Here is a 56,237-nt window from a genome sequence, read left to right as displayed (position 1 = left end):
GAAAACCTGGCCTATGCGACGCTGGTTGACGAAGGTGTCTCTGTGCGTCTGTCCGGCGAAGACTCTGGTCGCGGTACGTTCTTCCATCGTCATGCGGTAATCCACAACCAGGCGAATGGTTCAACTTACACACCGCTGCACCACGTCCATAATGCGCAGGGCCCGTTCAAAGTCTGGGACTCTGTACTGTCCGAGGAAGCGGTTCTGGCATTTGAATACGGTTATGCCACCGCAGAGCCGCGTACCCTGACCATCTGGGAAGCGCAGTTCGGCGACTTTGCCAACGGCGCTCAGGTGGTTATCGACCAGTTCATTAGCTCCGGCGAGCAGAAATGGGGACGTATGTGTGGTCTGGTGATGCTGCTGCCGCACGGTTACGAAGGCCAGGGGCCGGAACACTCCTCCGCACGTCTGGAGCGTTATCTGCAACTGTGTGCTGAACAAAACATGCAGGTCTGCGTACCGTCTACCCCGGCTCAGGTTTACCATATGCTGCGTCGTCAGGCGCTGCGCGGTATGCGCCGTCCGCTGGTGGTTATGTCGCCGAAATCCCTGCTGCGTCATCCACTGGCGGTCTCCAGCCTTGATGAGCTGGCGAACGGCACCTTTATGCCTGCGATCGGGGAGATTGACGCCCTTGATCCGACAGGGGTTAAGCGTGTCGTTCTGTGTTCTGGTAAGGTTTATTACGACCTGCTTGAACAGCGTCGTAAGAACGATCAGAAAGATGTCGCCATTGTCAGGATTGAGCAGTTGTATCCGTTCCCGCACCAGTCGGTGCAGGAAGCGCTGAAACCTTATGCGCATGTACAGGATTTTGTCTGGTGCCAGGAAGAGCCGCTCAACCAGGGCGCATGGTACTGCAGCCAGCATCATCTGCGAGAAGTGATTCCGTTTGGGGCTGCCCTGCAATATGCAGGCCGCCCGGCCTCCGCTTCGCCAGCGGTAGGATATCTGTCCGTTCACCAGAAACAGCAACAAGCTCTGGTCAATGACGCGCTGAACGTCGATTAATTAAAGGATAAATAATGAGTAGCGTAGATATTCTTGTACCCGACCTGCCTGAGTCCGTTGCTGACGCGACCGTTGCGACCTGGCACAAAAAACCGGGCGATACCGTCCAACGCGATGAAGTGTTGGTAGAAATCGAAACTGACAAAGTGGTACTGGAAGTACCGGCATCGGCAGACGGCATTCTGGACGCAGTGCTGGAAGATGAAGGCACTACCGTAACGTCCCGCCAGATTCTGGGCCGCCTGCGCGAAGGTAACAGCGCAGGCAAAGAGAGCAGCGCGAAATCTGACGCCAAAGAGTCGACCCCGGCTCAGCGCCAGCAGGCGTCTCTCGAAGAGCAAAATAATGATGCGCTTAGCCCGGCGATCCGTCGCCTGCTGGCCGAGCATAACCTTGAAGCCAGCGCCATTAAAGGCACCGGTGTGGGTGGCCGTCTGACTCGCGAAGATATTGAGAAACATCTGGCGAAAGCACCGGCGAGTAAAGAAGAAAGTAAACCTGCCGCACCGGCTGCAGCACCTGCTGCGCCGCAACTGGCGGGCCGCTCTGAAAAACGCGTGCCGATGACCCGTCTGCGTAAACGTGTCGCAGAGCGTCTGCTGGAAGCGAAAAACTCTACCGCCATGCTCACGACCTTTAACGAAGTGAACATGAAGCCGATTATGGATCTGCGTAAGCAGTACGGCGATGCCTTTGAAAAACGTCATGGCATCCGTCTGGGCTTTATGTCCTTCTACGTGAAAGCCGTAGTTGAAGCGCTGAAACGCTACCCGGAGGTGAACGCCTCTATCGATGGCGACGATGTGGTGTATCACAACTATTTCGATGTCAGCATGGCGGTCTCGACGCCGCGTGGTCTGGTGACCCCGGTTCTGCGCGATGTGGATACCCTCGGCATGGCCGACATCGAAAAACGCATTAAAGATCTGGCGGTGAAAGGGCGCGATGGCAAGCTGACTGTTGAAGACCTGACCGGTGGTAACTTCACCATCACCAACGGCGGTGTGTTTGGTTCGCTGATGTCTACGCCCATCATCAACCCACCGCAGAGCGCAATTCTGGGCATGCATGCCATTAAAGACCGCCCGATGGCTGTTGATGGCAAAGTTGAAATTCTGCCCATGATGTATCTGGCGCTCTCTTACGATCACCGCCTGATTGACGGCCGCGAATCCGTAGGCTTCCTGGTGGCGATTAAAGAGCTGCTGGAAGATCCGACGCGTCTGCTGCTGGACGTGTAGTGTCCTTTGCCCGGCGGTGTCATGCCGCCGGGTTACAAAAACGAACACCTGCATTGTAGGCCGGATACGCGTAGCGCCGTCCGGCATAACAAGTTTAATGAAGGATGGATAGAACACATGAACTTACATGAATATCAGGCAAAACAGCTTTTTGCCCGTTACGGTTTGCCTGCTCCTGTAGGCTATGCGTGCACCACCCCGCGTGAAGCGGAAGAGGCAGCGTCCAAAATCGGCGCCGGCCCGTGGGTCGTAAAATGCCAGGTACACGCAGGTGGCCGTGGTAAAGCGGGCGGTGTGAAAGTTGTTAACAGCAAAGAAGATATTCGCGCGTTCGCGGAAAACTGGCTTGGCAAACGTCTGGTGACCTATCAAACAGACGCTAATGGTCAGCCGGTTAACCAGATTCTGGTTGAAGCAGCGACTGACATCGGCAAAGAGCTGTATCTGGGCGCTGTTGTTGATCGTAGCTCCCGTCGCGTTGTGTTCATGGCGTCTACCGAAGGTGGCGTAGAAATCGAGAAAGTGGCGGAAGAAACCCCGCACCTCATCCATAAAATCGCCCTTGACCCGCTGGCCGGCCCAATGCCGTACCAGGGGCGTGAACTGGCGTTCAAACTGGGCCTGGAAGGTAAGCAGGTTCAACAGTTCACCAAGATTTTTATGGGCCTGGCGACCATTTTCCTTGAGCGCGACCTGGCGCTGATCGAAATTAACCCGCTGGTTATCACCAAACAGGGCGACCTGATCTGCCTTGACGGCAAACTGGGCGCTGACGGTAACGCACTGTTCCGTCAATCCGAACTGCGTGAAATGCGCGATCAGTCTCAGGAAGACCCGCGCGAAGCGCAGGCGGCACACTGGGAACTGAACTACGTTGCGCTGGAAGGCAACATTGGTTGTATGGTCAACGGCGCAGGCCTGGCCATGGGTACCATGGACATCGTTAAGCTGCATGGCGGCGAACCGGCAAACTTCCTCGACGTGGGCGGTGGTGCGACTAAAGAGCGCGTGACCGAAGCGTTCAAAATCATTCTCTCTGACGAAAACGTGAAAGCCGTTCTGGTTAACATCTTTGGCGGTATCGTTCGCTGTGACCTGATTGCCGACGGCATCATTGGCGCGGTGGAAGAAGTGGGTGTTAACGTACCGGTTGTCGTTCGTCTGGAAGGTAACAACGCGGAGCTGGGTGCGAAGCGTCTGGCTGACAGCGGCCTGAATATTATTGCAGCGAAAAGTCTGACGGATGCAGCTCAGCAGGTTGTTGCCGCAGTGGAGGGGAAATAATGTCTGTTTTAATTAATAAAGATACCAAAGTTATCTGCCAGGGTTTCACCGGTAGCCAGGGTACTTTCCACTCCGAACAAGCGATTGCCTACGGCACGCAGATGGTTGGCGGTGTAACGCCAGGCAAAGGCGGCACCACGCACCTGGGCCTGCCGGTATTCAATACTGTACGTGAAGCGGTGGAAGCCACCGGTGCGACGGCCTCCGTTATTTACGTTCCGGCGCCGTTCTGTAAAGACTCCATTCTGGAAGCGATCGACGCGGGCATTAAACTGATTATCACCATCACCGAAGGTATCCCGACGCTGGATATGCTGACGGTGAAAGTGAAGCTGGACGAAGCCGGCGTGCGCATGATCGGCCCGAACTGCCCGGGGGTTATCACCCCAGGCGAATGTAAAATCGGCATTATGCCGGGCCACATTCACCAGCCGGGTAAAGTGGGCATCGTTTCTCGTTCCGGTACGCTGACCTATGAAGCGGTTAAGCAGACCACTGACTACGGTTTCGGCCAGTCCACCTGCGTGGGCATCGGCGGCGACCCGATCCCTGGCTCTAACTTCATCGACATCCTGAAACTGTTCCAGGAAGATCCGCAGACCGAAGCAATCGTCATGATCGGTGAGATCGGCGGTAGCGCGGAAGAAGAAGCCGCGGCTTACATCAAAGATCACGTGACCAAACCGGTTGTCGGCTATATCGCTGGTGTGACTGCGCCGAAAGGCAAACGTATGGGTCACGCGGGCGCTATTATCGCCGGTGGCAAAGGGACCGCGGATGAGAAATTCGCCGCGCTGGAAGCCGCTGGCGTGAAAACCGTGCGTAGCCTGGCCGATATCGGCGAAGCGCTGAAAGCAATTATCAAATAAGACTCAATGCCCCTCATTAAAAGGGGCTGTAATATGTTCGACATGGTTGGCCGCTCTGAAAGGAGTGGCCTTTTTTATGCCCCGATTTTGCGCACGCGGGTATTTTCTCCGGTGAGCGTATGGCCGTCAGCTGCCTGTGGAACCATTGGAGGGATGGCCTCACCCGTGCGCGTATCAACCAGCAACGAGTGCGGTTCACCCGGTGCAAACAGATTGCCTTCACCCCACTGACGTAGCGCGACGATAATCGGGAAGAGCGACTGTCCTTTGGGCGTGAGCACATACTCCTGATATGCCGTGCCGTCAGAAGCGGGCCGGGTGGCGAAGATACCCGCCTCGACCAGCTTACGCAGACGATCGGTGAGAATATTGCGCGCCATGCCCAGTCCACGCTGAAAATCGCCAAAACGCCTCACGCCGTCGAACGCGTCGCGGACGATAAGCAACGCCCAGCGATCGCCGATAATATCGACCGAACGGGCAACCGGGCAGGGATGTTGCGAGAACAAGGGTGCAGGTGACATAGCCGGGCCTTATGAAAAATATTCAAGTTGCATTTTAAAACTGGTTTATTTACGCTTCAACTAGTTTTCTTTTGAAACCAGGTGAGCGATGAAAGAAAAGATGTGCACTATGCCGATGGCTTGTTCCGACAGCGTAACCCTGAGGCCAGCGACGATGCCGCGCGCTCTGGTGTTGTTGTTTGCCATCGCCAGCGGCCTGAGCGTCGCCAATGTCTACTATGCGCAACCGCTGCTCGATATGCTGGCGCAGGACTTCGCTATAAGCCAGGCCGCTATTGGCGGTGTGGTAACCGCAACTCAGGTAGGGTGCGCGCTGGCATTATTGCTACTGGTGCCGTTAGGGGACATGGTGGAGCGACGGCGCCTGATGCTGTTGCAGCTCCTGGCGCTGATTGCTGCACTCTGTATCGTCGTGCTGGCGCAATCAACCGTCATTTTGCTGGCGGGAATGCTGGCGACAGGGTTACTCGGCACGGCGATGACACAGGGGCTGATCGCCTGCGCGGCCAGTGCCGCTGATAGCCGGGAGCGTGGTCAGGTTGTGGGGGTGGCGCAGGGTGGTGTTTTTATCGGTTTGTTACTGGCGCGGGTTTTTGCCGGTCTGGTGAGCGACCTGGCGGGATGGCGTGCGGTATATGGTGCTTCTGCGTTCATGATGCTGGTACTGCTACCGTTACTCTGGCGGCAGCTGCCGCGTTTTAGCGTTGGTCCCGAATCGGTCAGCGCGAGACAACTGCTGTTCTCCATGTTGACATTGCTCTGTACCGATCGCGTACTGCAAATTCGCGGCGTGCTGGCGCTCTTGATGTTTGCTGCCTTTACCATTTTCTGGAGTGCAATGGTGCTGCCGTTGAGTGCGCCTCCCTATGGTTTTTCACATACTGTAATTGGCTTGTTTGCCCTTGCCGGTGTGGCAGGCGCTCTTGCCGCGGCCAGAGCCGGACGCGACGCCGATCGCGGTCATGGGCAGCGCACGAGTTTTTATGCGCTGGTGCTGCTATCGCTGGCTTGGTGGCCTTTGTCACAGCTTGAACATTCACTGGCGCTGTTATTGGTAGGGATTGTGCTGCTGGATTTGGGTGGGCAGGCGCTGCACGTTACCAACCAGAGCATGATTTTACGTTCATCGGCGGCACATGGGCGGCTTATCGCGCTCTATATGCTGTTTTACGCCACGGGAAGTGGGGCAGGGGCTATTGCGACCACGGCGGTATTCGCTCGCCATGGCTGGCAGGGTGTCTGTTTATTAGGCGCGGCTGTCAGTCTGCTGGCGCTAATGATATGGGCGATAACGCGGCATCTGATGCCAGACGTCAATTAATACAACAGGGGTGATGATATGAACGAACGGGATCTACTGGCCGAGGCCGATGCGCGCGCTTTACGCTATCTGGAGGGGAATAATACGCGACGCGTCTTTCCTGATGCGGACGCTATCGCTGCGCTTAGCGCGTTTGATGAACCGCTGCCTCAGGCCGGTGAATCCGCTGAGGGGACGCTGGCGCTACTGGATGATATCGGTTCGCCTGCGACCACAGCATCAAACGGGCCGGGGTATTTTGGTTTCGTCGTGGGGGCGACATTGCCTGCCGCTTCTGCGGCTGAGCGGCTTATGGTCGCATGGGATCAATGTGCGTCATCATTTCTGAACTCACCGGTGGCTGACAAAGTGGAGCGTGTTGCAGGCCGCTGGATCCTGGAAGCGCTGGATCTGCCGCGGGAATGCGCCGTTGGGTTTGGCACCAGCGCAACGGCTTGTACGCTGGCCGCCCTCGCGGCAGCACGCCGTGAATTGCTGGCGCGCGAAGGCTGGGATATCGATAACGATGGGCTGTCCGGCGCGCCGGAAATCAACGTGGTGGTTTCAGAACTGGTTCACATTACGGTGAAGAAAGCGCTGCGTATTCTGGGGTTCGGCATGTCACGGCTGATTGTTGCGCCAGTGGACGCCTTCGGGCGTGTTGACGTGAAACAACTGCCGCCGCTTAATGCCCGTACCCTCCTTTGTCTGCAGGCAGGGGAGGTGAATACAGGGGAGTTTGATCCTTTCGCGCAGATTATCCCGCAAGCCCATGATGCCGGGGCGTGGGTGCATGTCGACGGCGCCTTTGGTCTTTGGGCGCGCGCGTCATCGCAGGCGGCGCTGACGGAAGGGATTGAACTGGCGGACAGCTGGACCACGGATGCCCATAAATGGCTGAATACGCCTTATGATTGCGCGATGGTGATTTGCCGCAACCCTCAGGTACTGACCGGGGCGATGAACAGTGACGCGGTCTATATGAGCGCCAGCGCCGATGCGCAGAAGAACCTGACGCTGGAGTTCTCGCGTCGTCCGAGAGGTATTCCGGTGTGGGCCGCGCTGCGCGTGCTGGGTCGTGAGGGCGTACGGGAGATGATCGACAGGCACTGCATGCTGGCACGTGTCATTAGCGAGGGGCTGACAAAACATGGGTTTGACGTATTAAACCGCGTGGTGATCAATCAAGTACTGTTCCGTTGCGAGAGCGACGCACAAACGGAGGCGGTACTGGCTGCGGCACAAGCCTCGGGGAAAACCTGGTTTGGCAGCACCCGCTGGCAGGGAAGGCCAGCGCTACGTCTCAGCGTTTCATCCTGGCGCACACAGCGGGAGGATGTGGATGCGTTGCTGGCATTGCTGGCGAAAATAAACGCAGAGAGCCAGTAATCATAACCCTGAGGAATGTTAATAAACCGTTCCTGTGAAATTTTCACTCAAGGCTGTGCAACATTGCGCGGCCTTTTTTATTGAATAGTCACCTTGTGGTGTTAAATATTTTCTCCTGTAAGTGAAATTATTGTGAAATTATTGAGATAAATAAAAGTAGCCATTTTACATGAGAGAGCCGGACGTTTATGCAAACCGCGATGAGCATCAAGGATTAAACGTTAAATAAGCGCCTAATTATTTATCTTCTGCGTCCGTTTGATAACTGTTGCTTGCGTTAAGATATACATATCGTTAACACGATTTTTACTAAATAGCTGCCGTTTCTACAAAATTAACAAAAACTAATGAAATTGATTTAAATCAATATTTAAAAACTTGGAAATGACGCTAAAAATAGTTAAATTGTCGCCGATCAAATTGGCTTAAAACTGCTAAATTCAGTATAAATTGATCACTGTCGAAAAACGTAAAACAAACCCAATAAAAACCTTTTTATTGTAAGGGCTTTGCGGAGTAATATATTCGAGAGATCAATTTGGGTTTTTTATTAACGTGGTTGTAACTTTTTTGAATCGGCGTCAACGTTATTGCTGATGGTGATTTAAAAGTGCAACAACTTTGTATTGGGGCATGCGTGTAAACCTTCGCTGACGAGGTTTACTCTCGGAGTCTTCATGCGATGAGCAAGGAGTCATGATGTTAGATATAGTCGAACTGTCACGTTTGCAGTTTGCCTTGACCGCGATGTACCACTTCCTTTTTGTGCCACTGACGCTCGGTATGGCGTTTTTGCTGGCCATCATGGAAACGGTCTACGTCCTCTCCGGCAAACAGATTTATAAAGATATGACCAAGTTCTGGGGCAAGTTGTTTGGTATCAACTTCGCACTGGGCGTGGCCACCGGTTTGACCATGGAGTTCCAGTTCGGGACTAACTGGTCTTACTACTCTCACTACGTTGGGGACATCTTCGGTGCGCCACTGGCCATTGAAGGGTTGATGGCCTTCTTCCTCGAGTCCACTTTTGTAGGTCTGTTTTTCTTCGGTTGGGATCGTCTGGGCAAAGTACAGCATATGGCAGTGACCTGGCTGGTCGCGCTGGGCTCCAACTTGTCCGCGTTGTGGATCCTTGTAGCAAACGGCTGGATGCAAAACCCGGTTGCTGCAGATTTCAACTTCGAAACCATGCGTATGGAAATGGTCAGCTTCGCCGAACTGGTACTGAACCCGGTTGCTCAGGTGAAATTTGTCCATACCGTGGCCTCGGGCTATACCTGCGGTGCTATCTTCATCCTTGGTATCAGCTCTTACTATCTGCTGCGCGGTCGTGATATCGCATTCGCTAAACGCTCCTTCGCTATCGCAGCAAGCTTCGGTATGGCGGCTGTGCTGTCCGTTATCGTACTGGGTGATGAATCCGGCTACGAAATGGGTGACGTGCAGAAAACCAAACTGGCGGCCATCGAAGCAGAGTGGGAAACCCAACCTGCACCGGCTGCATTTACCCTGTTTGGTATTCCGGACCAGGATGCGCAGAAAAACCATATGTCCATCCAGATCCCTTACGCGCTGGGCATCATTGCTACCCGTTCTGTCGACACGCCGGTTATCGGCCTGAAAGACCTGATGGTGCAGCATGAAGAGCGTATCCGTAACGGTATGAAGGCATATCACCTGCTTGAACAACTGCGTTCCGGTTCGAAAGACCCGTCCGTACGCGATGAGTTCAACAGCGTGAAGAAAGACCTGGGTTACGGTTTGTTGCTCAAACGTTATACGCCGAATGTGGCGGATGCGACGGAAGCGCAGATTAAACAGGCAACGCAGGACTCCATTCCCCGTGTAGCGCCGCTGTACTTCGCTTTCCGTATTATGGTGGCGTGTGGCGTGCTGATGTTATTCATCATCGCCGTGTCGTTCTGGACCGTCTGCCGTAATCGCATTGGCGAGAAAAAATGGCTGCTGCGTGCCGCTCTGTATGGCATCCCGCTGCCATGGATTGCTATCGAATCCGGCTGGTTTGTCGCGGAGTACGGTCGTCAACCGTGGGCTATCGGTGAAATGTTGCCGACCGCTGTGGCGAACTCGACGCTGACCGCAGGCGACCTGCTGTTCTCGATGATCCTGATTTGCGGTCTGTATACCCTGTTCCTGGTGGCTGAAATGTTCTTGATGTTCAAGTTCGCACGCCTGGGCCCAAGCAGCCTGAAAACTGGCCGCTATCATTACGAGCAGTCCACTGTGGCTTCTCAGCCGGCACGCTAAGACAGGAGTCGTCAAATGATCGATTATGAAGTATTACGTTTTATCTGGTGGCTGCTGGTTGGCATTCTGCTGATCGGTTTTGCCGTCACCGACGGCTTCGACATGGGGGTGGGCATGCTCACCCGTTTCCTGGGTCGTAGCGATACCGAACGTCGTGTGATGATTAACTCTATCGCGCCACACTGGGACGGTAACCAGGTATGGCTGATCACGGCGGGCGGCGCACTGTTTGCTGCCTGGCCAATGGTCTATGCCGCGGCATTCTCTGGTTTCTATGTGGCGATGATTCTTGTGCTGGCCTCCTTGTTCTTCCGTCCGGTAGGTTTTGACTATCGTTCTAAGATTGAAGAGAGCCGCTGGCGCAATATGTGGGACTGGGGCATTTTCATTGGTAGCTTTGTGCCGCCGCTGGTCATTGGTGTCGCCTTCGGTAACCTGCTGCAGGGCGTGCCGTTCAGCGTGGATGAATATCTGCGTCTGACCTACACCGGGAACTTCTTCCAGCTACTGAACCCGTTTGGTCTGCTGGCCGGTGTGGTAAGCGTGGCGATGATCATCACCCAGGGCGCAACCTATCTGCAAATGCGTACTGTCGGTGAGCTGCATCTGCGTGCGCGTACCACGTCTCAGGTTGCCGCGCTGGTTACCACGATCTGCTTCGTGCTGGCCGGTGTGTGGGTGGTCTACGGTATTGATGGTTACGTAGTGACTTCCGCTATGGACCACCATGCGGCTTCCAACCCGCTGACGAAAGAAGTGGCGCGTCAGGCTGGCGCCTGGTTGGCGAACTTCAATAATATCCCGGCTCTGTGGGCGATTCCTGCGCTTGGCGTGGTGCTGCCGCTGCTGACCGTGCTGACTTCGCGTGCGGAAAAAGGCGCACTGGCGTTCGTGTCTTCTTCACTGACGCTGGCCTGCATCATTTTGACCGCCGGTATTGCGATGTTCCCGTTCATCATGCCGTCGAGCATTATGATGAACGCCAGTCTGACCATGTGGGATGCTACCTCCAGTCAGATGACCCTGAACCTGATGACTTTTGTGGCGCTGGTCTTCGTACCGATCATCCTGATCTACACCGCCTGGTGTTACTGGAAAATGTTCGGTCGTATTACGAAAGAAGACATTGAAAGCAACACCCACTCTCTGTACTAAGTAAGGAGCTGATAATGTGGTATTTCGCATGGATTTTAGGAACGCTTCTTGCCTGTGCTTTTGGAGTGATTACGGCGCTGGCATTTGAACATGTGGAAGCGTTGAAAGCCGGTAAGCAAGAAGAGCATTGATGAACGAGATTATCGCGAAACTTTATGCGGTAATGGATAAGCGCCCGTTAAGGGCGCTTTCCTTAATTATGGCATTAGTGCTGGCAGGGTGTATCTTTTGGGATCCCTCGCGTTTTGCGGCAAAGACCAGCGACCTTGAGGTCTGGCATGGCTTTCTGCTGATGTGGGCCGTTTGCGCTGGTGTCATTCATGGCGTGGGATTCCGTCCCCGCGCGGTTCACTGGCAAGGTATTTTTTGCCCGCTGATCGCAGACCTGGTAATGCTGGCTGGTTTGATTTTCTTCTTCTTTTGAATAAGAAATCTCCGCTTAGGACATGGGCTTGCAAAAGCCCATATATTTTTACTCTCCGTTTACTTCTACCCATTCCAAACCATCTCCCCCGCGCGTATAGTAGCGAAGTTTAAAAGCTCTAACTTTTGTTGCATTACCGGGATGTAAAGTGAATACAACGCTGTTTCGATGGCCGGTTCGTGTCTACTACGAAGATACCGACGCCGGTGGTGTGGTTTACCACGCCAGCTACGTGGCTTTTTATGAACGAGCACGCACTGAGATGCTGCGCCACCATCACTTTAGCCAGCAAGTTTTGCTGGCCGAGCGCGTCGCATTCGTGGTACGCAAACTGACGCTGGAGTATTTTGCGCCCGCCAGACTCGACGATATGCTCGAAGTCCAAACGGAAATTACATCAATGCGCGGGACCTCTCTGGTCTTCACGCAGCGGATCGTCAACGCAGAGAACAAAGTCCTGAACGAAGCTGAGGTACTGATTGTCTGTGTTGATCCACTCTTAATGAAGCCTCGTGCGCTTCCCAAGTCTATTGTCGCGGAGTTTAAGCAGTGACTGACATGAACATCCTTGATTTGTTCCTGAAGGCAAGCCTTCTGGTCAAACTTATCATGTTGATTTTGATTGGTTTTTCAATCGCATCCTGGGCAATCATCATCCAGCGAACGCGCATTCTCAACGCAGCCGGTCGTGAAGCGGAAGCCTTTGAAGACAAGTTCTGGTCTGGCATTGAACTGTCGCGTCTGTACCAGGAAAGCCAGGGGCGCCGTGATAATCTGACGGGGTCGGAACAAATCTTCTACAGCGGGTTCAAAGAGTTCGCGCGTTTACACCGCGCCAATAGCCATGCGCCGGAAGCCATTGTCGAAGGGGCATCCAGGGCGATGCGTATTTCGATGAACCGTGAGCTGGAGAACCTGGAAACGCATATTCCTTTCCTCGGTACTGTCGGTTCCATCAGTCCTTATATCGGTCTGTTTGGTACGGTGTGGGGGATCATGCATGCCTTTATCGCACTGGGTGCGGTGAAGCAGGCGACCTTACAGATGGTTGCGCCGGGTATCGCCGAAGCGTTGATCGCCACCGCAATCGGCCTGTTCGCAGCGATTCCAGCGGTAATGGCCTACAACCGCCTGAACCAGCGTGTGAACAAACTGGAACTGAATTACGACAACTTTATGGAAGAGTTCACGGCTATTCTGCATCGTCAGGCGTTTACCAGCACTGAGAGCAACAAGGGGTAAACCATGGCCAGAACGCGTGGACGGGGCAGCCGTAACAGTCGTGGCCTCAAATCCGAAATCAATATTGTTCCGCTGCTGGACGTGCTGCTGGTGCTGTTGCTGATCTTCATGGCAACCGCACCGATAATCACCCAGAGCGTGGAGGTTGACCTGCCGGATGCGACAGAGTCGAAAACCGTCAGCACCAATGACGATCCTCCGGTCATTATTGAGGTTTCCGGTGTCGGACAGTACAGCGTGGTGGTAGAGAAAGATCGTATGGATCAGCTACCGCCAGAGCAAGTGATTGCAGAAGCGCAACGTCGCCTGCAATCGAATCCGAAAACCGTTTTCTTGATCGGTGGCGCAAAAGAAGTGCCTTACGATGAAATCATTAAAGCGCTAAACCTGTTACACAGCGCGGGTGTTAAATCGGTTGGCTTGATGACGCAGCCTATCTGATCACCGGCTTAACAGGCGGCAGTTTTTGGGAACCGAGAGTGTCAAAGGCAACCGAACAAAACGACAAACTTAAACGAGCGATAATTATTTCGGCGGTGTTGCATGTGATTCTGGTTGCACTGCTGATCTGGAGCTCGTTTGATGAAAATATTGATGCCTCTGCGGGTGGTGGTGGCGGTTCTTCTATTGATGCGGTAATGGTCGATCCCGGTGCCGTTGTCCAGAATTACAACCGTCAGCAGCAGCAACAGGCCAGCGCAAAGCGTGCGCAAGAGCAGCGTGAAAAGCAGGCTCAGCAGCAGGCAGAAGAACTGCGTGAAAAACAGGCTGCCGAGCAGGAACGCTTAAAACAGCTTGAACAGGAACGTTTGCAGGCGCAAGAAGCTGCCCGTGAGCAGGCCGCAGAACAGAAAAAAGCAGAAGACGCCGCGAAGAAAGCGCAGGAAGCGCAAAAACAGGCGGAAGAAGCTGCAGCAAAAGCCGCTGCTGATGCAAAAGCGAAAGCGGATGCACAGGCAAAAGAAGCGGCGGAAGCGGCGAAGAAAGCGGCGGCAGACGCACAGAAAAAAGCGGAAGCAGATGCTGCGAAAGCGGCTGCGGATGCGAAGAAAAAAGCTGAAGCAGAAGCAGCCAAAGCTGCAGCCGATGCTCAGAAGAAAGCCGAAGTAGAAGCTGCGAAAAAAGCCGAAGCAGAAGCCGCGAAGAAAGCTCAGCAGGATGCTGAGAAGAAAGCGGCTGCGGACGCTGCGAAAAAAGCCGCAGCAGAGAAGGCCGCCGCTGAAAAAGCCGCGGCTGCCGAGAAGGCAGCGGCAGAAAAAGCCGCCGCTGAAAAAGCGGCTGCTGCTGAGAAGGCTGCTGCCGATAAGAAAGCCGCTGCTGAGAAGGCTGCCGCAGATAAGAAAGCCGCTGCTGAAAAGGCTGCTGCCGCCAAGAAAGCGGCGGCTGAAAAAGCCGCTGCCGCATCAGGCGTTGACGATCTGCTGGGCGACCTGAGTTCCGGTAAGAATGCGCCGAAAGGTCATTCCAGTGGTACCACAGGTGGTGATTCACCTGCTAAAGGAAGTAAGGCAGGCCAGGGGGGCGCGTCGCAGGCTGATATCAGTGCGTATATGTCGCAAGTACAGGCGGCGATTAAGGGCCATCTGTATGACTGGGACACTTATGCGGGCAAAACCTGTACGTTGCGTGTGAAAATTGCAGAAGACGGTACTTTGCTCTCAGTGGCGCAGGAAGGTGGCGACCCTGCTTTTTGTCAGGCGATGTTAGCCGCGACAAATCGTATGTCGAAGTTCCCTAAACCGCCAACGGCTGAGGTCTATAAGGTCTTTAGAAACGTACCTCTGGACTTTAAACCTTAGTAACGAATTCTTCTGCACAGGCAGGGAAAACAGACTAAGTTTGTCCTGGTGTTTCGGTAGTTTTGTATAATTGAGTTTGTTAACATTCTGCTAAATTATCGCGGGTTTTCCGCCCGGATAAGGGAGATAAGATGAAGCAGGCATTACGTGTAGCGTTTGGTTTTCTGATGCTGTGGGCAGCGGTGCTGCACGCAGAAGTACGTATCGAGATCACCCAGGGGGTGGACTCGGCACGCCCAATCGGTGTCGTGCCCTTCCAGTGGGCAGGCCCTGGCGGTGCGCCAGAAGATATTGGCAATATCGTGGCGTCGGATCTGCGTAACAGCGGTAAATTTAATCCTCTGGATCGTTCTCGTCTGCCTCAGCAGCCAGCGACAGCGCAGGAAGTTCAGCCAGCAGCCTGGTCTGCTCTGGGTATTGATGCCGTCGTTGTGGGGCAGGTCAGCCCGAACCCGGATGGCACCTATAAAGTGGCTTACCAGTTGGTCGACACCGGCGGTGCGCCGGGTACCGTACTGGCACAGAACTCCTTCAACGTCAGCAAACAGTGGCTACGCTATGGCGCGCACACTGCCAGCGACGATGTGTTCCAGAAACTGACCGGCATTAAAGGTGCATTCCGTACCCGTATCGCGTATGTCGTGCAGAGCAATGGCGGCCAGTTCCCGTATGAACTGCGCGTCTCTGACTACGATGGTTACAATACCGCCGTCGTACACCGCTCTTCGCAGCCGCTGATGTCTCCGGCGTGGTCACCGGATGCCTCAAAACTGGCGTACGTAACCTTCGAAAGCGGTCGTTCTGCGCTGGTCATTCAGGATCTGTCCAGTACCGCTATTCGCCAGGTCGCTTCTTTCCCGCGTCACAACGGTGCGCCGGCATTCTCTCCGGATGGTTCTAAGATTGCCTTCGCGCTGTCTAAAACCGGTAGCCTGAACATCTATGTAATGGATCTGGGGTCGGGTCAAATTCGTCAGGTAACCGATGGTCGCAGTAACAACACTGAACCCACCTGGTTCCCGGATAGCCAGAATCTGGCATTTACCTCTGACCAGGCGGGTCGTCCGCAGGTTTATAAAATTAACGTTAACGGCGGTGCTGCACAGCGTATCACCTGGCAGGGTTCACAAAACCAGGATGCTGATGTAAGTGCTGACGGTAAGTTTATGGTAATGGTGAGCTCCGACGGTGGTCAGCAGCACATTGCCAAGCAGGATCTGGTAGCGGGTGGCGTGCAGGTTTTATCGTCAACGTTCCTGGATGAATCGCCGAGTCTGGCACCTAACGGCACGATGGTAATCTACAGCTCTTCTCAGGGGATGGGATCCGTGCTGAATCTGGTTTCTACAGATGGGCGTTTCAAAGCGCGTATTCCGGCGTCTGATGGACAGGTGAAATCCCCTGCCTGGTCGCCGTATCTGTCTAAATAATAATTGGTAATTAAAGGAATTAACGAAATGCAACTGAACAAAGTGCTGAAAGGCCTGATGCTGGTTCTGCCGATCATGGCAATCGCGGCCTGTTCTTCTAAAAAAGCAACCAACGACCAGAATGGCGAAGGTATGCTGGGTGCGGGCACTGGTATGAACGGCAACGGTAACATGTCTTCTGAAGAGCAAGCTCGTCTGCAGATGCAGCAGCTGCAGCAGAACAACATCGTCTACTTCGATCTGGACAAGTATGACATCCGTTCTGATTTCGCTGCGATGCTGGACGCGCACGCTAACTTCCTGCGTAGCAACCCGTCTTACAAAGTCACCGTAGAAGGTCACGCGGACGAACGTGGTACTCCGGAATACAACATCTCCCTGGGCGAACGTCGTGCTAACGCCGTTAAAATGTACCTGCAGGGTAAAGGTGTTACCGCTGACCAGATCTCCATCGTTTCTTACGGTAAAGAAAAACCTGCAGTACTGGGCCATGACGAAGCGGCTTACGCTAAAAACCGTCGTGCCGTACTGGTTTACTAAGAGAATTGCATGAGCAGTAACCTCAGACATCATCTATTGAGTCTGTCGTTACTGGTTGGCATAGCGGCCCCCTGGGCCGCTAATGCTCAAGCGCCAATCAGTAGTGTCGGCTCAGGCTCGGTCGAAGACCGCGTCACTCAACTCGAGCGTATTTCTAATGCTCACAGCCAGCTTTTAACTCAACTCCAGCAACAACTCGCTGATAACCAAGCGGATATTGACACCCTGCGTGGACAAATTCAGGAGAGTCAGTATCAGCTTAATCAGGTTGTTGAACGTCAGCAGCAAATTCAGCAGCAGATCGGTAGTCTGAGCAACGGCGGCGCAGCTGGGCAAACGCAGCAGGCTTCGGGCGATCAGGCCGGGGCAGCAGCGCAGGCGGCGCCTGACGAAGCGGCAGCCTCAGGCGCGCCGGTACAAAGCGGTGATGCCAATACGGATTACAATGCAGCCATTGCCCTGGTGCAGGATAAAGCTCGCCAGGATGACGCGATTGTCGCATTCCAGAACTTTGTTAAGAAATACCCTGATTCAACCTATGTTCCGAATGCTAATTACTGGCTGGGACAGTTGAATTACAACAAGGGTAAGAAGGATGATGCGGCGTTCTATTTTGCCTCCGTGGTGAAAAATTACCCGAAATCACCGAAAGCGCCAGATGCGATGTTTAAAGTCGGCGTGATCATGCAAGATAAAGGTGACACGGCGAAGGCGAAAGCCGTTTATCAGCAGGTGGTCGCGAAGTATCCGGGTACCGAAGGCGCAAAACAGGCGCAGAAACGTCTCGGTTCTATGTGATGAATAGCACATGACCAGAAATCGCTTTTTTTCTGGTCTTGTCGCGTGAATCATAAGCAGTCAGGTGATCTTCCTCGAAATTCTTGTTGCGCTGCGTTCTTAAATCAGTAATATATGCCGCCGTTGCCACGGGATATCAAACAAACTCAAAGCAACGCAAAAGTGGGTCGTTAGCTCAGTTGGTAGAGCAGTTGACTTTTAATCAATTGGTCGCAGGTTCGAATCCTGCACGACCCACCAATCGTTACGGTGGAAAGCGATAGTTAAACGTAAAGGATAACGTTGCGTCAGCAACGGCCCAAAGGGCAAGGCGAAGCCGAGTCATCCTACACGACCCACCAACTAACATCAGTTAGTAAGATGTATCCAGCGTAGTATCGGGTGATTAGCTCAGCTGGGAGAGCACCTCCCTTACAAGGAGGGGGTCGGCGGTTCGATCCCGTCATCACCCACCACTCGGGTCGTTAGCTCAGTTGGTAGAGCAGTTGACTTTTAATCAATTGGTCGCAGGTTCGAATCCTGCACGACCCACCAATTTTAATGTCTTACTCAGATATTAAACGTGAAGGATAACGTTGCTGTAGCAACGGCCCATAGGGCGAGACGACGTCGAGTCATCCTGCACGACCCACCAATTTTTATTGGTTCCGAGTAAAAATTTCAGGCGTACCCAAACGGGTCGTTAGCTCAGTTGGTAGAGCAGTTGACTTTTAATCAATTGGTCGCAGGTTCGAATCCTGCACGACCCACCAGCCTGAAAAAATAGTACATCCCGTAAAGGGTCGTTAGCTCAGTTGGTAGAGCAGTTGACTTTTAATCAATTGGTCGCAGGTTCGAATCCTGCACGACCCACCAATGTAAAAAGGCGCCCTAAAGGCGCCTTTTTGCTATCTGCGAATGCATAAGATTCGAACCTGCAGCAGGTTCGAGTCAAGCGAAGCGAGACAGCGGAGCCGCTTGCGGCGACGACCCGAAGGGTGAGGCGAAGCCGAGTCATCCTGCACGACCCACCAATGTAAAAAGGCGCCCTAAAGGCGCCTTTTTGCTATCTGCGAATGCATAAGATTCGACAAAATTGTCGGGAACAATTTTGAACAACGCGACAGCGTTGGCCCTAAGGGTGAGTCTCAGGACGAGACGAATATACCTGCAGCAGGTTCGAGTCAAGCGAAGCGAGACAACGGAGCCGCTCGCGGCGACGACCCGAAGGGTGAGGCGAAGCCGAGTCATCCTGCACGACCCACCAATGTAAAAATGGCGCTGGCGGCGCCTTTTTGCTATCTGCAATGCGTCCACTTCCTCTCTTCCCTTGCACTATGTCACTCGTTCGTTCATTTTCTGTGACTTTTGCCCCTCAATCCGCTATCTTGTTTAGTATATAAAACACATTCGCCTTACCTTTGCCGCGCTGTCGAAAAAGAAAGGCATTTTGTTAAGCCAGTAAAACGAGTAAGCATGATGAGCGTAATGTTCGATCCGGAAGCCGCAATCTATCCTTTTCCGCCGAAGCCTCTTCCTCTAAGCCGTGATGAAAAAGAGTTCTATCGGGAAAAAATCAAACGCCTGTTAAAAGAGCGTGACGCCGTAATGGTTGCGCATTACTACACTGACCCGGAAATTCAGCAACTGGCGGAAGAGACGGGCGGATGTATTTCTGACTCGCTTGAGATGGCGCGCTTTGGCGCCAAACATCCGGCCTCAACGTTACTGGTCGCTGGCGTACGCTTTATGGGAGAAACCGCCAAAATCCTCAGCCCCGAAAAAACCATCCTTATGCCGACACTCAATGCCGAATGTTCGCTGGATTTGGGGTGCCCCATCGAGGCGTTCAGCGCTTTTTGCGATGCGCATCCGGACCGAACCGTGGTGGTGTATGCCAACACCTCGGCGGCAGTCAAAGCCCGTGCTGACTGGGTCGTTACCTCCAGTATTGCTGTTGAGTTGATAGAACATCTGGATAGCCTCGGCGAGAAAATTATCTGGGCACCTGACCGCCATCTCGGTAGTTACGTACAGAAACAAACCGGAGCAGACGTGCTGTGCTGGCAGGGAGCCTGCATCGTACATGACGAATTTAAAACCCAGGCGCTGATTCGCATGAAGGCGCTTTATCCGGAGGCCGCCATCCTGGTACATCCGGAATCACCGCACTCCGTGGTTAAACTGGCCGATGCAGTGGGTTCCACCAGCCAGTTGATCAATGCCGCAAAAACGCTTCCGCATAAGCAACTTATTGTCGCCACCGACCGAGGTATCTTTTATAAAATGCAGCAGGCGGTGCCGGAAAAAGAGTTACTCGAGGCGCCGACTGCCGGTGAGGGGGCAACCTGCCGTAGCTGTGCTCATTGCCCATGGATGGCAATGAATGGCCTGAAAGCCATTGCAGAAGGTCTGGAGAACGGTGGGGAAGCGCACGAAATCCATGTCGATGCTGCACTGCGTGAAGGGGCATTGCTGCCATTGAACCGTATGTTGGATTTTGCGGCTACACTACGTCCTTAATGAGGAAAAATGCGTAAGAATACGCTCTGGGGAAAAGATGGATTTTTTTAGTACGCAGAATATCTTGGTACATATCCCGATCGGCGCCGGAGGCTACGATCTTTCATGGATTGAAGCAGTAGGCACAGTGGCGGGCCTGTTATGCATCTGGCTCGCCAGCCTGGAAAAAATCAGCAATTACGCATTTGGCTTAATCAACGTCACGCTGTTTGCCATTATCTTCTTCCAGATTCAGCTCTATGCCAGCCTGTTGCTCCAGCTGTTTTTCTTTGCCGCCAATATCTACGGCTGGTATGCCTGGTCACGGCAAACGACTTCCAACGAGGCCGTTCTGCAAATCCGCTGGTTGCCTTTGCCGAAAGCCTTAGCCTGGCTGGTGCTGTGTGCACTGGCGATTGGTTTTATGACCTTCTTTATCAATCCTGTATTTGCCGTGCTCACCCGTGTGGCGGTCTCAATGATGCAAACGTTGGGGCTGAATGTGGCTATGCCTGAATTGCAGCCGGACGCCTTCCCGTTTTGGGACTCGTGCATGATGGTCCTTTCCATTGTTGCCATGATTTTGATGACACGGAAATATGTTGAAAACTGGCTGCTGTGGGTCATTATCAATGTCATCAGCGTGGTGATTTTCGCCCTGCAAGGTGTCTGGGCCATGTCGCTGGAATATATGATTCTGACCTTCATCGCACTCAACGGTAGCCGGATGTGGATAAATAGCGCCCGTGAACGCGGCTCTCACGCGTTCTCGAACTAATGATGGTGTGAATGGTTATGGTCTGGCTGCGTCTCGCTGAGATGGCAGTCAGGCCCACTACAGGGCTGATACTCCATCTGAATCGTCACATGTTCAATCTGGTAATGATGTACCAGGAAATGTTCAATCTGGCGCAGTAGCCCGTCGTGATCGTGCGGTGGAATCACCTGGACATGTAACGTCATCAGTGTTTTCTCTCCCACCAGCCAGACATGGACATGATGGACATCGCGCACTTCGGTAATCGCCCGACGCAGATGCCGTTTTAACGCATTGATATCCATCGATACGGGCGCACCTTCGAGCAATTCATTGACGCTCTCACGCAATAATGCCCATGCGCTGCGTAATACCAGCACCGAGACCAGGATGGAGAGTATCGGGTCGGCAGGCGTCCAGCCGGTGAACATAATGATCAGTGCAGCAACAATGGCGCCAACGGAGCCCAGCAGATCGCCAAGGACATGCAAAGCCGCCGCCCGGACATTCAGGTTCCGTTCTTCATTACCCCGATGCAGCAACCAGAATGCCAGTATATTCGCCAGCAACCCCATGACGGCAATCACCATCATTGTCATACCCGCCACGGGTTGTGGATGATAAAAGCGCTGGATTGCTTCCCAGACGATAAAAAATGTAATCAGCACCAGCGCAATGGCGTTAATAAAGGCGGCGAGGGTGGTCAGACGAAGCCAGCCAAAGGTGCGTCGTGGCCCGGAAGGGCGGTGGGCGAAATGGACGGCCAGCAAGGCAAAAAAGAGCGCGGCGGCATCCGTTAGCATATGCCCGGCATCGGCCAGTAACGCCAGTGAGCCGGAAATCAGCCCCCCAACCACCTCGACCAGCATGAACAACGCTGTGACGCTAAAAGCCAGAAGCAGGCGTCGCGCATTGGCGTCAGCAGGGAGATGAGAGTGAGAATGTGAATGCGCCATAATGAGCCGTCCCGTGTAATTGGCGTTAGCAGCGTCCTACATCATTGCAGATCTTTTGCTGTTCAGCAGAAAAAAATGAGGAGAGCCAAAGCTCTCCCCGTTTTAACCCAGGCTATTTTTACTGCGTAGTGCCGTCGGTTTTAGTATTCGCATCATTGTTAATACCGTTACCGGTCTGAACTTTCTTGTTGATATCCGGGCATTTACCGTCTTTACACTGAGAGTTTTTATGGATCTCATCCTTTGTCATGTGCTTAGTACCGGTGTGGGAGTTCATGTGTTTCTCAGTGTTAAGTTTCATACCTGATGAAGCGGAACCATTCGTTGTGGTATTGGGTTCAAGATTCGCTTTCGCATCCGGCGCCGTCTGTCCCGCACTGGCGGCAGCGTTGGCCTGGCCATTATTGGATTGAGAAGGGGAATCATCAGCGAATGCCGCACCGCTTGCCAGGGTCAGAGTTGTCGTCAAGAAAAGTGTCGCTAATTTATTCATTTTCATCATGATGCTCCTGTTCTGGTCATTATTTACCGATGCGTATCATCGGCCTGACATGCGCGAACGAACTATCACGCTCAGTAGTGAAACATGTTATGCATTACCGACTATGGCAGCACATAATATTGAAAAATAAAACAAACTAAGTATTTACACTTAAAAAGTGTAGCGCTGTTATCGCTATTCGCTACTTTCTGGCGGTTTTTAAAGGCATTCCAGGATTTTTCTGCCCGCAGTGTAAATTCGCGTTTACACTACCTGACTGACAAGTTAGATTGGAGAGATTGCATTCATTAAAATAAGTATGGCTACGCTGGAACGATCATGAATTATCAGAACGACGATTTACGCATTAAAGAGATCAACGAGTTATTACCCCCTGTCGCACTCCTTGAGAAGTTTCCTGCTACCGAAACTGCGGCCAAAACTGTCTCCCATGCCCGCAAAGCGATTCATAAAATTTTGAAAGGCAATGACGATCGCCTGCTGGTAGTGATTGGCCCGTGCTCTATTCACGATCCGGCTGCGGCTAAAGAGTATGCCGCACGTCTGTTGACGCTGCGTGAAGAACTTCAGGGTGAGCTGGAAATCGTGATGCGCGTTTACTTTGAAAAACCGCGTACCACCGTGGGCTGGAAAGGGCTCATCAATGATCCGCACATGGATAATAGCTTCCAGATCAACGACGGTCTGCGCATTGCGCGCAAGTTATTGCTGGATATCAATGACAGTGGATTACCGGCTGCGGGTGAGTTTCTCGATATGATCACCCCGCAGTACGTTGCTGACCTGATGAGCTGGGGCGCTATTGGCGCGCGGACGACGGAATCGCAGGTTCACCGTGAGCTGGCCTCTGGTCTTTCTTGCCCGGTTGGCTTCAAAAACGGTACTGACGGCACCATCAAGGTGGCTATTGACGCCATCAATGCAGCGGGTGCGCCACACTGCTTCCTGTCTGTGACCAAATGGGGCCACTCTGCGATTGTTAACACCAGCGGGAATGGCGACTGCCATATCATTTTGCGCGGTGGTAAAGAGCCGAACTACAGTGCTAAACATGTCGCCGAAGTGAAAGTTGGTCTGGAGAAAGCAGGCCTGCCCGCGCAGGTGATGATCGATTTCAGCCATGCGAACTCCAGTAAGCAATTTAAAAAGCAGATGGACGTAGGTGCTGATGTCTGCGCGCAAATTGCCGGCGGTGAAAAAGCGATTATCGGCGTGATGATCGAAAGCCATCTGGTGGAAGGCAATCAGAGTCTGGAAGGCAGCGAACCGCTGGTCTATGGCAAGAGTGTAACCGATGCCTGCATCGGCTGGGATGACACCGATACGATCCTCCGTCAGCTGGCGGCAGCGGTAAAAGCGCGTCGCCAGTAAATACGCTTCATCCCTTGGCCTGTCTCTTTGTTGGCTGCACTGGGAAAACCCGGTCACCGAGTTATCGATGCTCTCGGGGATTCCTTCCTTTGCCGCCTCGACACAGTCGTAAATGATGTTGTGTCGTGCCCCTGCAAATAAAAAAGCGTGGATTGCTCCACGCTTTTTTTGATGCCTCGCGAAAACTACTTCGCTTTACCCTGGTTGGCAACGGCAGCCGCTTTCGCCGCGATCTCATCGGCATTACCCAGGTAGTAGTGTTTGACAGGTTTGAAGTTTTCGTCGAACTCATACACCAGCGGCACGCCGGTCGGGATATTCAGTTCAAGAATTTCGTCTTCGCCCATATTATCCAGGTATTTCACCAGCGCGCGCAGGGAGTTGCCGTGAGCCGCGATGATTACGCGCTCACCGCTTTTCAGGCGCGGCAGAATGGTTTCGTTCCAGTAAGGCACTACGCGTTCGATAGTCAGCGCCAGGCTTTCGGTGGTCGGCAGCTCTTTCTCGGTCAGTTTCGCATAACGCGGATCGTGGCCCGGGAAACGCTCGTCATCTTTCGTCAGTTCCGGCGGAGTAACAGCAAAGCCGCGACGCCACTGTTTAACCTGCTCGTCACCGTATTTTTCAGCGGTTTCCGCTTTGTTCAGACCCTGCAGCGCACCGTAATGACGCTCGTTCAGTTTCCAGGATTTCTCAACCGGCAGCCAGGCCTGATCCAGTTCGTCCAGCACATTCCACAGGGTGTGGATGGCACGTTTCAGCACCGAGGTGTATGCAAAGTCGAAGGTGAAGCCTTCATCCTTCAGCAGCTTACCTGCGGCTTTTGCTTCGCTAACGCCTTTCTCGGACAGATCAACGTCATACCAACCGGTGAAGCGGTTTTCATTGTTCCACTGACTTTCGCCGTGACGAACCAGAACCAGTTTAGTAACAGCCATACACTTACTCCTTCATAAGCCTGATTGAATGATAACAATTCTCATTATATTGCCCTGTAATGACCAGCAGCAACGATTACCCTTAACCATAGCGAAAATAGTGGCCCAGTGTAAGGTGCTTGTGAATTAGTGGTTACCATTTTGTCGATGAATGGCCGATATTTCAGCGAAATGGGCAAAAAAAACCCTCCGGATGGAGGGTTGGTTATCAGGCGGGAATAAAGTGATATTCCGTCAGGCTGACATACTCATCGCCGGGTCGCAGAATACAGCTGCCGTGAGGATAGTCCGGACGGTTCGGGCTGTCGGGTAAAAATTCACTTTCCAGTGCCAGACCCTGCCACGCACTGTAGGCCGTATTGCCGCGAGCGGGTGTCCCTTCAAGGAAATTCCCGGAGTAAAATTGTAGCGCCGGGGCAGACGTATAGACGGACATTTGCAGCTTATTGTCCGCCGACCAGACATGGGCCGCAGGCTGGCTGGCATCACCTTTAGCCTGCAGCAAAAACGCATGGTCGTAACCTTTCACCACCCGCTGATCGTCATCACTCAGGAAATCCTGAGCCAGCGTTTTCGGCTGACGGAAATCAAAGCTGGTCTGCGCCACATTTTTCAGGTCGCCCGTCGGGATACCCATGCTGTCGACCGGCAGATAGGCATCCGCCAGCAGTTGCAGCCTGTGGCTACGCACGTCGCTCTGTTCGCCGTTGAGGTTGAAGTAGGCGTGATTGGTCAGGTTAACCGGACAAGGCTTATCGGTCGTCGCACGATACTCGATAGCCAGGCGGTTATCTTCACCAAGGCGATAAAGCACGCTGGCGCTCACTTTACCAGGAAAACCCTGGTCGCCATCAGGCGAGGTTAATGAGAGCAGCGCTTCGCTGTCATTTTGTCGCTCAATTAGCCAGCGGCGCTTATCAAACCCTTCCGGGCCGCCGTGCAGCTGGTTTTCGCCCTGACTTGGCACGAGCGCCCAGGTTTCCCCGTCGAGGACAAACTGGCTTTTAGCGATCCGATTCGCATAGCGCCCAACGGATGCGCCCAGAAACGCGTTCTGGTGAATATAGTGTTCGGGGGTAGCGCAACCGAGTAGCGCTTCACGCACCGAGCCATCGGAAAGTGGCACCCGTGCCGACAGCAACGTAGCGCCCCAGTCCATGACGGTGACCACCATCCCTGCGCTGTTGCGCAGGGTAATCAGACGGAAGGGCAGTCCATCTGGCGCTGCCCCGGAAGATTCATTTAGCACTGTCCCGCTCCCTGTGAAGGTTTGCACACGTAAAATGTCTCTTTAATACCGGTTTTGGCTTCGTACTGCGCCGCAACGGCCTCTTTCACCGCTGGCACCAGTGCTTCCGGCACCAGCGCGACCACGCAGCCGCCGAAACCGCCGCCGGTCATGCGCACCCCGCCTTTGTCGCCGATGGTGGTCTTCACAATCTCCACCAGGGTGTCGATTTGCGGCACGGTGATTTCGAAATCGTCACGCATGGAGGCATGCGATTCCGCCATCAGGACGCCCATTCGCTGCAGGTCGCCTTTTTCCAGTGCGTCGGCGGCCTCCACGGTACGCGCATTTTCAGTCAGCACATGGCGGACGCGCCGGGCAACCACCGGATCCAGTTCGTGCGCGACGGCATTGAACTGATCGATATTCACGTCACGCAGCGCTTTTTGCTGGAAGAAACGCGCCCCGGTTTCACACTGTTCGCGGCGGGTGTTGTACTCGCTGCCCACCAGGGTGCGTTTAAAGTTACTGTTGATAATGACGATGGCGACGCCCTCCGGCATGGAGACCGCTTTGCTGCCCAGTGAGCGACAGTCGATCAGCAGTGCGCTGCCTTTTTTACCCAGCGCCGAGATGAGCTGGTCCATGATGCCGCAGTTACAGCCGACAAACTGGTTTTCCGCTTCCTGGCCGTTGAGGGCGATTTGCGTGCCGTCGAGCGGCAGATGGTACAGCTGCTGGAAAACGGTACCGACCGCCACTTCCAGCGAGGCGGAAGAGCTCAGGCCTGCACCCTGTGGCACGTTGCCGCTGATCACCAGATCCGCACCGCCAAACGTGTTGTCACGTTTTTGCAGATGTTTCACCACGCCACGCACATAGTTTGACCACTGTTGCGAAGGGTGGGTCACGATGGGGGCGTCCAGCGAGAATTCATCCTGCTGGCCGTCGTAGTCGGCGGCGATAACGCGCACGGTACGATCTGTCCGCGTGGCGCAGCTGATGACGGTCTGGTAATCAATGGCGCAGGGCAGCACAAACCCGTCGTTATAATCGGTATGTTCGCCGATCAGGTTTACGCGCCCCGGGGCCTGAAGGGTATGGGTGGCAGGGTAGCCAAATTTTTCAGCAAACAGGGACTGTGTTTTTTCTTTCAGACTCATGGTTAAACTCCGGATTCGCGGAAATGAACAGCGCTGACCGCGCGCAGACGTTCAGCCGCCTGTTCTGCCGTCAGGTCACGCTGCGTCTCGGCCAGCATTTCATAACCGACCATAAACTTACGTACCGTGGCGGAGCGTAATAACGGCGGGTAAAAATGCGCATGCAACTGCCAGTGGCTGTGATCCTGTTGTGTGAAGGGCGCCCCGTGCCAGCCCATCGAGTAGGGGAAGGAGCACTGAAACAGGTTATCGTAACGGCTGGTCAGCTGCTTGAGGGCCAGCGCCAGGTCGCTGCGCTGTGCGTCGGTTAATTCGGTGATCCGCCGGACAGGCGCTTTGGGTAACAGCAGCGTTTCAAACGGCCAGGCCGCCCAGTAGGGCACCACGGCCAGCCAGTGTTCGGTTTCAACGACGGTACGGCTGCCGTCCCTGCGCTCACGTTCGGCGTAATCCACCAGCATGGGTGAGCCGTACTGGCGGAAATAGTCACTCTGCAGGCGGTCTTCACGTTCGGCTTCATTGGGCAGGAAACTGTTGGCCCACACCTGGCCATGCGGGTGCGGGTTCGAGCAGCCCATTGCCGCGCCTTTATTCTCAAAGACCTGAACCCACGGGTACGTCCGGCCCAGATCGGCGGTCTGCTCCTGCCAGGTTTTCACCACTTCTTCCAGCGCGCTCAGGCTCAGTTCCGGCAGGGTTTTGCTGTGATCCGGCGAAAAGCAGATAACGCGGCTGGTGCCGCGCGCGCTCTGGCTACGCATCAGCGGATCGCTGCTTTCCGGCGCGTCCGGCGTGTCGGTCATCAGTGCCGCAAAGTCATTGGTAAAGACATACGTACCGGGATAATCGGGGTTTTTATCGCCGGTGACACGGGTGTTGCCCGGACATAAAAAACAGTCGGGATCGTGGGACGGCAGGGTCTGTTTCGCCGGGGTTTCCTGGGCGCCCTGCCAGGGGCGTTTGGCCCGGTGCGGCGATACCAGAATCCATTGCCCTGTCAGCGGGTTATAACGGCGATGCGGATGATCGACCGGGTTAAATTGCGTCATGACCCTTCCTTTAATCGGTGTAGCCCTGCGGGTGGCGGGACTGCCAGCGCCAGGTATCTTGTGCCATCTCATCAAGCGTACGGGTCACACGCCAGCCCAGCTCATTATCCGCTTTGCTTGCATCCGCCCAGTAGGCGGGCAGATCGCCATCACGGCGGGGAGCGAAGTGGTACGCTACCGGTTTACCGCAGGCTTTGCTGAATGCGTTAACCACATCCAGCACACTGCTGCCAACGCCTGCGCCGAGGTTATAAATGTGGACGCCTTGCTTGCCCGCCAGTTTTTCCATCGCCGCAACGTGCCCGTCGGCCAAATCCATCACATGGATGTAATCGCGCACGCCGGTGCCATCAGGCGTAGGGTAATCATTACCGAATACGGCCAGTGAATCGCGACGGCCCACGGCCACCTGGGCGATGTAAGGCATCAGGTTGTTCGGGATACCCTGCGGGTCTTCACCCATATCTCCTGACGGATGGGCGCCCACCGGGTTGAAATAACGCAGCAGGGCAATGCTCCAGTCCGGCTGGGCTTTTTGCAGATCGGTCAGGATCTGCTCAACCATCAGCTTACTTTTGCCGTACGGGCTTTGCGGGGTGCCGGTCGGGAAACTTTCGACATACGGGATTTGCGGCTGATCGCCATAGACCGTTGCGGAAGAGCTGAAAATGAGGTTTTTAACGTTAGCCGCGCGCATGGCATTCACCAGACGAAGGGTACCGTTGACGTTGTTATCGTAGTACTCCAGCGGTTTGGCGACGGATTCGCCAACGGCTTTCAGTCCTGCGAAGTGGATGACCGCTTCGATTGCATGATCGTGCAGGATTTCAGCCAGCAATGCTTCATCACGAATATCACCCTGGATAAACAGGGCGGATTTGCCCCCAAGGCGTTCAAGCACCGGCACGACACTGCGTTTACTGTTACACAGATTGTCGAGGATGATGACGTCGTGGCCATTTTGCAGCAGTTGTACACAGGTATGGCTTCCAATGTAACCGCTACCACCCGTAACCAGAACTTTCATATATCACTCCATCAGGCGTATGTTATGAATTAACTTTAGCATAACAGAGATGGCAAAACTGTGATATGTGATAAATTAGTGGAATCGTTTACACTGCAATGGGTCATGCATTAGCTGCCCACGTAACTGATTATAAAACAGATAAATAATGACGTAATGATGCATAAATTCTGAAAATGATATGAAACACAGGCAGGGCGGTGCCCCACCTGTGAAAAACTCAATCAAACGCGTAGCGCCAACTGTCGCCCTCCGGGACAAATTGTAAGCGATGCGTGATACACGTCGGGGCATCGCTGGCATGGTGGGAGACAAACAATAATTGCGTTTCGCCTTCGCCAATCAGTACGTCAACAAAGCGGCGAATGAGCTGACGGTTCAGCGGATCCAGTCCTTGCAGCGGCTCATCAAGGATCAGTAACGTCGGATGTTTGACCAGCGCACGGACAATCAGCGCCAGGCGTTGCTGTCCCCATGACAGACTATGGAAAGGCGCATCGGCGGTTTTGGGGTTAAACCCCGCGAGGTCCAGCCACTGTTGCGCCAGCTTGCGCTGTTTATCCGAAACGGCCTGATAAATACCAATAGAGTCAAAATAGCCGGAAAGAACCACATTGCGCACGGTCGTACTGACGCGATAGTCAAGATGCAGACTGCTGCTGACGTAACCAATGTGCTTCTTTATATCCCAGATGGTCTCGCCGCTGCCGCGACGACGACCAAAAAGGGTTAAATCGTTGCTGTAGCCTTGCGCATGATCGCCCGTTACCAGACTAAGCAGCGTCGATTTTCCTGCGCCGTTCGGCCCGCTAATTTGCCAGTGTTCGCCCGGTCGAACGGTCCAGTCGAGGTGGTTGATAATCGGACGAACGTTATAGGAGACCACGCCATCTCTGAGGACAATCAGCGGCTCTCCGGGGATTAGTTGTGCGCGTGCTGGCGGTGCATCCGGTTCCGGCAGCGCCATTCCCGCCAGATTTTCGCTGTGCGCCAGTTGCGCGATAAGCGCCTGCTGTAACAGTGCTGATTTTTCGCCGACTTCCGTTAGCGCGCAGTCAGCCAGTACGCCCGCATTCTGTACAAAATCCGGAATTTCATCAAAGCGGTTCAGCACCAGCACCAGGGTGTAACCCTCCGCATTAAGCTCGGCGAGGAGGGCGGCGAGATTCTGCCGTGAAGTAACATCCAGGCCGTCAAAAGGCTCGTCAAGGATCAATAAATCGGGTTGTGTCATCAGCGCCTGGCAGAGAAGCGTTTTGCGCGTCTCTCCCGTCGAGAGGTATTTAAAACGGCGCGAGAGCAGCGAAGTGATACCAAAACGTTCGGCCAGTTGCTGGCAGCGCGCGGCATCGTTAACCTCATCCTGGATGATTTCAGCGGTGGTGCGCCCGGTGTCATCTTCACCGGGGCTTAGCATGTCGGTGTTATTGCGTTGCCACTCTTCACTGACCAGTTTTTGCAGTTGCTCGAATGACAGGCGGGTAATGCGCGAGAAGCTACTCTGGCGATCCCCTTTAAGGCGCGTCAACTCACCGGCCAGCGCTTTGGCCAGCGCCGATTTTCCGCTCCCGTTTGCGCCGACGAAAGCCCAGCTTTCACCCGACTGCAGCGTTAAATGATGAATCGACAGTGTCCGGGTGTCGCTCAGACGAAACGTACCTTGCGAAATTTGCAATGATGACATTATGTATCCCATTTTTTGCAGCGATACAAACAGGGATACGTGTTGGCAGGCAACTTGTCAATCTACTTAGCACAACGTGGCGAGAATGATCTTGTCAGCATTAAAATATGCGGTGACCTCAGCCTCTTCCTTTAGATCTTGCGCTTGTCGGGCGGGCACTGTCGCACATAACTGCTGGCCATCGGGAAGCGTCAGCAGCACTTCGCACTGTAATTCGCCACGCTCAATATGGCTGATCCGCCCCCGGAGCTGGTTATCGGCCTGTTGCGCAGTGGCGTGGTCGGTTGTGATGTCTACCCAGGGCGCTTTTAGTAGCACCAGCACCTCTTTGCCCTGGGTCAAATCCAGGCGTTGCACGCTTTGCGCAGTAATAGCGACGTTGAGAGATGTCGTACCATCCGCAAGAAGCACATTGACATGCTGCTGTACCTGCTGGTGGTCAAGGGCGGTAATGGTGCCAAACCATTGGTTACGGGCGCTGGTTTGCAGCGAAAAACGGGAAATGGCTGCCAGCAGGCTATCCAACGGCATAGCATCGTCGTCGCTCAGTACATCAAACGCTTTTTGCTGAATCTGGCCGAGTAAATCATAGAGTTGAATAAGACGCTGGCCGTAGCGGGTAACGACTGCACCACCGCCGCCTTTTCCCCCTGTCGCACGTTCCACCAGCGTCTGTTCACTGAGCTGATTCATCTCATTGATGGCGTCCCAGGCACTTTTATAGCTGATGTTTGCATTCTTCGCCCCCTGGCTTATTGAACCCGTCTGTTCTATCTGTTTGAGTAAATGAATACGGCGCGGGTCTGCGAACAGCCGTTCCTGGAGTTTGAGGGTAAGAAGAATTTCAGCCTGCATAGCGTAGTATCCTGATGCAAAAAGAATATTGTGAAGGAAAATCGACCTGTAGCCTAGTCTTCCCCCGCGAGCGTTGTTTTTCTAAAGATACTGTCACAATTGTCGATAGGGGAAAGAGACAATGCGCTGAAGGAACAGAATATGGCAGTTAAAAAACGCCCGGCCTTGCAAGGTGAGCTGGACGGGGCCTGTGGTTTTTACGCAATGGCGAACGGGATACATTTACTGGAACCTGAACTGGCGCTTCCGGAAATCTTCCCTGTCATTTTGCAGCAATATGTTTTTGATGGCGATCCGATGGGATTCGTGAACGGTATTGGCCGCGGTTCGCTTAAAAATACGCTGAGCCGGACGATGGCTCTGTTAAATACTGAGTACGAATTTTACGATCCGAAAACCCGCCAACAGTGGCAGTTCGCCTTTAGCATGCCCTACTGGCATAACGATAAACGCCGCGATCGTCGGGATATTCTCGATACGTTAAGCCTGGCGAATTATAAAGCGGGAAGGGTCGTTATTCAGGCTTACGATTATAATGATGGTGAGCAGGAATATAGCCACTGGACGGTCATTTCGAAAGTAACAGACGAAGGACTGGTCACCTGGGACTCAAGCAAAGAAGTGAAGTGCATTCCGTTTGATAAAATACGTGTCGATAGCAGGCAACATTCACATATTGCCCGCCCCTGGAATATTCGCAGCGCGGATATGTTTGTACTGAGCCGTCAGTCCCTGTAAAAGGTTACCGGCGATGGCACAAAAGGCGAGTGTTTTTCTGCCGGATGCGGTTAGAATGCCCCCTTAACACTAAATGGAGTTGACCATGTTTGAGTTATTGAAAAGCTTAGTTTTTGCCGTAATCATGGTCCCTGTGGTGATGGCTATCATCCTGGGGTTGATCTATGGCCTGGGTGAGGTATTCAACGTTTTTTCCACTGTTGGTCATCGCGACCGCCCCGCGCAACGCCGCTGAATTTAAAAAAACGCCCGCAATAGCGGGCGTTTTGCTATTCAAGATTGGCATAAGCTTGCCGATATCTCATAAGCCTCAGTAATTCTTGATGAGTATGATCTCCTCTGCCAAATCTCTGGTAGTATCGCTATATTTCGAAATATATAACGACACTCACAGGAGTTACAGATGGCACGTACATGGTTACGCCTTTTTGCCGGGGCGACTTTATCTCTCTCCGTTGCCGGACATGCGCTGGCTGATGAAGGGAAAATTACCGTTTTTGCGGCAGCATCGCTGACGAATGCAATGCAGGACATTGCCGCTGCGTATAAGAAAGAGAAAAACGTCGAGGTGGTTTCGTCGTTTGCCTCTTCTTCCACGCTGGCACGTCAAATCGAAGCAGGCGCGCCTGCGGATCTGTTCATTTCTGCAGACCAGAAATGGATGGATTATGCAGTTGATAAAAAGAGTATCGATACGGGGACGCGTGTAACGCTGCTGGGAAATAGCCTGGTTGTTGTGGCGCCGAAAAGCAGTACCCAGGGCGATATCACCGTTGATGCGACCACTGACTGGGCAAGCCTGCTGAAAGGCGGCCGCCTGGCGGTTGGCGATCCGGAGCACGTTCCGGCAGGTATCTATGCGAAAGAGGCGCTGCAAAAACTGGGGGCGTGGGATAAATTGTCCCCGAGCCTGGCGCCAGCAGAAGATGTACGTGGTGCTCTGGCACTGGTGGAACGAGGCGAAGCCCCGCTGGGTATCGTCTACGGTTCAGACGCCGTGGCCAGTAAGGGCGTGAAAGTGGTCGGGACTTTCCCGGAAAACTCTCACCAGAAAGTGGAATATGCGATGGCGATTACCGAAGGTCATAAAAACGCAACGGTTAGCGCGTTCTATGACTATCTGAAAACCCCGGAAGCTTCCGCCGTGTTTAAACGTTACGGATTTACGACACACTAATGATATTAACGGATCCTGAATGGCAGGCAGTGATACTTAGCCTGAAAGTTTCATCCCTCGCAGTTGTCATTAGCTTGCCCTTTGGGATTTTCTTTGCCTGGTTACTGGTGCGCTGTACCTTTCCAGGCAAAGCCTTGCTTGACAGCCTCCTTCATCTTCCCCTGGTTCTCCCCCCGGTTGTCGTGGGGTATTTATTACTTATTGCCATGGGAAGACGTGGATTTATCGGCCAGTGGCTCTATGACTGGTTCGGTATTACCTTCGCTTTTAGCTGGCGAGGCGCGGTTCTCGCGGCAGCGGTGATGTCATTTCCGCTGATGGTTCGTGCCATTCGTCTGGCGCTGGAAGGCGTTGACACTAAACTCGAACAGGCTGCCCGTACCTTAGGGGCTGGACGCTGGCGGGTATTTATGACGATTACGCTGCCCCTGACCCTGCCGGGGATTATTGTCGGTACCGTGCTGGCCTTTGCCCGTTCACTGGGTGAGTTTGGCGCGACCATCACCTTTGTCTCAAACATTCCTGGCGAAACGCGCACCATTCCTTCGGCGATGTACACCCTCATTCAGACACCCGGCGGTGAGATGGCGGCGGCGCGCTTGTGTGTGATCTCCATTATTCTGGCGCTCGTTTCGCTGCTCATTTCTGAATGGCTGGCACGTATTAGCCGTGAACGGACCGGGAGATAACCTGTGCTGGAACTGAATTTTAGTCAGACGCTGGGCACGCACCGTCTGCAGGTTGCCGAAAGCCTGCCAGCCAGCGGTATTACAGCGATATTTGGCGTATCGGGGGCAGGGAAAACCTCCCTTATCAATGCGATTAGCGGCTTAACGCGCCCGGATCAGGGCCGCATCGTGCTCAATGAGCGCGTATTGTATGACGCTGAGAAAAAAATCTGCCTGCCGCCGGAAAAGCGCCGGGTCGGTTATGTCTTCCAGGATGCGCGCCTGTTCCCGCACTACAACGTGCTGGGCAACTTGCGCTATGGCATGGCGAAATCCATGGCCGGTCAGTTTGACAAGCTGGTGACGCTACTGGGTATCGAACCGCTTTTAGACCGCCTCCCTGGCGGGCTATCGGGTGGGGAAAAGCAGCGCGTGGCGATTGGCCGCGCCCTGTTAACGGCGCCGGAATTGTTGCTGCTGGATGAGCCGCTGGCATCGCTGGATATCCCGCGTAAACGTGAACTGTTGCCCTATCTGCAACGTATGGCGCGTGAGATCAATATTCCCGTGCTCTATGTCAGCCACTCGCTGGATGAGATTCTGCACCTTGCCGATAAAGTGATGGTGCTGGAGGCGGGGACGGTGAAAGCGTTTGGTAACCTTGAAGATGTCTGGGGAAGCAGCGTGATGAACCCGTGGTTGCCGCAGGAGCAGCAAAGCAGCATTCTGAAAGTGAGCGTGCTGGAGCATCATCCGCATTATGCCATGACGGCGCTGGCGCTTGGCGACCAGCATATTTGGGTGAATAAACTGGATAAGCCGCTTCAGACTGCTGTGCGTATCCGTATACAGGCAACCGACGTGTCGCTGGTGCTGCAACCTTCCAGCAATACCAGCATTCGTAACACCCTGCGGGCGAAAGTGGTGCAAAACTACGATCTCGACGGGCAGGTGGAAGTACAACTGGATGTAGGCGGAAGGACGCTGTGGGCACGAATCAGCCCGTGGGCCAGGGATGAGCTGAACATCAAACCTGGCCTGTGGCTCTATGCGCAGATTAAGAGCGTATCGATAACCGCCTGATTAGAGCAGATGGCTATAGATAAAGCTGGCGATGCTGTCGGTAGTGTTGTCGCCAATCACAACGTTGGCGCGGGCTTTGACCGCGTCATCGGCATTTCCCATCGCGACCCCAAGGCCCGCCGCTTCCAGCATGCTGATGTCGTTGTAGTTGTCTCCGAATGCCACCACGTCTTTCATCGACAAGCCCTGTGAGTTGACCCACTCGGCCAGGCGCTTGCCTTTACTGTTGCCCGTCCGCGCGATATCAACCTGATCATGCCATGACCACTCGCACTCCAGTCCCAGCGTCTGCTCGACAGTGTGGGCAAATTGCTTGAGTTTACCGGTGTCTTCGTCGGTCAGGGCAAATTTCCAGATGGCGTCGACTTCACTGGCGGCAGCGCGCAGCGAGTCCACTTGGGTGAAGACCGGGCGCTGCTCCGGGGGCAGCGTTTGTGCCCAGTTATTGGTGCGGATGACATGCCCCGTTGGCTTTTCATAGAGCATGGCATTATCGACATACATCAGACCGTGAACGTCGTGGGATTCGAGCATCTCTATCAATTTAACGGCTTGCGAAACCGGCAAAGGATCGGCGGTTAACACTTTTTTTGCCTGATAATCATACAAATAAGTGCCGTTACAGCAAATTGCAGGTGTATCAAGCGCCAGTGCCTGATAAAAAGGATGGATGGCAACGTGATGCCGCCCGGTCACAATAATTAACTGATAGCCGGCTGCTTTTGCCCGGGCAAGCGCCTCGAGAGAAGAGGGGAGCAGCGTTTTTTTGGGGGTCAGTAAAGTACCGTCTAAATCCAGTGCTAATACACGCGAGGTCATGTCGTTTTCCGTGGTCAATGTTGAATTTGGCTTTTTCGGGATGGTACACCGAGTCGCGCCATGGGCAAAATTTGCGCGTGAAATTCAGCATTAACCACGAAAAAAGGCTATCCTGGTAAATTAACGCAGTATCAAGGAAAGGAGTATTCATGAAACAAACCGTTTATACCGCCAGCCCGGAAAGTCAGCAAATTCATGTCTGGCGTTTGAATCCCGAAGGCACCCTGACGCTTGTGCAGGTGGTGGATGTTCCCGGCCAGGTTCAGCCGATGGTCATAAGCCCGGATAAACGTTACCTCTACGTGGGTGTACGCCCGGAATTCCGCGTTATTGCTTATCGTATTGCGCCAGACGACGGCGCGCTGACTTACACCGCAGAAGCGTCTCTGCCAGGCAGCCCGACGCACATCTCCACCGATCACAGTGGCCGTTTCCTGTTTAGCGGCTCCTATAACGCCGGTTGTGTCAGCGTGACCCGCCTCGACGACGGCGTGCCGACCGAGACCCTGGACGTAGTCGAAGGGCTGGAAGGTTGTCATTCCGCCAATATTTCACCTGACAACCGCACCCTGTGGGTTCCGGCGCTGAAACAAGATCGTATTTGCTTGTTTACGCTGTCCGAAGACGGCCACCTGCAACCGCAAGACCCGGCGGAAGTGACCACCGTTGAAGGCGCAGGCCCACGCCATATCGCCTTCCATCCGAACAAACGCTTTGCCTACTGTGTGAATGAACTGAACAGCTCTGTCGATGTATGGCAATTGAGCGACGCGCACGGCAAGATTGAATGTGTGCAGACGCTGGATATGATGCCAGCTGACTTTTCCGATACCCGCTGGGCGGCGGATATCCATATTACGCCGGATGGCCGTCACCTGTATGCCTGCGACCGTACCGCCAGCCTGATCACCGTGTTCAGCGTGTCCGAAGACGGCAGCGTACTGGCTATCGAGGGTTTCCAGCCGACAGAAACACAGCCACGTGGCTTCAATGTTGATCACAGCGGTAAATTCCTGATTGCGGCAGGGCAGAAATCCCACCATATCGCGTTGTACGAAATTACCGGCGAACAGGGGCTGCTGACTGAGAAATCCCGTTATGCGGTAGGCCAGGGGCCAATGTGGGTTGTCGTTAACGCCTTCTGATTTTCAGAGATAAAAAAACCTCGCCGTGGCGAGGTTTTTTCGTTTCAGACTGCTTACTTTTTCGGTTCAGCAACAACCTGGCTGCCTGTGCCACGGTTGTTGAATTCCCACATGCGGTTGAAGCGCGCGTCGTTCAACTGACGCTGGATATTACCTTTATCATCCACCGCACCCGTATTACCGGCAAACGCACGACCTGACGCCGCAGCGGCAGCCCACGGCTTCGCCACGTTGAAACCTTCATTGATTACGCTATCGCGAATCACAACCTGGCCGTTGGTATTGGCATCCACGTCCAGAGAGCGGCCCAGCTGCGCTACGCCATTACCGGTAGCGGTGAAGCGGCTGTTGGTCGCCAGGAAGCCGAAATTAACGCTGGACAGGGTTGCCGGCGCGAACACATAGCCTTCTTGTTGGGTACGGGAGTTCACAACACGGAAATCGGTGTTATCAAACACAACCGCACCACGGCCTGCAACGATATCCACATCCCCTTCTACATAGCTGTTGGTCACCAGCGTACGGGTCTGGCGATCGTTACGCAGGGTGTTATCGACACCGCTGTTGGTCACGAAGAAGGTATTCTGGCGGCCCAGAATATTGACGTTATTCAACTGGACTTTGTCGCCATCGCTACGGAACGCAACCGCCTGGTGGTTACCGGCGTCAACGCTGTCACCAAGGCTGTTCTGGATGGTCAGGTTCTGCAGTTGCAGCCCATTGTTCTGTGACCAGAAAACAGCGGAACACATCACGCCAACGGTAGCGTTGCGATTGCTCTGGCATTTATCAAACATGTACCAGGCAGGTTTACCCGGCATGTATTTGCCTGATGGATTGACCAGTTTACGCCAGGTCGTGCTGTCCATCTCAGAGTCGATAGCCAGACCGATTTTCACGTCCAGCGGTTTTTCGCCGGTACCGTAAATGGTCACGCTGCCGGATGCCGCCGGAACATAGACCGTGCCTTCGTAATCACCCGGCATCACGGCAATGAACTGACGATCGCTGGAGTGTTTGTTGATGGCCGCGTCAACCGCTGCCTGAATCGTGTTGTGCGTTACGCCAGGCGTACCCGCCGGGCCAACCACGAAGTTTGCCTGTGCCGGCAGACGGATAGCATAAGGCTTCCATGCGGCCGCGTTTGGCGTCAGATCGGCAAAATAGTTAGCGGCAACGAAGTTTTTTGCTTCGCCTTCGGTCAGGATCGGACGAGAAGCCGTGCCCGGCGCAGTTTGTTGAGAAGGCAGTTGATCCGGCGGCGTTGAGCTACAGGCGGTCAGTGTCACGCCAAAAGCCAGTGCCAGCGTCAGACGAGAAACCGAGAATGTGTTCAAGGGGTACTCCAGCTGTGCAAGTTTAAATGATTTCGTCAGAAGCCTGCTTTTTTATACTAAGTTGAGCGAAACGGGAAGCCGATTGTGCAAATCGGCTTCAAATGAATGGATTTTTAGCTAAAAAGGGCGGTAATCGAGGCGCTGGCGATAGCGTGGAAATGCACATTAAAGCCCACCATTGCGCCACTGGCGTCGGCATCCACATCAATAGCCGGCACATCCAGGGCATAAACGGTGAAAATATAGCGGTGGGTTTCCCCTTTCGGCGGCGCCGCGCCACCATAGCCGGCTTTACCAAAATCGGTACGCGTCTGGATAGCGCCATCGGGCAGCGCGCTTATTCCGGAACCTGCTCCTTGCTGCAATACGCGAGTCCCGGCGGGCACGTTGGCGACGACCCAGTGCCACCAGCCCGAACCCGTTGGGGCATCCGGGTCGTAGCAGGTTATGACAAAGCTTTTGGTTGCGGCCGGAACCTCATCCCAGGCCAGATGCGGCGAAATATTGTCGCCGTCGTAGCCCATGCCGTTGAAGACATGACGGTGGGGCAATTTACCCCCGTCCTGTAAATCATGACTGATAAGCTTCATTTCTCCCCCTGTCAGCGATGCAATAACTTGACAATTTCCTGTGCGGCGGCGGCCGACGATGCCGGGTTTTGCCCGGTCACCAGGTGACCATCGGTTATCGCATACACGCCCCAGTCATCACCGCGCTCGTACAAGCCACCGGCCTGCTTTAACGCATCCTCAACGAGAAATGGCACAACCTGTGTCAGGCCGACGGCTTCTTCTTCGCTATTGCTAAAACCTGTCACGCGTTTGCCCTCTACCAGTGGACTGCCATCTGGCTTATGGGCATGGCGCAGCACGCCCGGCGCGTGACAGACGGTTCCTACCGGCTTGCCTTCGGCCCAGTATTTTTCGATAAGCGCGATAGAGACAGGGTGTTCCGCCAGGTCCCACAGCGGGCCGTGACCGCCGGGATAAAACACGGCGTCATAATCCCCGGCGGCGATATCACTCAGTTTTTGCGTGTTCGCCAGGGCGAACTGCGCGGCGTTGTCTTTGCGAAAGCGCTCGGTGTCCTGGGTTTGGGCATCAGGCGCATCACTTTTCGGATCCAGCGGCGGTTGCCCACCTGCGGGGGTTGCGAGGACGACTTCCAGTCCTGCATCGCGAAAAATGTAATAAGGTGCGGCAAATTCTTCCAGCCAAAAACCGGTCTTTTGCCCGGTGTCGCCGAGGGTGTCATGCGAGGTCAGTATCATTAAAATCGCCATTGTTCCTCCTGATTCCGGGATGAGTTAACCCTCCAGAGTGTAGCATCCCGTCATCAGGTGGGCGTTAAATCAGACAATGAACATCTCGTCCATGGCAACGGCGGCATTCACTGCCTGGGTTAAGCGCGTCAGTTGTTTAGCGCTAATGGTATAAGGCGGCATCAGGTAAATGAGGCGGCCAAACGGGCGGATCCATACGCCTTGTCCGACAAAGAAACGTTGCAGCGCCGCCATATTCACTGGCTGTTTGGTCTCCACCACGCCGATTGCGCCCAATATGCGAACGTCAGCGACGTTGCCACTCTTGCTTGTAACAGAAAGCTCTTCGCGTAACTGGCGTTCAATCGCAGCCACCTGGGATTGCCATTCGCCGCTTTCCAGCAGCGCCAGACTGGCAGTTGCGACCGCACAGGCCAACGGATTGCCCATAAACGTCGGACCATGCATAAAGCAGCCCGCTTCGCCGTTGCTGATCGTTTCGGCCACATGTCGCGTCGTGAGCGTGGCGGAAAGCGTCATCGTGCCGCCGGTTAATGCCTTGCCAAGACAGAGAATATCCGGGGCGATACCGGCGTGTTCGCAGGCAAACAGCTTGCCGGTGCGACCAAAGCCGGTAGCGATCTCATCGGCAATCAGCAATATCCCTTCCCGGTCACACATTTTACGGATCCGCTTAAGCCACTCAGGGTGGTACATGCGCATTCCCCCAGCGCCCTGGACGATGGGCTCAATGATCACCGCGGCGATCTCATGGCGATGTGCGGCCATCAGGCGGGCAAAACCCACCATATCGCGCTCGTCCCAAACGCCGTCGAAACGGCTTTGCGGCGCCGGAGCGAAGAGGTTTTGCGGCAGGTAGCCCTGCCACAGGCTATGCATGGAATTATCCGGATCGCATACGGACATCGCACCAAAGGTGTCGCCGTGATAGCCGTTACGGAAAGTGAGAAACCGCTGCCTGGGTTCGCCTTTCGCCTGCCAGTATTGCAGGGCCATTTTCATCGCCACTTCCACGGCCACCGAGCCAGAGTCAGCGAGGAAAACACACTCCAGATTCTCCGGGGTCATCGCCACCAGTTTACGGCACAGGGTTATGGCGGGTGGGTGAGTGATGCCGCCAAACATCACATGCGACATGACGTCAATTTGTGCTTTCATCGCCGCGTTTAGCGTTGGGTGATTGTAGCCGTGAATGGCAGCCCACCAGGAAGACATCCCATCCACCAGTCGCTCGCCGCTGGCAAGCGTCAGTTCGCATCCTTGTGCGGATTGCACCGGATAAACCGGCAGAGGAGAGGTCATGGAAGTGTACGGGTGCCAGATATGGCGCTGGTCAAAGGCAAGATCGTCCGTTGTCATAATCGACTTGTAAACCAAATTAAAAAGATTTAGGTTTACAAGTATAACCCGAATCGAGATTCAACAACACCCTTTGGAGAAGCCCAATGGCTCACCAGACACGCTGGACAATGTCGCAAGTCGCCGCCCTGTTTGAAAAACCTCTGCTGGAACTGCTGTTTGAAGCGCAGCAGGTTCATCGCCAGCATTTTGATCCCCGCCAGGTGCAGGTCAGTACGCTACTGTCGATCAAGACCGGGGCCTGCCCGGAAGACTGCAAATACTGTCCGCAAAGCGCCCGCTACAAAACCGGGCTCGATGCGGAAAGATTGATGGAAGTGGAGCAGGTACTGGAGTCTGCCCGTAAGGCGAAAAACGCCGGTTCAACGCGCTTTTGTATGGGCGCTGCCTGGAAGAACCCGAACGATCGCGATATGCCCTATCTGGAACAGATGGTTGAAGGGGTCAAGGCGATGGGACTGGAAGCCTGTATGACGCTCGGTACGCTCACGGACAATCAGGCGCAGCGTCTGGCGCAAGCCGGGCTGGATTACTACAACCACAACCTGGATACCTCGCCGGAGTTTTACGGCAATATCATCACTACCCGTACCTATCAGGAGCGCCTGGATACGCTCGATAAAGTGCGTGATGCGGGAATCAAGGTCTGTTCTGGCGGGATTGTAGGGCTGGGCGAAACGGTGACCGATCGCGCCGGGTTACTGCTGCAACTGGCTAACTTACCCACACCACCAGAAAGCGTGCCCATCAACATGCTGGTGAAAGTCAAAGGCACGCCGTTGGCGGAGAATGAGGATGTCGATGCCTTTGATTTTATTCGTACTATTGCTGTTGCGCGTATCATGATGCCCACCTCGCACGTGCGTCTGTCCGCAGGGCGCGAGCAGATGAACGAACAGACTCAGGCCATGTGCTTTATGGCCGGCGCAAACTCTATCTTCTACGGCTGCAAACTGTTGACCACGCCGAACCCGGAAGAGGACAAAGACCTGCAACTGTTCCGCAAGCTGGGGTTGAATCCGCAGCAGACCGAAGTGCTTAACGGCGACAAGGCGCAGCAGGAGCAACTGGAACAGCAGCTCATGAATGCGGACACCGCGCAGTATTACAATGCGGCTGTGGTATGAGCTGGCAACAGCGTATTGATGAGGCGTTAGCCACCCGCAGGCAGGTCGATGCCTTGCGTACACGCCAGTGCATGGATCAGGGCGCCGGGCGCTGGCTGATTCGTGACGGGCAACGTTATCGCAACTTCTCCAGTAACGATTATCTGGGCTTAAGCCAGCATCCGGCGCTGATTCTCGCCTGGCAACAAGCGGCGGAAAAATACGGGGTTGGCAGCGGCGGCTCTGGCCACGTGAGCGGTTACACCCTTGCACACCAGCAGCTCGAAGCCGGGCTTGCCGACTGGCTGGGGTATCCGCGCGCGTTACTGTTTATCTCGGGATTTGCCGCTAATCAGGCGGTGATTGCCGCGCTCGGTAATAAAGACGATCGCATCGTTGCCGACAGGCTAAGCCACGCCTCGTTGCTGGAGGCGGCAAACTTAAGCCCGGCGGCGTTGCGCCGCTTTGCCCATAACGATGCCACGCATCTCGCGACGCTACTGGCAAAACCCATCGGCGGCGAACAACTGGTCGTCACCGAAGGGGTGTTCAGTATGGACGGCGACAGCGCACCGCTGGCGGATATCGCCCGGGTGACCCGACAGGCAAACGGCTGGCTGATGGTCGACGATGCGCATGGCATCGGGGTATGCGGCGACGAGGGGCGCGGTAGCTGTGATGTCCACCAGATCACGCCAGATATCCTGATTGTCACCTTCGGCAAAGGGATCGGTGTGAGTGGCGCGGCGGTACTGTGCAGCGCGTCGCTGGCCGATTATCTGACACAGTTCGCCCGCCATCTGATTTACAGCACCAGTATGCCGCCCGCACAGGCCGCAGCCATCAGTGCTTCGCTTGCGGTTATTCGTTCCGAAGAGGGTGCGCAACGGCGGCATAAACTGAACGCGCTGATTGCACAATTTCGCGCGGGTGCGAAGGCGCAAAACCTGGCGGTGACCGCGTCTGACAGCGCCATTCAGCCGCTGATCGTCGGCGAAAACAGCCGCACGCTGGAGCTGGCCACGCAGTTACGGGCGCACGGCTGTTGGGTGACCGCGATTCGCCCGCCAACCGTCCCGCCAGGCACGGCCCGGTTGCGCTTAACGCTCACTGCCGCCCACGAGCCGGAAGATATTGAGCAGTTACTGGAGATATTGCATGACGCGCGTTGATAAACAAGCCATCGCCGATACTTTCGGTCGCGCCGCTCGCAGCTACGACCAGCACAACGGATTACAGCAGCAGAGCGCAGAATTACTGCTTTCCCGTCTCCATTCAGCCCCTGTTGCTCAGGTACTGGATGCCGGATGCGGCCCAGGATTGCTGAGCCGCTACTGGCGAGAGCAGGGGGCGCGGGTAACGGCACTGGATATCTCCCTGCCCATGCTGGAGGAGGCCCGGCGCAGGCAGGCGGCCGAACGGTACGTGCAGGCGGATATCGAAGCCATGCCTTTTACTGACGCTGAATTTTGTCTTGCCTGGAGTAACCTGGCGGTGCAGTGGTGTGATGATGTGCGCCGGGCGCTGGCGGAGTTATACCGCGTGGTGCGCCCCGGCGGACACATTGCCTTTACCACCCTGGTGAGCGGTTCGCTGCCTGAACTGAATCAGGCGTGGCGGGCGATTGATGACCAGCCGCATGCCAATCGCTTTCTGCCCGCGGCGCAAATCCACGACGCTTTATCAGGCTGGCGCTATCAGGCGGGCATTGAGCCGGTCACTCTCTCTTTTGCCGGCGCGCTTGAGGCCATGCGATCGCTAAAAGGGACGGGAGCTACTCATCTGCATGCCGGGCGCAGGCACGGGCTGACGCGCGGAGGGCTGCAACGCTTACAGCTGGCCTGGCCGCAACAGCAGGGGACATTCCCGCTGACCTATCAACTTTTCTGGGGAGTCATCACACGTGACTGAACGCTATTTTGTCACCGGCACGGATACCGAGGTCGGGAAAACCGTGGCGAGCTGCGCGCTCTTGCAGGCGGCAAATCTTCTGGGACGGCGAAGCGCGGGTTACAAACCGGTGGCTTCGGGCAGCGAAATGACCGCGCAGGGGCTGCGCAACAGTGACGCGCTGGCTTTGCAGCGTAACAGCAGCGTCATGCTCGATTATGCTCAGATAAACCCATGGACCTTTGCGGAGCCGACATCACCACACATTGTCAGCGCGGAGTCCGACATGCCCATTACGCTCGAAGGACTGTCTGACGGACTGCGGACGCTGGAAACGCAGGCCGACTGGATACTAACAGAAGGGGCCGGGGGGTGGTTTACGCCGCTTTCAGAGACATGGACTTTTGCCGACTGGGTGGTGGCAGAACAATTGCCGGTGATTCTGGTGGTGGGCGTTAAGCTTGGGTGTATTAACCATGCGATGTTGACCGCACAGGCGATAGAGCAGGCGGGGTTGCGCTTTGCCGGCTGGATTGCCAATGATGTTCAGCCGCCGGGCAAACGTCATGCCGAGTATCTTGCGACGCTACGGCGCGTGTTGAAAGCACCTTTGATCGGGGAAATCCCCTGGCTTGCCCACGCGCCGTTCGCTACACAAAACGGTCATTATCTCGATCTCAACGTGCTGAATCAGGCGACATCCAGTGCGACAGAAGCTGGTCATCCAGTTGTCTGACATCCCCTTCGGCAACGTTGCGACCACGATGTAACAGACAGAAACGGTCGGCAACCCGGCGGATAAACGACAGATGCTGTTCGGCCAGCAGGATAGTCATACCGAAATCCTGGTTGAGCCGGACAAGTAAATTGCCGAGTTTATGGATAAACGCCTGTCCAAGCCCGCGTGTGGGTTCGTCCAGAATCAGCAGCCGCGGGCGATTGACGAGGGCGCGTGCCATCGCCAACTGATGCTGATTATCCTCAGACAGCCCTGCTCCTTTCACCTGACGTAGCCCGTACAGTTCGGGAAACAGGTCATAGACCTCACGATTGACGGTACTGCGGGGCTCTCCACAGGCAAGCATAGCGATATGCAGATTCTCCTCGACGGTCATTTGTGAAAATATTCGTCTGTCCTGGGGAACATAGCCTATCCCCATTGCACTGCGATGTTCCGCCTGCAAGTTCAGTAAATCCCTGGGGGGACCTCCTGCCTCTTGCCAGACCATGCTACCGCTCTCCACGGGCAAATAACCGGTAATACAATTTATTAACGTTGTTTTGCCCATCCCTGGGAGGCCGATAACAGAGGTGCATACGCCGGGGGAAAGATCGAGATCGACATTCCATAGCGTATGTTGATTGCCGTAATACTGATTGACTGCACGTAAGCTCAACACGGTTCGCTCCTTATCTCTGATCGGATGACAGAGAAGTTGTTATTCAGTTCAGTGCAAAAGGCTTGCCAGAACATGAAAACAGGCTTTTTTTCGGAACCCACTGATGAATGAGAGAGTTAAAGCGGGTATTGCGCCTCGCAGGCGAAAATATATGCTCTTTGACAGTGCCGGGGCTGGCAGGAAATGGTGCATTCGATCGGCAAAATGTGAGCACGATCGCATGATAATTCGCCGTTTCGTTAGCAGATATTCTGCAAAAATAAGCGAGAAAAAATTTTTACTGGCCTCAAAGAGGCTCAGGGGACGTTTCAGGCGACAGGCGAAGCATATGGGCTGGAAGCAGTTATCCACTATTCCTGTGGATAACCTTGTGCATTAGAGTTAGAAAAAGTGCGAGAAGCGAGTAAACACGCGGCTTGCGCCTGAATTGCTGCGAAAGGCGTCTTTTGAAATATTTCTTTATTTTTTAATTAGTTAAATAAAAGCAATCCTTGTAAGAAATCTGTCACCCACTGCCATAAAACTTTCATTACCAGGCTTGACAAGTGTTAAAAAAGGAAATGTTCTGGGGATAACCCGCTTTTGCTGGTGTTTTGTACCGTCAGGCGTGATTTTCCAGGTGTGCTGCTCGTGCTCTGCCTGTGAGTAGAAGATATTCCTGATTGCGCCACTGTTTTTACATCCAGTATTATTTATTGGCAAATCTCGCTGTGGTGAGTAAAATTACTTTCCTGCCCGCTCATTCCTTCATCAGGTAGCCGTCCATGAGTAAACCATTCAAACTGAATTCCGCTTTTCGTCCCTCTGGCGATCAGCCAGAAGCTATTCGTCGCCTGGAAGAGGGGCTCGAAGACGGTCTGGCTCATCAGACTTTGCTGGGCGTGACCGGTTCAGGGAAAACGTTCACCGTGGCGAATGTCATTGCCGATTTACAGCGCCCGACGATGGTGCTGGCACCGAACAAAACCCTTGCGGCGCAGCTCTATGGCGAAATGAAAGAGTTCTTCCCCGATAACGCCGTGGAATATTTCGTCTCCTATTATGACTACTATCAGCCGGAAGCCTATGTGCCGAGTTCGGACACATTTATCGAAAAAGACGCCTCGGTGAACGAGCACATCGAGCAGATGCGTTTGTCGGCTACCAAAGCGCTGCTTGAACGTCGTGATGTGATCGTGGTGGCATCGGTCTCCGCAATTTACGGTCTGGGCGATCCGGATCTGTATCTGAAGATGATGTTGCACCTGACCAAAGGAATGATCATCGATCAGCGCTCCATACTGCGTCGTCTGGCTGAGTTGCAGTACACCCGCAATGACCAGGCGTTTCAGCGCGGCACCTTTCGTGTGCGCGGCGAGGTGATCGATATCTTCCCGGCGGAATCGGACGATATTGCCCTGCGCGTTGAGCTGTTTGATGAGGAAGTGGAGCGGCTGTCGCTGTTTGACCCGCTGACCGGGCACGTCGAGTCCACCATCCAGCGCTTTACCGTTTACCCCAAAACCCACTACGTCACCCCACGTGAGCGCATCGTTCAGGCGATGGAAGAGATCAAGGTCGAACTGGTCGAGCGTCGCAAGGTGCTGCTGGAGAACAATAAACTGCTGGAAGAACAGCGGTTGACCCAGCGTACGCAGTTTGATCTGGAGATGATGAATGAGTTGGGGTATTGCTCCGGTATCGAAAACTACTCGCGTTACCTTTCCGGGCGCGGGCCGGGCGAGCCGCCGCCCACGCTATTTGATTACCTTCCGGCGGATGGCCTGCTGGTGATTGATGAATCCCACGTCACCATTCCGCAAATTGGCGGTATGTTCCGCGGCGACCGTGCGCGTAAAGAGACGCTGGTGGAGTACGGCTTCCGTCTGCCGTCCGCGCTCGATAACCGTCCACTGAAATTCGAAGAATTCGAGGCGCTGGCACCGCAAACCATTTATGTGTCGGCGACGCCGGGCAACTATGAGCTGGAAAAATCCGGCGGCGAGGTCATTGACCAGGTTGTACGTCCGACCGGGTTGCTCGATCCGATTATCGAAGTGCGACCGGTAGCCACCCAGGTGGACGACCTGCTCTCCGAAATCCGCAAACGCGCCGCCATCAACGAGCGTGTGCTGGTCACCACACTGACCAAACGCATGGCGGAAGATTTGACTGAATACCTGGAAGAACACGGTGAGCGAGTGCGTTACCTGCACTCCGATATCGATACGGTTGAACGTATGGAGATTATCCGTGATTTACGTCTTGGCGAGTTCGATGTGCTGGTGGGCATCAACCTGTTGCGTGAAGGTCTGGATATGCCGGAAGTGTCGTTGGTGGCGATTCTGGATGCGGATAAAGAAGGGTTCCTGCGTTCTGAGCGTTCGCTGATTCAGACCATTGGTCGTGCGGCGCGTAACGTTAACGGGAAGGCGATTCTCTATGGCGACAAAATTACCCCGTCCATGGCGAAGGCGATGGGAGAAACCGAGCGTCGTCGCGAGAAACAGCAGCAGTACAACGAAGAACACGGCATCACCCCGCAGGGTTTGAACAAAAAAGTGGTGGATATTCTGAGCCTCGGCGAGAGTCTGGCGAAGACCAAAGGCAAAGGTCGCGGGAAATCGCGGACGCCGGCTCAGGTGGAAGCCGCCGAACTGGCGTTAACCCCGAAAGCGCTGCAGCAGAAAATTCACGAGCTGGAAGGACAGATGATGCAACATGCGCAGAATCTCGAATTCGAAGAGGCAGCGAAATGCCGCGATCAGCTGCATCAATTGCGGGAATTGTTTATTGCCGCCTCGTAACAAGAGGCCGGTCACGAAATTCACCTGCGCATCTTAATGTTTGCTTAATGAAAGCCGATTACTCTCCTGTGAAAAATCAGGAGAGTACCTATGCACAAAGAAAACCTGGCTCAGTATCTGGCCGTTGCCCTGTCTCTTGCCATCATCATCGGCTTTACCCATCTCTGGGTGCTCTCTTACTAAGATTACCTTAACGTGCAATAGCGTTGAGTTTCACCCACGCCCGCACGCCTGGGCCAGGCTGGCGGTTATGCAAGAAGAATTGCGCGTCGTGGAGTTGTGCGATACGTGAAACGATACTCAATCCAAGCCCCGATCCCCCGTAGCGGCTATCCATGCGCACAAACGCTTTACTCAATTCTCCGCTACGGGATTCATCCACGCCTGACCCCTCATCTTCCACTGACAGAACCGGTGTGGGGCCGCCGACAAGGCTCACGGTAATGGTGGTGCCTGCCGGGCTGTACCGATGAGCGTTTTCCACCAGATTGCGCAGCAGCACCTGCAAGAGCGTGGCATCACCTGCCACCGCGATATCTTCTGCCATTTGCGGCAACTGTAAATGTTGCTGTCGGGTTTGCAGCATTCTCTCCAGTTCACTGTGGACTGGCATGACCACATCTTCCAGCAGCATCACCTGCTGATAGCTTCCTGCGGAAAAAGATTGCCCGACGCGAGCGAGCTGCAGCAACTGGGCAATATTTTCGGTCATCTGGTCCAGACGCTGGAGCAGCGGGGCGACATCCAGGGCATGGCTTTTGGCCATCAACTCCAGGTGCAGGCGCAGACCTGCCAGCGGCGTTCGCAATTCGTGTGCTACGTCGGCAGTAAACAGACGCTCACGATCCAGCGTGACGGTAAGGCGCGAAACCAGCTGATTGATGGCAGCGGCAACGGCTTCCACTTCGCGTACCGGATTTTCCAGCACGATGGGTTCAAGGTTGCCCGGCGCACGTGCATCCAGCTCGCGCTGTAATGCCGAGAGAGGGCGGGTAATGGTTTTTAACGCCTTAAAACAGAGCAGCAGGGCGAGGCCAATGATCAACAGGCTCGGCACGAGGAGGCTGGCGACAGCCTCGTGCACTTCATGCTCAACCTGTTTGTGGTTGTTATGGTTGTGAATCGCGCTTTCCACCAACAGCTGGACTTGTTCTTTGCTCTCATGCCATAGCCAGAACACGCTGACCAGTTGACAAACCACCAGAATAGCCCCGACGGTGAGCAGTAAGCGGCTTCGCATCGACCAATTCTTGACCTGAAATATCGCCATGCTTATTCCTGTTTATCGGCGTGAATCAACATATAACCGTAGCCGCGCACGGTACGGATACGCGATTTGCCGATTTTGTCACGCAGGTTATGGATATGCACTTCCAGCGTATTGGTGGCCGGTTCGTTGTCCCAGTTGTAAATGTCGTTATACAGGATTTCACGGTGTACCGGCGTGCCCACTTTCATTAGCAGGCGTGACAGCAGCGCGTACTCTTTTGGCGTAAGCTCCAGCAGCTCTTCGCTGAGCCATACCTGGCGGCGAGTCAAATTCAGCCGCAAATTGCCATTCGTTAATTCGCTGTCCGCCTGATTATTGTGGCGACGCAGCAGAGCACGAATACGCGCGTTAAGCTCTTCGAGAGCAAAAGGCTTAACTAAATAATCATCCGCGCCGGTGTCCAGCCCGGAAATACGATCGGCAAGTGTGTCCCTGGCGGTCAAAATTAATACCGGCAGCGTAAACTTCTCGCGGCGGACACGCTCCAGGAAATGAAGGCCATCTTCGTCCGGAAGACCGAGATCAAGCACCATCAGACTGTAGTGTCCGGTCGCCAGACTCAGGCCCGCTTCATGCGCGGTGGATACGCCATCGCAGGCGTATCCTTCACTTTGCATGGCCAGAATCAATCCCTGTAATAACAGCGCATCATCTTCTACGACCAGAATTTTCATTTCGGCTCTCCACGACAGGCAGTCAAAATATCATCTTGCGCACGGTATTCCTTCGTACTGACCCCTGTTATACCCAACATGGTCGAGAAGAGATTATCCTGCGAAAAGTGCTTTTGTTGTGCCTCTTTTTGCAGGCACTGATTATCGACGCCGTAACGCTTTTGATAATCCTCAGACAGCCAAATAAGCATCGGAATATGTTTTTGCGTTTCCGGGGCGATGGAATAAGGCAAACCGTGTAAATAGACACCGTCTTCACCCAGCGATTCACCATGGTCGGAAAGATAGACCAGGCTGGTGGTGAATTTATCCTGTTTTGATTGCAGTAATTTAATGGCTTTGTCGACAATATAATCAATGTACAAAATGGTGTTGTCGTAAGTATTCACCAGTTGTTCCTGCGTACAGGTCTGAATTTGGCTGGTATCGCAGGTCGGGGTAAATTTACGAAACGCCGCCGGATAGCGGTTATAGTAAGTCGGTCCGTGGCTGCCAATGGTGTGCAATACAATAACGCCATCATGTCGCAGGTTATTGATATAGTCTTCCAACTGATGAAATAACGCTTCATCCTGGCATTCGCCGTCAATGCATAGCCCAGGCAGATTCAGCGCCGTCACGTCCTGATGAGGAACACGATCGCAGGCACCTTTGCAGCCGCCATCGTTTTCATTCCACAACACCTGAATGCCAGCGCGCTGAATAATATCCAGCAAACCTTCCTGATGATGGGCCAGCTCTTCATCGTAATTCTGGCGTGGCATATTGGAGAACATGCAGGGCACGGAAATGGCCGTTGCCGTACCGCAGGAAGTGGTATTCGGGAAATAGACCACATTATCCTGTTTTAAACGCGGGTTGGTGTCATGGACATAACCGCCCAGTGAAAAGTTGGCGGCACGTGAGGTTTCACCCACGATCAAAATGGTCAGGTTCTTACGCGGGCCATTTTGCATTTGCGCACGCTGTTGCGCGTCTTCACCGATACGCACCAGCGGCAAATTATCCATGCGATGATGGCTATACCAGGATAAGCCTGCGGTGATGCTGTTTGACGGACTGAGCGATTTAACCAGTTCTTTATTATTACGAAACAGCGAGGCGTAATCTTTATAAAACAACAGCGCAACGAAAACGATCAGTAACGCAGAAACCGCAATGCTTACGAGGCGACTGATAATACTGCGCCAGGCCGAGACCGGCGCTTTGATTTTAATCCACCAGGCGATAAGTACCATTAACACGCCTGAGAGCAGCAGCACCACAATCATACGTGGCGATAGCAGGGCGAAACTTTCGGCTGGGGTGGTATCCAGAATATTGGTCACCATTGAGCGGTCGATAATAATACCAAAGCTCATAATGAAATATTGCGCAGCCGCGCTGACCAGAACAAAGAGGCTGATCGTCAGACGGTCCAGGCGTAAAAACGAGGCCAGAGTTAAAACAATATTGATGACGCTAAAAGCCACGACGGGCATTGAGGCAAACACCAGCGCGTTATGCAATGAGTCTACTGGCAATAAACTAAATGCCTGGCGATAAAATGCGATATTTAATATCAGTGCGATATAAAGCGCGAACAAAATCAGAAAGTTCAGGCGGCTTAAGGTCGGCCGGGAAAGACGAAAGGTAGGCATGACAACGATCCTGACAAAGACAGGATGACTATTGTGGACGAGAATCTTTAAGACAACCTTAAGAAATTAAGGAAACGTGATGGCGCGAGCACAAATCGCGCTCGCCACGTGATTAACCCAGGGCCTGAACTGCTTTTTCCAGCGCTTCGCGCAACAAATGTCTATCATGACGATAGGGGATATCGCTGGCGTCCAGCACCCCCTGAATAACGACCCGGTCAGAGACAGCAGAAACATCCACTTTTGGCCCAACAATCACGGCATCAATGATCGGTTTACCGACATACTGTTCCATGATTGTCAGCTTATCCTTAAGCGTCAGACTGGCGGCGGCCACGCTCAACTCTTTACCGAGATTACCGATATAGACCACTGGCGCGGGGGTGCGGCGCAATGCCTGAGAAAGATCCTCCAGCAGCAGTAAAGGCAACAGGCTGGTATAAAAACTTCCCGGGCCGATTAAAATCAGATCCGCTTCTGCAATCGCCTGAACGGCTTCCCGCGTGGCGTGTACTTTAGGGAACAGCATCAATTCCTGTACCGGGGATTCCAGCAGGTCGATATTCACTTCGCCGTAGACCATGTGGCCTTCGTTGTCTGTTGCCATCAAATCAACGGGTTGCTCAGACATCGGGATAAGAAACGCATCTACTTTTAGCAGGTTACGAATGAGATTTATCGCTTCCAGAGGGCGCACGCTGAGATGGTCTAACGCCTTCAACATCAAATTTCCGAGGTTATGACCGGAAAGTTCGCCATTACCGCTAAAACGGTACTCAAACATCGCCGACGCGACGCTGGGTTCCGTAATAAGCTGATTTAAACAGTTGCGCATATCGCCCCAGGCGATCCCTCCCTCAGAGCGGCGAATACGCCCGGTAGAGCCGCCGTTATCCGTGGTCGTCACGATACCTGTGAGCCGCGAGCCTAATGATGATAAAGCCGACATCACGCGGCCCAGACCGTGCCCACCGCCAAGCGCAACGACGCGATCCAGATCCGCAAGAGTGCGATTACGCATAAACCTTCCTTATAAATGATTACCGCGCTACGTTAACCTAAATACCACCTAATGACGATGCCGTGCAGGGTGGAAAATGACGTATATCAAAGCAAAAAAGGGATTTTCACGTACTCTGTAATGAAAATGCACGATCATGTCGCTATATACATGTTTATATAGCGATAATGATGTTGGCGAAACAAAACGCTTCGCGCTACTATCGCCATAACGAATTTATCTCGTTACGCACAACATACACTCTAGCCTCTGTACCTAAGTCTGACGATAGGGTCCTTTGGCCGTGGCGATACCACCGGTATCAGCCGCCAGGGTGCAGGAAGAAATGACTGCATCTCCCGTATTTGGAAAGGTGTACATGGCCACACAATTGACTGACCCGTTCGCGCGTAAGTTCTTTTACTTGCGTTTGTCGATCACTGACGTATGCAATTTCCGTTGCACTTATTGCCTGCCCAACGGCTACAAACCGGGTGGCGTCACCAATAAAGGATTTCTCAGCCTTGAGGAAATTCGTCGCGTTACGCGTGCGTTTTCTGCAATGGGCACAGAGAAAGTCCGCCTGACCGGTGGCGAACCTTCCCTGCGTCGCGACTTTACCGACATTATCGCTGCCGTGCGAGAAAACCACGCCATCCGCCAGGTTGCGGTCACTACTAACGGTTACCGTCTGGCCCGTGATGTGGCGCACTGGCGTGACGCCGGACTGACGGCGATCAATGTCAGCGTTGACAGTCTCGATGCGCGTCAATTTTTCGCGATTACCGGTCAGGACAAGTTTAAGCAGGTGATGGAAGGTATTGATGCTGCTTTTGCGGCGGGCTTTGAGAAGGTCAAAGTTAATACCGTGCTGATGCGCGACGTCAATCACCACCAGCTCGACACCTTTCTTGCCTGGATCCAACCTCGCCCCATTCAATTGCGTTTTATCGAACTGATGGAAACCGGCGAAGGCAGCGATCTCTTTCAAAAACACCATATCTCCGGCGATGTGCTGCGCGGTGAGCTGCTAAAACGCGGCTGGATCCAGAAGCTGCGCAGCCGCAGTGATGGCCCGGCACAGGTTTTCTGCCACCCGGACTATGCCGGCGAGATTGGTCTGATCATGCCCTATGAAAAAGACTTTTGCGCCAGTTGTAACCGGCTGCGGGTCTCTTCTGTCGGAAAGCTGCATTTATGCCTGTTTGGTGATGGGGGCGTAGACCTGCGCGATCTGCTGCAGGATGACAATCAGCAAGCCGCGCTGGAAGCGCGCATTGCCGCGTCCCTTGCGCACAAAAAACAGACCCATTTTCTGCATCAGGGCAATACCGGCATTACGCAAAATCTGTCTTACATTGGCGGATAACGGCCGCAAGGAGAAAAAGCAATGAGTCAGGTGAGTACTGAATTTATTCCAACCCGTATCGCGATTCTTACGGTTTCCAGCCGTCGTGGCGAAGAGGACGACACGTCGGGTCATTTCCTGCGCGACTCCGCGCTGGAGGCCGGGCATAACGTGGTGGCGAAAGCCATCGTCAAAGAGAACCGCTACGCCATCCGGGCGCAGGTCTCGGTGTGGATTGCCAGCGATGACGTCCAGGTGGTGCTGATTAATGGCGGTACCGGTTTTACCGATGGGGACCAGGTGCCGGAAGCCTTATTGCCGCTTTTTGACCGTGAAGTAGAAGGGTTTGGCGAGGTATTCCGCATGCTCTCTTTCGAAGAGATTGGCACCTCCACGCTGCAATCGCGCGCGGTAGCGGGTATCGCCAACAAGACGCTGATTTTCGCTATGCCGGGTTCCACTAAAGCTTGTCGCACCGCATGGGACAATATCATTGCGCCGCAGCTTGATGCGCGCACGCGCCCGTGTAATTTTCACTCCCACATTAAGCCTTAATTTATGTCACAACTGACCCATATTAACGCCGATGGCGAAGCGCATATGGTGGATGTCTCTGCCAAAGCCGAAACCGTGCGGGAAGCCCGTGCCGAAGCGTTCGTGACCATGCAGCCGCAAACGCTGGCGATGATTATTGACGGCAGCCATCACAAAGGTGATGTCTTTGCCACGGCGCGTATTGCGGGCATTCAGGCGGCAAAACGCACCTGGGAGTTAATTCCGCTGTGTCATCCGCTATTGCTCAGCAAAGTGGAAGTGCAATTACAGGCGCAGCCGTCGCATAACCGGGTTCGCATCGAATCGCTGTGCCGCCTGAGCGGGAAAACAGGTGTGGAAATGGAAGCGCTGACGGCGGCGTCGGTGGCGGCGCTGACAATTTACGACATGTGCAAAGCCGTGCAGAAGGATATGGTTATTGGCCCGGTACGTCTGCTGGCGAAAAGCGGCGGTAAGTCCGGTGATTTCAGGGTAGATGCAGATGATTAATGTACTTTTTTTCGCGCAGGTGCGCGAACTGACCGGTTGTGACCGGTTAACGCTGGATGAGGCGTTTCCGTCTGTGGAAGCGGTGCGTCAGCATCTTGCCGCGCGCAACGATCGTTGGGCGCTGGCGCTCGAAAAGGACAAACTGCTGGCGGCGGTAAACCAGACGCTGGTGAGTCTTGAAAATCCCCTCACCGAAGGCGACGAAGTGGCCTTTTTCCCGCCAGTGACCGGGGGTTAAGATGGCACAGACACGTATCGTGGTTGACCATGCGCCGTTTAACGTTGGCGAAGAGTATCAATGGTTGAGCGAGCGAGATGAAGATGGCGCGGTGGTGACCTTTACCGGCAAAGTGCGTAACCATAACCTTGGCGATAATGTCAGTGCTCTGACGCTTGAACACTATCCGGGGATGACGGAAAAGACGCTGGCGGGGATCGTTGAGGAGGCGCGAGAGCGTTGGCCGCTGGGTAACGTCACGGTGATTCACCGCGTGGGCGAACTCTGGCCCGGCGATGAAATTGTCTTTGTCGGCGTGACCAGCGCACACCGGAGCAGCGCCTTTGACGCAGGGCAGTTTATTATGGATTTCCTTAAGACGCGTGCCCCCTTCTGGAAGCGTGAAGCCACGGCGCAGGGTGACCGCTGGGTAGAGGCACGGGATAGCGATAAACAGGCGGCGCAACGCTGGTAACGCTTTGTCGGGATTGTGTTAATCTTGAAGATGGGTATCCACTTTTTGAGGAGTCATTATGGACAGATTCCCGCGTTCCGATTCTATCGTTTCACCCGCCCGCGCCGGTTTGCAAACCTATATGGCGCAGGTCTATGGCTGGATGACCTGCGGGCTGTTGCTGACGGCTTTTATCGCCTGGTATACGGTATTTAATGAAGCCGTATTAATGGCTATCTACTCCAGCCGGATGGTCTTCTTTGGGCTGATCATTGCGCAACTGGCGCTGGTTTTTGTGCTCTCCGGCCTGATACATAAACTCAGCGCGGGCATGGCGACCACGCTCTTTATGCTCTATTCCGCCCTGACCGGGCTGACGCTCTCGGGCATTCTGTATGCCTACACCGCTGAGTCTATTGCGGCGACCTTTGTCGTGACCGCCGGAATGTTCGGCTCGATGAGTCTCTACGGCTATACCACCAAACGCGACCTGAGCGGTCTTGGCAGTATGC

The 56,237-nt window shown here is 54.2% G+C and carries 57 protein-coding genes, 5 tRNA genes, 2 other RNA genes and 1 riboswitch (2 of these 65 running past the window's edge); of the genes, 44 read left to right on the top strand and 20 right to left on the bottom strand.

Annotation, left to right across the window (positions count from 1 at the left end):
* The 4 genes from sucA to sucD form a co-directional block, all read left to right on the top strand.
* Positions 1–1,014, top strand: the 3' portion of a protein-coding gene (gene sucA, locus L2097_RS11880; RefSeq protein WP_047371239.1) for a 2-oxoglutarate dehydrogenase E1 component. 1,794 nt of this gene lie to the left of the window's left edge; the window shows 1,014 of its 2,808 coding nt (coding positions 1,795–2,808); the start codon falls outside the window, past its left edge; it ends in the stop codon at positions 1,012–1,014.
* Between the two features lie 14 nt (positions 1,015–1,028).
* Entirely contained in the window at positions 1,029–2,255 is a 1,227-nt protein-coding gene (gene odhB, locus L2097_RS11875) for a 2-oxoglutarate dehydrogenase complex dihydrolipoyllysine-residue succinyltransferase (protein ID WP_047371238.1), read from the top strand.
* 117 nt (positions 2,256–2,372) lie between these two features.
* The gene (sucC, locus tag L2097_RS11870; RefSeq protein ID WP_041852113.1) at positions 2,373–3,539 is read left to right on the top strand and encodes an ADP-forming succinate--CoA ligase subunit beta; all 1,167 of its coding nucleotides are present in this window, start codon (positions 2,373–2,375) and stop codon (positions 3,537–3,539) included.
* Positions 3,539–4,408, top strand: a complete 870-nt coding sequence (gene sucD / locus L2097_RS11865; protein ID WP_047371236.1) for a succinate--CoA ligase subunit alpha — start codon at positions 3,539–3,541, stop codon at positions 4,406–4,408. Before sucC ends, sucD begins: the two co-directional genes overlap by 1 nt.
* Before the next feature lie 74 nt (positions 4,409–4,482).
* Here sucD and L2097_RS11860 read toward each other — a convergent pair whose 3' ends face one another.
* Positions 4,483–4,932, bottom strand: coding sequence for a winged helix-turn-helix transcriptional regulator (locus L2097_RS11860; RefSeq protein WP_085006214.1), 450 nt, complete (start codon positions 4,930–4,932; stop codon positions 4,483–4,485).
* Between the two features lie 154 nt (positions 4,933–5,086).
* Between L2097_RS11860 and L2097_RS11855 the strand changes: the two genes are divergently transcribed.
* The 22 genes from L2097_RS11855 (at position 5,087) to pnuC (ending at position 20,536) form a co-directional block, all read left to right on the top strand.
* On the top strand, positions 5,087–6,253 hold the full coding sequence (locus tag L2097_RS11855) for an MFS transporter (RefSeq protein WP_350029002.1): 1,167 nt from the start codon (positions 5,087–5,089) through the stop codon (positions 6,251–6,253).
* 18 nt (positions 6,254–6,271) lie between these two features.
* On the top strand, positions 6,272–7,621 hold the full coding sequence (locus L2097_RS11850; protein WP_047371233.1) for a pyridoxal phosphate-dependent decarboxylase family protein: 1,350 nt from the start codon (positions 6,272–6,274) through the stop codon (positions 7,619–7,621).
* A gap of 699 nt (positions 7,622–8,320) precedes the next feature.
* On the top strand, positions 8,321–9,889 hold the full coding sequence (cydA, locus tag L2097_RS11845; protein ID WP_047371232.1) for a cytochrome ubiquinol oxidase subunit I: 1,569 nt from the start codon (positions 8,321–8,323) through the stop codon (positions 9,887–9,889).
* A 15-nt stretch (positions 9,890–9,904) separates the two neighbouring features.
* Positions 9,905–11,044, top strand: coding sequence for a cytochrome d ubiquinol oxidase subunit II (gene cydB / locus L2097_RS11840; RefSeq protein WP_142519206.1), 1,140 nt, complete (start codon positions 9,905–9,907; stop codon positions 11,042–11,044).
* Positions 11,045–11,058: 14 nt separating this feature from the next.
* Positions 11,059–11,175 (top strand): cytochrome bd-I oxidase subunit CydX, encoded by a 117-nt coding sequence (gene cydX, locus L2097_RS11835; protein WP_064572420.1) that lies wholly within the window; start codon positions 11,059–11,061, stop codon positions 11,173–11,175.
* Positions 11,175–11,468 carry a cyd operon protein YbgE gene (gene ybgE / locus L2097_RS11830; protein ID WP_047371230.1) on the top strand — a complete coding sequence of 98 codons (294 nt, stop codon included), beginning with the start codon at positions 11,175–11,177 and terminating at the stop codon, positions 11,466–11,468. Before cydX ends, ybgE begins: the two co-directional genes overlap by 1 nt.
* A gap of 148 nt (positions 11,469–11,616) precedes the next feature.
* On the top strand, positions 11,617–12,021 hold the full coding sequence (gene ybgC, locus L2097_RS11825) for a tol-pal system-associated acyl-CoA thioesterase (RefSeq protein WP_047371229.1): 405 nt from the start codon (positions 11,617–11,619) through the stop codon (positions 12,019–12,021).
* On the top strand, positions 12,018–12,710 hold the full coding sequence (gene tolQ, locus L2097_RS11820; RefSeq protein ID WP_090081892.1) for a Tol-Pal system protein TolQ: 693 nt from the start codon (positions 12,018–12,020) through the stop codon (positions 12,708–12,710). The genes ybgC and tolQ overlap by 4 nt, the downstream gene beginning before the upstream one ends.
* Before the next feature lie 3 nt (positions 12,711–12,713).
* Positions 12,714–13,151 (top strand): colicin uptake protein TolR, encoded by a 438-nt coding sequence (gene tolR, locus L2097_RS11815; protein ID WP_041852068.1) that lies wholly within the window; start codon positions 12,714–12,716, stop codon positions 13,149–13,151.
* A gap of 38 nt (positions 13,152–13,189) precedes the next feature.
* On the top strand, positions 13,190–14,509 hold the full coding sequence (gene tolA, locus L2097_RS11810; RefSeq protein ID WP_047371228.1) for a cell envelope integrity protein TolA: 1,320 nt from the start codon (positions 13,190–13,192) through the stop codon (positions 14,507–14,509).
* A gap of 131 nt (positions 14,510–14,640) precedes the next feature.
* The gene (tolB, locus tag L2097_RS11805; RefSeq protein ID WP_047371227.1) at positions 14,641–15,939 is read left to right on the top strand and encodes a Tol-Pal system beta propeller repeat protein TolB; all 1,299 of its coding nucleotides are present in this window, start codon (positions 14,641–14,643) and stop codon (positions 15,937–15,939) included.
* Positions 15,940–15,966: 27 nt separating this feature from the next.
* Positions 15,967–16,479 carry a peptidoglycan-associated lipoprotein Pal gene (gene pal, locus L2097_RS11800; protein WP_041852065.1) on the top strand — a complete coding sequence of 171 codons (513 nt, stop codon included), beginning with the start codon at positions 15,967–15,969 and terminating at the stop codon, positions 16,477–16,479.
* A gap of 9 nt (positions 16,480–16,488) precedes the next feature.
* The gene (gene cpoB / locus L2097_RS11795; RefSeq protein ID WP_047371226.1) at positions 16,489–17,277 is read left to right on the top strand and encodes a cell division protein CpoB; all 789 of its coding nucleotides are present in this window, start codon (positions 16,489–16,491) and stop codon (positions 17,275–17,277) included.
* Positions 17,278–17,441: 164 nt separating this feature from the next.
* A tRNA-Lys gene (locus L2097_RS11790) sits at positions 17,442–17,517 on the top strand.
* A 139-nt stretch (positions 17,518–17,656) separates the two neighbouring features.
* Positions 17,657–17,732 (top strand) — tRNA-Val (locus L2097_RS11785).
* 3 nt (positions 17,733–17,735) lie between these two features.
* Positions 17,736–17,811 (top strand) — tRNA-Lys (locus L2097_RS11780).
* A gap of 142 nt (positions 17,812–17,953) precedes the next feature.
* Positions 17,954–18,029 (top strand) — tRNA-Lys (locus L2097_RS11775).
* 27 nt (positions 18,030–18,056) lie between these two features.
* Positions 18,057–18,132 (top strand) — tRNA-Lys (locus tag L2097_RS11770).
* Between the two features lie 30 nt (positions 18,133–18,162).
* A non-coding RNA gene (locus tag L2097_RS11765) (RtT sRNA) lies at positions 18,163–18,290 on the top strand.
* Positions 18,291–18,385: 95 nt separating this feature from the next.
* Positions 18,386–18,523, top strand: a non-coding RNA gene (locus tag L2097_RS11760) — RtT sRNA.
* Positions 18,524–18,735: 212 nt separating this feature from the next.
* Positions 18,736–19,779 (top strand): quinolinate synthase NadA, encoded by a 1,044-nt coding sequence (nadA, locus tag L2097_RS11755; RefSeq protein ID WP_047371225.1) that lies wholly within the window; start codon positions 18,736–18,738, stop codon positions 19,777–19,779.
* 37 nt (positions 19,780–19,816) lie between these two features.
* A complete protein-coding gene (gene pnuC / locus L2097_RS11750) occupies positions 19,817–20,536 on the top strand; it encodes a nicotinamide riboside transporter PnuC (RefSeq protein WP_085007795.1) in 720 nt (239 codons plus the stop codon).
* On the opposite strand, the gene zitB is transcribed toward pnuC, so the two are convergent.
* On the bottom strand, positions 20,533–21,471 hold the full coding sequence (gene zitB / locus L2097_RS11745) for a CDF family zinc transporter ZitB (RefSeq protein ID WP_085007794.1): 939 nt from the start codon (positions 21,469–21,471) through the stop codon (positions 20,533–20,535). The genes pnuC and zitB overlap by 4 nt on opposite strands.
* 118 nt (positions 21,472–21,589) lie before the next feature.
* The gene (locus L2097_RS11740; RefSeq protein ID WP_047371222.1) at positions 21,590–21,970 is read right to left on the bottom strand and encodes a protein YbgS; all 381 of its coding nucleotides are present in this window, start codon (positions 21,968–21,970) and stop codon (positions 21,590–21,592) included.
* 321 nt (positions 21,971–22,291) lie between these two features.
* Between L2097_RS11740 and aroG the strand changes: the two genes are divergently transcribed.
* Positions 22,292–23,344, top strand: coding sequence for a 3-deoxy-7-phosphoheptulonate synthase AroG (aroG, locus tag L2097_RS11735; protein WP_047371221.1), 1,053 nt, complete (start codon positions 22,292–22,294; stop codon positions 23,342–23,344).
* 185 nt (positions 23,345–23,529) lie between these two features.
* On the opposite strand, the gene gpmA is transcribed toward aroG, so the two are convergent.
* The 7 genes from gpmA to modE form a co-directional block, all read right to left on the bottom strand.
* Complete coding sequence (gpmA, locus tag L2097_RS11730; protein ID WP_047371220.1) at positions 23,530–24,282, bottom strand: 2,3-diphosphoglycerate-dependent phosphoglycerate mutase; 753 nt, start codon at positions 24,280–24,282, stop codon at positions 23,530–23,532.
* A gap of 208 nt (positions 24,283–24,490) precedes the next feature.
* Positions 24,491–25,531 (bottom strand): galactose-1-epimerase, encoded by a 1,041-nt coding sequence (gene galM, locus L2097_RS11725; RefSeq protein ID WP_250352876.1) that lies wholly within the window; start codon positions 25,529–25,531, stop codon positions 24,491–24,493.
* Positions 25,525–26,673, bottom strand: a complete 1,149-nt coding sequence (gene galK / locus L2097_RS11720; RefSeq protein ID WP_142519200.1) for a galactokinase — start codon at positions 26,671–26,673, stop codon at positions 25,525–25,527. Before galK ends, galM begins: the two co-directional genes overlap by 7 nt.
* 2 nt (positions 26,674–26,675) lie before the next feature.
* On the bottom strand, positions 26,676–27,722 hold the full coding sequence (gene galT, locus L2097_RS11715) for a galactose-1-phosphate uridylyltransferase (RefSeq protein WP_047370121.1): 1,047 nt from the start codon (positions 27,720–27,722) through the stop codon (positions 26,676–26,678).
* A 10-nt stretch (positions 27,723–27,732) separates the two neighbouring features.
* Positions 27,733–28,749, bottom strand: a complete 1,017-nt coding sequence (gene galE / locus L2097_RS11710) for a UDP-glucose 4-epimerase GalE (protein WP_085007710.1) — start codon at positions 28,747–28,749, stop codon at positions 27,733–27,735.
* Positions 28,750–28,969: 220 nt separating this feature from the next.
* Positions 28,970–30,433, bottom strand: a complete 1,464-nt coding sequence (gene modF, locus L2097_RS11705; protein ID WP_250352875.1) for a molybdate ABC transporter ATP-binding protein ModF — start codon at positions 30,431–30,433, stop codon at positions 28,970–28,972.
* A 66-nt stretch (positions 30,434–30,499) separates the two neighbouring features.
* Positions 30,500–31,288 (bottom strand): molybdenum-dependent transcriptional regulator, encoded by a 789-nt coding sequence (gene modE, locus L2097_RS11700; protein WP_047371214.1) that lies wholly within the window; start codon positions 31,286–31,288, stop codon positions 30,500–30,502.
* A gap of 141 nt (positions 31,289–31,429) precedes the next feature.
* Between modE and L2097_RS11695 the strand changes: the two genes are divergently transcribed.
* The 5 genes from L2097_RS11695 (at position 31,430) to modC (ending at position 34,954) form a co-directional block, all read left to right on the top strand.
* Positions 31,430–32,026, top strand: a complete 597-nt coding sequence (locus L2097_RS11695) for a hypothetical protein (protein WP_250352874.1) — start codon at positions 31,430–31,432, stop codon at positions 32,024–32,026.
* An 85-nt stretch (positions 32,027–32,111) separates the two neighbouring features.
* Positions 32,112–32,261 carry an AcrZ family multidrug efflux pump-associated protein gene (locus L2097_RS11690; protein WP_047371212.1) on the top strand — a complete coding sequence of 50 codons (150 nt, stop codon included), beginning with the start codon at positions 32,112–32,114 and terminating at the stop codon, positions 32,259–32,261.
* A gap of 168 nt (positions 32,262–32,429) precedes the next feature.
* Positions 32,430–33,203 (top strand): molybdate ABC transporter substrate-binding protein, encoded by a 774-nt coding sequence (gene modA, locus L2097_RS11685; RefSeq protein ID WP_250352873.1) that lies wholly within the window; start codon positions 32,430–32,432, stop codon positions 33,201–33,203.
* Complete coding sequence (modB, locus tag L2097_RS11680; protein WP_047371210.1) at positions 33,203–33,892, top strand: molybdate ABC transporter permease subunit; 690 nt, start codon at positions 33,203–33,205, stop codon at positions 33,890–33,892. Before modA ends, modB begins: the two co-directional genes overlap by 1 nt.
* Positions 33,893–33,895: 3 nt before the next feature.
* Complete coding sequence (gene modC, locus L2097_RS11675; RefSeq protein WP_085007713.1) at positions 33,896–34,954, top strand: molybdenum ABC transporter ATP-binding protein ModC; 1,059 nt, start codon at positions 33,896–33,898, stop codon at positions 34,952–34,954.
* Here modC and L2097_RS11670 read toward each other — a convergent pair whose 3' ends face one another.
* Complete coding sequence (locus L2097_RS11670) at positions 34,955–35,773, bottom strand: pyridoxal phosphatase (RefSeq protein WP_047371208.1); 819 nt, start codon at positions 35,771–35,773, stop codon at positions 34,955–34,957. It lies immediately after the preceding gene.
* 149 nt (positions 35,774–35,922) lie between these two features.
* Between L2097_RS11670 and pgl the strand changes: the two genes are divergently transcribed.
* Positions 35,923–36,918 (top strand): 6-phosphogluconolactonase, encoded by a 996-nt coding sequence (gene pgl / locus L2097_RS11665; RefSeq protein WP_047371207.1) that lies wholly within the window; start codon positions 35,923–35,925, stop codon positions 36,916–36,918.
* Positions 36,919–36,971: 53 nt separating this feature from the next.
* Here the strand turns inward: pgl and L2097_RS11660 are convergent, their stop codons facing one another.
* From L2097_RS11660 to bioA, 4 genes are all read right to left on the bottom strand, one after another.
* Positions 36,972–38,255, bottom strand: coding sequence for a putative acyl-CoA thioester hydrolase (locus L2097_RS11660; protein WP_047371206.1), 1,284 nt, complete (start codon positions 38,253–38,255; stop codon positions 36,972–36,974).
* 113 nt (positions 38,256–38,368) lie between these two features.
* Complete coding sequence (locus L2097_RS11655; protein WP_047371205.1) at positions 38,369–38,845, bottom strand: kinase inhibitor; 477 nt, start codon at positions 38,843–38,845, stop codon at positions 38,369–38,371.
* Positions 38,846–38,856: 11 nt separating this feature from the next.
* Entirely contained in the window at positions 38,857–39,537 is a 681-nt protein-coding gene (locus tag L2097_RS11650) for a type 1 glutamine amidotransferase domain-containing protein (protein WP_047371204.1), read from the bottom strand.
* A 69-nt stretch (positions 39,538–39,606) separates the two neighbouring features.
* Positions 39,607–40,914, bottom strand: coding sequence for an adenosylmethionine--8-amino-7-oxononanoate transaminase (gene bioA / locus L2097_RS11645; protein ID WP_502799299.1), 1,308 nt, complete (start codon positions 40,912–40,914; stop codon positions 39,607–39,609).
* 68 nt (positions 40,915–40,982) lie between these two features.
* Between bioA and bioB the strand changes: the two genes are divergently transcribed.
* From bioB to bioD, 4 genes are read left to right on the top strand one after another with little or no spacing between them, the layout of a single operon-like run.
* Positions 40,983–42,023, top strand: coding sequence for a biotin synthase BioB (gene bioB / locus L2097_RS11640; RefSeq protein ID WP_250352871.1), 1,041 nt, complete (start codon positions 40,983–40,985; stop codon positions 42,021–42,023).
* Positions 42,020–43,174: an 8-amino-7-oxononanoate synthase gene (bioF, locus tag L2097_RS11635; protein WP_250352870.1), complete on the top strand. Its 1,155-nt coding sequence runs from the start codon at positions 42,020–42,022 to the stop codon at positions 43,172–43,174. The genes bioB and bioF overlap by 4 nt, the downstream gene beginning before the upstream one ends.
* A complete protein-coding gene (gene bioC / locus L2097_RS11630) occupies positions 43,161–43,913 on the top strand; it encodes a malonyl-ACP O-methyltransferase BioC (RefSeq protein WP_250352869.1) in 753 nt (250 codons plus the stop codon). Before bioF ends, bioC begins: the two co-directional genes overlap by 14 nt.
* Positions 43,906–44,628: a dethiobiotin synthase gene (bioD, locus tag L2097_RS11625; RefSeq protein WP_250352868.1), complete on the top strand. Its 723-nt coding sequence runs from the start codon at positions 43,906–43,908 to the stop codon at positions 44,626–44,628. Before bioC ends, bioD begins: the two co-directional genes overlap by 8 nt.
* Here bioD and L2097_RS11620 read toward each other — a convergent pair.
* Entirely contained in the window at positions 44,570–45,292 is a 723-nt protein-coding gene (locus tag L2097_RS11620; protein ID WP_047371198.1) for an ABC transporter ATP-binding protein, read from the bottom strand. The genes bioD and L2097_RS11620 overlap by 59 nt on opposite strands.
* Before the next feature lie 764 nt (positions 45,293–46,056).
* On the opposite strand from L2097_RS11620, the gene uvrB reads away from it, so the two are divergent.
* Complete coding sequence (uvrB, locus tag L2097_RS11615) at positions 46,057–48,078, top strand: excinuclease ABC subunit UvrB (protein ID WP_047371196.1); 2,022 nt, start codon at positions 46,057–46,059, stop codon at positions 48,076–48,078.
* Positions 48,079–48,268: 190 nt separating this feature from the next.
* On the opposite strand, the gene pmrB is transcribed toward uvrB, so the two are convergent.
* From pmrB to yvcK, 4 genes are all read right to left on the bottom strand, one after another.
* Entirely contained in the window at positions 48,269–49,348 is a 1,080-nt protein-coding gene (pmrB, locus tag L2097_RS11610) for a two-component system sensor histidine kinase PmrB (RefSeq protein WP_142519184.1), read from the bottom strand.
* Positions 49,349–49,350: 2 nt separating this feature from the next.
* Positions 49,351–50,022 carry a two-component system response regulator PmrA gene (pmrA, locus tag L2097_RS11605; RefSeq protein ID WP_047371194.1) on the bottom strand — a complete coding sequence of 224 codons (672 nt, stop codon included), beginning with the start codon at positions 50,020–50,022 and terminating at the stop codon, positions 49,351–49,353.
* Positions 50,019–51,662: a phosphoethanolamine transferase EptA gene (gene eptA, locus L2097_RS11600; RefSeq protein ID WP_250352867.1), complete on the bottom strand. Its 1,644-nt coding sequence runs from the start codon at positions 51,660–51,662 to the stop codon at positions 50,019–50,021. Before eptA ends, pmrA begins: the two co-directional genes overlap by 4 nt.
* Positions 51,663–51,774: 112 nt before the next feature.
* Positions 51,775–52,683 carry a uridine diphosphate-N-acetylglucosamine-binding protein YvcK gene (gene yvcK / locus L2097_RS11595; RefSeq protein WP_047371192.1) on the bottom strand — a complete coding sequence of 303 codons (909 nt, stop codon included), beginning with the start codon at positions 52,681–52,683 and terminating at the stop codon, positions 51,775–51,777.
* A 226-nt stretch (positions 52,684–52,909) separates the two neighbouring features.
* A riboswitch (molybdenum cofactor riboswitch) is annotated at positions 52,910–53,054 on the top strand.
* Here yvcK and moaA point away from each other — a divergent pair.
* The 6 genes from moaA to L2097_RS11565 form a co-directional block, all read left to right on the top strand.
* Positions 53,042–54,031: a GTP 3',8-cyclase MoaA gene (moaA, locus tag L2097_RS11590; RefSeq protein WP_047371191.1), complete on the top strand. Its 990-nt coding sequence runs from the start codon at positions 53,042–53,044 to the stop codon at positions 54,029–54,031. It overlaps the preceding riboswitch by 13 nt.
* 21 nt (positions 54,032–54,052) lie before the next feature.
* Positions 54,053–54,565, top strand: a complete 513-nt coding sequence (moaB, locus tag L2097_RS11585) for a molybdenum cofactor biosynthesis protein B (RefSeq protein ID WP_047371190.1) — start codon at positions 54,053–54,055, stop codon at positions 54,563–54,565.
* A gap of 3 nt (positions 54,566–54,568) precedes the next feature.
* Entirely contained in the window at positions 54,569–55,054 is a 486-nt protein-coding gene (gene moaC / locus L2097_RS11580; protein ID WP_250352866.1) for a cyclic pyranopterin monophosphate synthase MoaC, read from the top strand.
* On the top strand, positions 55,047–55,292 hold the full coding sequence (gene moaD, locus L2097_RS11575; protein ID WP_047371188.1) for a molybdopterin synthase sulfur carrier subunit: 246 nt from the start codon (positions 55,047–55,049) through the stop codon (positions 55,290–55,292). Before moaC ends, moaD begins: the two co-directional genes overlap by 8 nt.
* 1 nt (position 55,293) lies before the next feature.
* Positions 55,294–55,746, top strand: a complete 453-nt coding sequence (gene moaE, locus L2097_RS11570; RefSeq protein WP_085006886.1) for a molybdopterin synthase catalytic subunit MoaE — start codon at positions 55,294–55,296, stop codon at positions 55,744–55,746.
* A 58-nt stretch (positions 55,747–55,804) separates the two neighbouring features.
* On the top strand, positions 55,805–56,237 hold the 5' portion of the coding sequence (locus L2097_RS11565; RefSeq protein WP_047371186.1) for a Bax inhibitor-1/YccA family protein. 275 nt of this gene lie beyond the right edge of the window; 433 of the gene's 708 nt are visible here — the first part of the coding sequence; the start codon lies at positions 55,805–55,807; its stop codon lies off the right edge, out of view.

Source organism: Citrobacter sp. MNAZ 1397 (assembly GCF_023613995.1).
Lineage (GTDB): Bacteria > Pseudomonadota > Gammaproteobacteria > Enterobacterales > Enterobacteriaceae > Phytobacter > Phytobacter ursingii.
This window is presented reverse-complemented; position numbering and strand designations above follow the sequence as displayed.

Excerpts from the sequence above, each read along its gene's own strand:
- eptA (WP_250352867.1), bottom strand. The coding sequence starts at position 51,662 with ATGCCTACCTTTCGTCTTTCCCGGCCGACCTTAAGCCGCCTGAACTTT.
- L2097_RS11695 (WP_250352874.1), top strand. The coding sequence starts at position 31,430 with ATGGCAGTTAAAAAACGCCCGGCCTTGCAAGGTGAGCTGGACGGGGCC.
- L2097_RS11670 (WP_047371208.1), bottom strand. The coding sequence starts at position 35,773 with ATGACCTCGCGTGTATTAGCACTGGATTTAGACGGTACTTTACTGACC.
- bioC (WP_250352869.1), top strand. The coding sequence starts at position 43,161 with ATGACGCGCGTTGATAAACAAGCCATCGCCGATACTTTCGGTCGCGCC.
- modE (WP_047371214.1), bottom strand. The coding sequence starts at position 31,288 with ATGCAGGCTGAAATTCTTCTTACCCTCAAACTCCAGGAACGGCTGTTC.
- cydB (WP_142519206.1), top strand. The coding sequence starts at position 9,905 with ATGATCGATTATGAAGTATTACGTTTTATCTGGTGGCTGCTGGTTGGC.
- cpoB (WP_047371226.1), top strand. The coding sequence starts at position 16,489 with ATGAGCAGTAACCTCAGACATCATCTATTGAGTCTGTCGTTACTGGTT.
- bioB (WP_250352871.1), top strand. The coding sequence starts at position 40,983 with ATGGCTCACCAGACACGCTGGACAATGTCGCAAGTCGCCGCCCTGTTT.
- moaB (WP_047371190.1), top strand. The coding sequence starts at position 54,053 with ATGAGTCAGGTGAGTACTGAATTTATTCCAACCCGTATCGCGATTCTT.
- L2097_RS11860 (WP_085006214.1), bottom strand. The coding sequence starts at position 4,932 with ATGTCACCTGCACCCTTGTTCTCGCAACATCCCTGCCCGGTTGCCCGT.
- tolR (WP_041852068.1), top strand. The coding sequence starts at position 12,714 with ATGGCCAGAACGCGTGGACGGGGCAGCCGTAACAGTCGTGGCCTCAAA.
- L2097_RS11650 (WP_047371204.1), bottom strand. The coding sequence starts at position 39,537 with ATGGCGATTTTAATGATACTGACCTCGCATGACACCCTCGGCGACACC.
- pgl (WP_047371207.1), top strand. The coding sequence starts at position 35,923 with ATGAAACAAACCGTTTATACCGCCAGCCCGGAAAGTCAGCAAATTCAT.
- modB (WP_047371210.1), top strand. The coding sequence starts at position 33,203 with ATGATATTAACGGATCCTGAATGGCAGGCAGTGATACTTAGCCTGAAA.
- cydX (WP_064572420.1), top strand. The coding sequence starts at position 11,059 with ATGTGGTATTTCGCATGGATTTTAGGAACGCTTCTTGCCTGTGCTTTT.
- moaC (WP_250352866.1), top strand. The coding sequence starts at position 54,569 with ATGTCACAACTGACCCATATTAACGCCGATGGCGAAGCGCATATGGTG.
- odhB (WP_047371238.1), top strand. The coding sequence starts at position 1,029 with ATGAGTAGCGTAGATATTCTTGTACCCGACCTGCCTGAGTCCGTTGCT.
- modF (WP_250352875.1), bottom strand. The coding sequence starts at position 30,433 with ATGTCATCATTGCAAATTTCGCAAGGTACGTTTCGTCTGAGCGACACC.
- galK (WP_142519200.1), bottom strand. The coding sequence starts at position 26,673 with ATGAGTCTGAAAGAAAAAACACAGTCCCTGTTTGCTGAAAAATTTGGC.
- aroG (WP_047371221.1), top strand. The coding sequence starts at position 22,292 with ATGAATTATCAGAACGACGATTTACGCATTAAAGAGATCAACGAGTTA.
- moaA (WP_047371191.1), top strand. The coding sequence starts at position 53,042 with ATGGCCACACAATTGACTGACCCGTTCGCGCGTAAGTTCTTTTACTTG.
- cydA (WP_047371232.1), top strand. The coding sequence starts at position 8,321 with ATGTTAGATATAGTCGAACTGTCACGTTTGCAGTTTGCCTTGACCGCG.
- L2097_RS11855 (WP_350029002.1), top strand. The coding sequence starts at position 5,087 with ATGCCGCGCGCTCTGGTGTTGTTGTTTGCCATCGCCAGCGGCCTGAGC.
- bioF (WP_250352870.1), top strand. The coding sequence starts at position 42,020 with ATGAGCTGGCAACAGCGTATTGATGAGGCGTTAGCCACCCGCAGGCAG.
- yvcK (WP_047371192.1), bottom strand. The coding sequence starts at position 52,683 with ATGCGTAATCGCACTCTTGCGGATCTGGATCGCGTCGTTGCGCTTGGC.
- L2097_RS11655 (WP_047371205.1), bottom strand. The coding sequence starts at position 38,845 with ATGAAGCTTATCAGTCATGATTTACAGGACGGGGGTAAATTGCCCCAC.
- ybgE (WP_047371230.1), top strand. The coding sequence starts at position 11,175 with ATGAACGAGATTATCGCGAAACTTTATGCGGTAATGGATAAGCGCCCG.
- galE (WP_085007710.1), bottom strand. The coding sequence starts at position 28,749 with ATGAAAGTTCTGGTTACGGGTGGTAGCGGTTACATTGGAAGCCATACC.
- moaE (WP_085006886.1), top strand. The coding sequence starts at position 55,294 with ATGGCACAGACACGTATCGTGGTTGACCATGCGCCGTTTAACGTTGGC.
- pmrA (WP_047371194.1), bottom strand. The coding sequence starts at position 50,022 with ATGAAAATTCTGGTCGTAGAAGATGATGCGCTGTTATTACAGGGATTG.
- pnuC (WP_085007795.1), top strand. The coding sequence starts at position 19,817 with ATGGATTTTTTTAGTACGCAGAATATCTTGGTACATATCCCGATCGGC.
- nadA (WP_047371225.1), top strand. The coding sequence starts at position 18,736 with ATGAGCGTAATGTTCGATCCGGAAGCCGCAATCTATCCTTTTCCGCCG.
- L2097_RS11740 (WP_047371222.1), bottom strand. The coding sequence starts at position 21,970 with ATGAAAATGAATAAATTAGCGACACTTTTCTTGACGACAACTCTGACC.
- L2097_RS11690 (WP_047371212.1), top strand. The coding sequence starts at position 32,112 with ATGTTTGAGTTATTGAAAAGCTTAGTTTTTGCCGTAATCATGGTCCCT.
- pmrB (WP_142519184.1), bottom strand. The coding sequence starts at position 49,348 with ATGGCGATATTTCAGGTCAAGAATTGGTCGATGCGAAGCCGCTTACTG.
- moaD (WP_047371188.1), top strand. The coding sequence starts at position 55,047 with ATGATTAATGTACTTTTTTTCGCGCAGGTGCGCGAACTGACCGGTTGT.
- galT (WP_047370121.1), bottom strand. The coding sequence starts at position 27,722 with ATGACGCAATTTAACCCGGTCGATCATCCGCATCGCCGTTATAACCCG.
- L2097_RS11850 (WP_047371233.1), top strand. The coding sequence starts at position 6,272 with ATGAACGAACGGGATCTACTGGCCGAGGCCGATGCGCGCGCTTTACGC.
- sucC (WP_041852113.1), top strand. The coding sequence starts at position 2,373 with ATGAACTTACATGAATATCAGGCAAAACAGCTTTTTGCCCGTTACGGT.
- tolB (WP_047371227.1), top strand. The coding sequence starts at position 14,641 with ATGAAGCAGGCATTACGTGTAGCGTTTGGTTTTCTGATGCTGTGGGCA.
- pal (WP_041852065.1), top strand. The coding sequence starts at position 15,967 with ATGCAACTGAACAAAGTGCTGAAAGGCCTGATGCTGGTTCTGCCGATC.
- uvrB (WP_047371196.1), top strand. The coding sequence starts at position 46,057 with ATGAGTAAACCATTCAAACTGAATTCCGCTTTTCGTCCCTCTGGCGAT.
- zitB (WP_085007794.1), bottom strand. The coding sequence starts at position 21,471 with ATGGCGCATTCACATTCTCACTCTCATCTCCCTGCTGACGCCAATGCG.
- modA (WP_250352873.1), top strand. The coding sequence starts at position 32,430 with ATGGCACGTACATGGTTACGCCTTTTTGCCGGGGCGACTTTATCTCTC.
- sucD (WP_047371236.1), top strand. The coding sequence starts at position 3,539 with ATGTCTGTTTTAATTAATAAAGATACCAAAGTTATCTGCCAGGGTTTC.
- gpmA (WP_047371220.1), bottom strand. The coding sequence starts at position 24,282 with ATGGCTGTTACTAAACTGGTTCTGGTTCGTCACGGCGAAAGTCAGTGG.